At 71.7% G+C, this 57,671-nt stretch carries 54 protein-coding genes (2 of these 54 cut by a window edge); 40 read left to right on the top strand and 14 right to left on the bottom strand.

Annotated features, from left to right (window positions below):
• The 4 genes in view from AB0898_RS22935 to AB0898_RS22950 are tightly spaced (at most 25 nt apart) and all read left to right on the top strand, a layout consistent with a single transcriptional unit that may run on beyond the window.
• Positions 1-711, top strand: the 3' portion of a protein-coding gene (locus AB0898_RS22935) for a cytochrome c biogenesis protein CcdA (protein ID WP_366804831.1). The gene continues 60 nt to the left of window position 1, outside the view; only the last 711 of its 771 coding nucleotides appear in the window; its start codon lies beyond the left edge, outside the window; it ends in the stop codon at positions 709-711.
• Positions 711-2,426 (top strand): cytochrome c biogenesis protein ResB, encoded by a 1,716-nt coding sequence (locus AB0898_RS22940; protein WP_366804832.1) that lies wholly within the window; start codon positions 711-713, stop codon positions 2,424-2,426. Before AB0898_RS22935 ends, AB0898_RS22940 begins: the two co-directional genes overlap by 1 nt.
• Positions 2,423-3,508, top strand: a complete 1,086-nt coding sequence (gene ccsB, locus AB0898_RS22945; RefSeq protein ID WP_366804833.1) for a c-type cytochrome biogenesis protein CcsB — start codon at positions 2,423-2,425, stop codon at positions 3,506-3,508. Before AB0898_RS22940 ends, ccsB begins: the two co-directional genes overlap by 4 nt.
• Before the next feature lie 25 nt (positions 3,509-3,533).
• Positions 3,534-3,977, top strand: a complete 444-nt coding sequence (locus AB0898_RS22950) for a hypothetical protein (protein ID WP_366804834.1) — start codon at positions 3,534-3,536, stop codon at positions 3,975-3,977.
• Here AB0898_RS22950 and AB0898_RS22955 read toward each other — a convergent pair.
• From AB0898_RS22955 to AB0898_RS22980, 6 genes are all read right to left on the bottom strand, one after another.
• Positions 3,913-4,332 (bottom strand): MerR family transcriptional regulator, encoded by a 420-nt coding sequence (locus tag AB0898_RS22955; RefSeq protein WP_366804835.1) that lies wholly within the window; start codon positions 4,330-4,332, stop codon positions 3,913-3,915. The genes AB0898_RS22950 and AB0898_RS22955 overlap by 65 nt on opposite strands.
• A 21-nt stretch (positions 4,333-4,353) precedes the next feature.
• Positions 4,354-5,385, bottom strand: coding sequence for an NADP-dependent oxidoreductase (locus AB0898_RS22960; RefSeq protein ID WP_366804836.1), 1,032 nt, complete (start codon positions 5,383-5,385; stop codon positions 4,354-4,356).
• A gap of 74 nt (positions 5,386-5,459) precedes the next feature.
• Positions 5,460-6,854 (bottom strand): condensation domain-containing protein, encoded by a 1,395-nt coding sequence (locus tag AB0898_RS22965; RefSeq protein WP_366804837.1) that lies wholly within the window; start codon positions 6,852-6,854, stop codon positions 5,460-5,462.
• Between the two features lie 153 nt (positions 6,855-7,007).
• Positions 7,008-7,457, bottom strand: a complete 450-nt coding sequence (locus AB0898_RS22970; protein ID WP_366804838.1) for a nucleoside deaminase — start codon at positions 7,455-7,457, stop codon at positions 7,008-7,010.
• A gap of 42 nt (positions 7,458-7,499) precedes the next feature.
• Positions 7,500-8,327 (bottom strand): putative RNA methyltransferase, encoded by an 828-nt coding sequence (locus AB0898_RS22975; protein ID WP_407078390.1) that lies wholly within the window; start codon positions 8,325-8,327, stop codon positions 7,500-7,502.
• Between the two features lie 245 nt (positions 8,328-8,572).
• Positions 8,573-8,848 carry a PLD nuclease N-terminal domain-containing protein gene (locus tag AB0898_RS22980; RefSeq protein ID WP_366804840.1) on the bottom strand — a complete coding sequence of 92 codons (276 nt, stop codon included), beginning with the start codon at positions 8,846-8,848 and terminating at the stop codon, positions 8,573-8,575.
• 75 nt (positions 8,849-8,923) lie between these two features.
• On the opposite strand from AB0898_RS22980, the gene AB0898_RS22985 reads away from it, so the two are divergent.
• The 10 genes from AB0898_RS22985 to AB0898_RS23030 all read left to right on the top strand — a co-directional run bounded on the left by AB0898_RS22985 (position 8,924) and on the right by AB0898_RS23030 (position 21,006).
• Positions 8,924-10,381 (top strand): menaquinone biosynthesis decarboxylase, encoded by a 1,458-nt coding sequence (locus AB0898_RS22985; protein ID WP_366804841.1) that lies wholly within the window; start codon positions 8,924-8,926, stop codon positions 10,379-10,381.
• Positions 10,378-11,277: a menaquinone biosynthesis prenyltransferase MqnP gene (gene mqnP / locus AB0898_RS22990; protein WP_366804842.1), complete on the top strand. Its 900-nt coding sequence runs from the start codon at positions 10,378-10,380 to the stop codon at positions 11,275-11,277. The genes AB0898_RS22985 and mqnP overlap by 4 nt, the downstream gene beginning before the upstream one ends.
• A gap of 264 nt (positions 11,278-11,541) precedes the next feature.
• A complete protein-coding gene (locus AB0898_RS22995; RefSeq protein ID WP_366804843.1) occupies positions 11,542-12,216 on the top strand; it encodes a UbiX family flavin prenyltransferase in 675 nt (224 codons plus the stop codon).
• A gap of 96 nt (positions 12,217-12,312) precedes the next feature.
• Positions 12,313-12,768 carry an Lrp/AsnC family transcriptional regulator gene (locus tag AB0898_RS23000; RefSeq protein ID WP_366804844.1) on the top strand — a complete coding sequence of 152 codons (456 nt, stop codon included), beginning with the start codon at positions 12,313-12,315 and terminating at the stop codon, positions 12,766-12,768.
• A gap of 62 nt (positions 12,769-12,830) precedes the next feature.
• A complete protein-coding gene (gene mqnE / locus AB0898_RS23005; protein ID WP_366804845.1) occupies positions 12,831-13,994 on the top strand; it encodes an aminofutalosine synthase MqnE in 1,164 nt (387 codons plus the stop codon).
• A gap of 60 nt (positions 13,995-14,054) precedes the next feature.
• Complete coding sequence (locus AB0898_RS23010) at positions 14,055-14,579, top strand: GNAT family N-acetyltransferase (RefSeq protein ID WP_366804846.1); 525 nt, start codon at positions 14,055-14,057, stop codon at positions 14,577-14,579.
• A gap of 89 nt (positions 14,580-14,668) precedes the next feature.
• Complete coding sequence (locus AB0898_RS23015) at positions 14,669-14,968, top strand: DUF4229 domain-containing protein (protein ID WP_366804847.1); 300 nt, start codon at positions 14,669-14,671, stop codon at positions 14,966-14,968.
• A gap of 137 nt (positions 14,969-15,105) precedes the next feature.
• On the top strand, positions 15,106-17,883 hold the full coding sequence (locus AB0898_RS23020) for a BTAD domain-containing putative transcriptional regulator (RefSeq protein WP_366804848.1): 2,778 nt from the start codon (positions 15,106-15,108) through the stop codon (positions 17,881-17,883).
• A gap of 165 nt (positions 17,884-18,048) precedes the next feature.
• Positions 18,049-18,801, top strand: a complete 753-nt coding sequence (locus AB0898_RS23025) for a DUF4232 domain-containing protein (protein WP_366804849.1) — start codon at positions 18,049-18,051, stop codon at positions 18,799-18,801.
• 240 nt (positions 18,802-19,041) lie between these two features.
• On the top strand, positions 19,042-21,006 hold the full coding sequence (locus AB0898_RS23030) for an AMP-binding protein (RefSeq protein WP_366804850.1): 1,965 nt from the start codon (positions 19,042-19,044) through the stop codon (positions 21,004-21,006).
• A gap of 213 nt (positions 21,007-21,219) precedes the next feature.
• Here AB0898_RS23030 and AB0898_RS23035 read toward each other — a convergent pair whose 3' ends face one another.
• Entirely contained in the window at positions 21,220-21,876 is a 657-nt protein-coding gene (locus tag AB0898_RS23035; protein WP_366804851.1) for a class I SAM-dependent methyltransferase, read from the bottom strand.
• A 311-nt stretch (positions 21,877-22,187) separates the two neighbouring features.
• Positions 22,188-22,391 (bottom strand): cold-shock protein, encoded by a 204-nt coding sequence (locus AB0898_RS23040; RefSeq protein WP_018543814.1) that lies wholly within the window; start codon positions 22,389-22,391, stop codon positions 22,188-22,190.
• A 286-nt stretch (positions 22,392-22,677) separates the two neighbouring features.
• Here AB0898_RS23040 and AB0898_RS23045 point away from each other — a divergent pair, with 286 nt between their 5' ends.
• The 8 genes from AB0898_RS23045 to AB0898_RS23080 all read left to right on the top strand — a co-directional run bounded on the left by AB0898_RS23045 (position 22,678) and on the right by AB0898_RS23080 (position 29,837).
• Positions 22,678-23,526, top strand: coding sequence for a menaquinone biosynthesis protein (locus AB0898_RS23045; protein ID WP_366804852.1), 849 nt, complete (start codon positions 22,678-22,680; stop codon positions 23,524-23,526).
• 71 nt (positions 23,527-23,597) lie between these two features.
• Positions 23,598-25,406, top strand: coding sequence for a protein kinase domain-containing protein (locus tag AB0898_RS23050; protein WP_366804853.1), 1,809 nt, complete (start codon positions 23,598-23,600; stop codon positions 25,404-25,406).
• On the top strand, positions 25,406-26,125 hold the full coding sequence (locus AB0898_RS23055; RefSeq protein ID WP_366804854.1) for an A24 family peptidase: 720 nt from the start codon (positions 25,406-25,408) through the stop codon (positions 26,123-26,125). Before AB0898_RS23050 ends, AB0898_RS23055 begins: the two co-directional genes overlap by 1 nt.
• 198 nt (positions 26,126-26,323) lie before the next feature.
• Positions 26,324-26,755: a hypothetical protein gene (locus AB0898_RS23060; protein ID WP_366804855.1), complete on the top strand. Its 432-nt coding sequence runs from the start codon at positions 26,324-26,326 to the stop codon at positions 26,753-26,755.
• Between the two features lie 34 nt (positions 26,756-26,789).
• Positions 26,790-26,921: a hypothetical protein gene (locus tag AB0898_RS23065; RefSeq protein WP_366804856.1), complete on the top strand. Its 132-nt coding sequence runs from the start codon at positions 26,790-26,792 to the stop codon at positions 26,919-26,921.
• Positions 26,922-27,028: 107 nt separating this feature from the next.
• Positions 27,029-28,243: a cyclic dehypoxanthinyl futalosine synthase gene (gene mqnC, locus AB0898_RS23070; protein WP_366804857.1), complete on the top strand. Its 1,215-nt coding sequence runs from the start codon at positions 27,029-27,031 to the stop codon at positions 28,241-28,243.
• Positions 28,244-28,250: 7 nt separating this feature from the next.
• Positions 28,251-28,850, top strand: a complete 600-nt coding sequence (locus AB0898_RS23075) for an imidazolonepropionase-like domain-containing protein (protein WP_366804858.1) — start codon at positions 28,251-28,253, stop codon at positions 28,848-28,850.
• Positions 28,851-29,141: 291 nt separating this feature from the next.
• Positions 29,142-29,837 carry a demethylmenaquinone methyltransferase gene (locus AB0898_RS23080; protein ID WP_366804859.1) on the top strand — a complete coding sequence of 232 codons (696 nt, stop codon included), beginning with the start codon at positions 29,142-29,144 and terminating at the stop codon, positions 29,835-29,837.
• A gap of 142 nt (positions 29,838-29,979) precedes the next feature.
• Here the strand turns inward: AB0898_RS23080 and AB0898_RS23085 are convergent, their stop codons facing one another.
• Together AB0898_RS23085 and AB0898_RS23090 are read right to left on the bottom strand one after the other, a co-directional pair.
• Entirely contained in the window at positions 29,980-30,288 is a 309-nt protein-coding gene (locus AB0898_RS23085; RefSeq protein ID WP_161181934.1) for a PASTA domain-containing protein, read from the bottom strand.
• 173 nt (positions 30,289-30,461) lie between these two features.
• Complete coding sequence (locus tag AB0898_RS23090; RefSeq protein ID WP_366804860.1) at positions 30,462-30,968, bottom strand: GNAT family N-acetyltransferase; 507 nt, start codon at positions 30,966-30,968, stop codon at positions 30,462-30,464.
• 47 nt (positions 30,969-31,015) lie between these two features.
• On the opposite strand from AB0898_RS23090, the gene AB0898_RS23095 reads away from it, so the two are divergent.
• Complete coding sequence (locus AB0898_RS23095; RefSeq protein WP_366804861.1) at positions 31,016-32,350, top strand: geranylgeranyl reductase family protein; 1,335 nt, start codon at positions 31,016-31,018, stop codon at positions 32,348-32,350.
• Here the strand turns inward: AB0898_RS23095 and def are convergent.
• Complete coding sequence (gene def, locus AB0898_RS23100; protein ID WP_366804862.1) at positions 32,316-32,972, bottom strand: peptide deformylase; 657 nt, start codon at positions 32,970-32,972, stop codon at positions 32,316-32,318. The two genes, AB0898_RS23095 and def, sit on opposite strands and share 35 nt — an antisense overlap.
• A gap of 123 nt (positions 32,973-33,095) precedes the next feature.
• Entirely contained in the window at positions 33,096-33,923 is an 828-nt protein-coding gene (locus tag AB0898_RS23105) for a C40 family peptidase (RefSeq protein WP_366804863.1), read from the bottom strand.
• A 717-nt stretch (positions 33,924-34,640) separates the two neighbouring features.
• Here AB0898_RS23105 and AB0898_RS23110 point away from each other — a divergent pair.
• From AB0898_RS23110 to recQ, 15 genes are all read left to right on the top strand, one after another.
• A complete protein-coding gene (locus AB0898_RS23110) occupies positions 34,641-35,000 on the top strand; it encodes an NADH-quinone oxidoreductase subunit A (RefSeq protein WP_018543830.1) in 360 nt (119 codons plus the stop codon).
• 13 nt (positions 35,001-35,013) lie between these two features.
• A complete protein-coding gene (locus AB0898_RS23115) occupies positions 35,014-35,568 on the top strand; it encodes an NADH-quinone oxidoreductase subunit B family protein (RefSeq protein WP_018543831.1) in 555 nt (184 codons plus the stop codon).
• Positions 35,565-36,299, top strand: coding sequence for an NADH-quinone oxidoreductase subunit C (locus AB0898_RS23120; protein WP_366804864.1), 735 nt, complete (start codon positions 35,565-35,567; stop codon positions 36,297-36,299). The genes AB0898_RS23115 and AB0898_RS23120 overlap by 4 nt, the downstream gene beginning before the upstream one ends.
• Positions 36,296-37,618 carry an NADH-quinone oxidoreductase subunit D gene (locus tag AB0898_RS23125; RefSeq protein ID WP_366804865.1) on the top strand — a complete coding sequence of 441 codons (1,323 nt, stop codon included), beginning with the start codon at positions 36,296-36,298 and terminating at the stop codon, positions 37,616-37,618. The genes AB0898_RS23120 and AB0898_RS23125 overlap by 4 nt, the downstream gene beginning before the upstream one ends.
• Positions 37,615-38,478, top strand: a complete 864-nt coding sequence (gene nuoE / locus AB0898_RS23130; protein ID WP_366804866.1) for an NADH-quinone oxidoreductase subunit NuoE — start codon at positions 37,615-37,617, stop codon at positions 38,476-38,478. Before AB0898_RS23125 ends, nuoE begins: the two co-directional genes overlap by 4 nt.
• Positions 38,478-39,824, top strand: a complete 1,347-nt coding sequence (gene nuoF, locus AB0898_RS23135; RefSeq protein ID WP_407078387.1) for an NADH-quinone oxidoreductase subunit NuoF — start codon at positions 38,478-38,480, stop codon at positions 39,822-39,824. Before nuoE ends, nuoF begins: the two co-directional genes overlap by 1 nt.
• Positions 39,821-42,325 (top strand): NADH-quinone oxidoreductase subunit G, encoded by a 2,505-nt coding sequence (locus AB0898_RS23140; RefSeq protein WP_366804868.1) that lies wholly within the window; start codon positions 39,821-39,823, stop codon positions 42,323-42,325. The genes nuoF and AB0898_RS23140 overlap by 4 nt, the downstream gene beginning before the upstream one ends.
• On the top strand, positions 42,322-43,686 hold the full coding sequence (nuoH, locus tag AB0898_RS23145; RefSeq protein ID WP_366804869.1) for an NADH-quinone oxidoreductase subunit NuoH: 1,365 nt from the start codon (positions 42,322-42,324) through the stop codon (positions 43,684-43,686). The genes AB0898_RS23140 and nuoH overlap by 4 nt, the downstream gene beginning before the upstream one ends.
• Positions 43,679-44,281, top strand: a complete 603-nt coding sequence (gene nuoI, locus AB0898_RS23150; RefSeq protein ID WP_366804870.1) for an NADH-quinone oxidoreductase subunit NuoI — start codon at positions 43,679-43,681, stop codon at positions 44,279-44,281. The genes nuoH and nuoI overlap by 8 nt, the downstream gene beginning before the upstream one ends.
• Entirely contained in the window at positions 44,278-45,108 is an 831-nt protein-coding gene (locus AB0898_RS23155; RefSeq protein WP_366804872.1) for an NADH-quinone oxidoreductase subunit J, read from the top strand. Before nuoI ends, AB0898_RS23155 begins: the two co-directional genes overlap by 4 nt.
• Entirely contained in the window at positions 45,105-45,404 is a 300-nt protein-coding gene (gene nuoK / locus AB0898_RS23160) for an NADH-quinone oxidoreductase subunit NuoK (RefSeq protein WP_366804873.1), read from the top strand. Before AB0898_RS23155 ends, nuoK begins: the two co-directional genes overlap by 4 nt.
• Positions 45,405-45,419: 15 nt before the next feature.
• Entirely contained in the window at positions 45,420-47,315 is a 1,896-nt protein-coding gene (nuoL, locus tag AB0898_RS23165) for an NADH-quinone oxidoreductase subunit L (protein ID WP_366804874.1), read from the top strand.
• 5 nt (positions 47,316-47,320) lie between these two features.
• Positions 47,321-48,892, top strand: coding sequence for an NADH-quinone oxidoreductase subunit M (locus tag AB0898_RS23170; protein WP_366804875.1), 1,572 nt, complete (start codon positions 47,321-47,323; stop codon positions 48,890-48,892).
• Complete coding sequence (nuoN, locus tag AB0898_RS23175) at positions 48,889-50,538, top strand: NADH-quinone oxidoreductase subunit NuoN (RefSeq protein ID WP_366804876.1); 1,650 nt, start codon at positions 48,889-48,891, stop codon at positions 50,536-50,538. Before AB0898_RS23170 ends, nuoN begins: the two co-directional genes overlap by 4 nt.
• 154 nt (positions 50,539-50,692) lie before the next feature.
• A complete protein-coding gene (gene recQ, locus AB0898_RS23180; protein ID WP_366804878.1) occupies positions 50,693-52,747 on the top strand; it encodes a DNA helicase RecQ in 2,055 nt (684 codons plus the stop codon).
• A gap of 10 nt (positions 52,748-52,757) precedes the next feature.
• Here the strand turns inward: recQ and AB0898_RS23185 are convergent, their stop codons facing one another.
• Together AB0898_RS23185 and fahA are read right to left on the bottom strand one after the other, a co-directional pair.
• Positions 52,758-53,696, bottom strand: a complete 939-nt coding sequence (locus AB0898_RS23185; RefSeq protein ID WP_366804879.1) for a M56 family metallopeptidase — start codon at positions 53,694-53,696, stop codon at positions 52,758-52,760.
• A 335-nt stretch (positions 53,697-54,031) separates the two neighbouring features.
• Positions 54,032-55,249 (bottom strand): fumarylacetoacetase, encoded by a 1,218-nt coding sequence (fahA, locus tag AB0898_RS23190; RefSeq protein WP_366804880.1) that lies wholly within the window; start codon positions 55,247-55,249, stop codon positions 54,032-54,034.
• A 351-nt stretch (positions 55,250-55,600) separates the two neighbouring features.
• Here fahA and AB0898_RS23195 point away from each other — a divergent pair, with 351 nt between their 5' ends.
• Positions 55,601-56,851, top strand: coding sequence for an ATP-grasp domain-containing protein (locus tag AB0898_RS23195; protein WP_366804931.1), 1,251 nt, complete (start codon positions 55,601-55,603; stop codon positions 56,849-56,851).
• Positions 56,852-57,023: 172 nt separating this feature from the next.
• Positions 57,024-57,671, top strand: partial view of an FAD-dependent oxidoreductase gene (locus AB0898_RS23200; protein ID WP_366804881.1) — the 5' portion only. Its footprint extends 558 nt past the window's final position; 648 of the gene's 1,206 nt are visible here — the first part of the coding sequence; the start codon lies at positions 57,024-57,026; its stop codon lies off the right edge, out of view.

The following is a 57,671-nucleotide window of genomic DNA, read 5'->3' on the forward strand; positions in this document are numbered from 1 at the left end:
CTGCTGCTCGCCCTGCCCGTCGCCGTGCTCGGCGGGCTCGTCTCCTTCTTCTCGCCCTGCGTCCTGCCGCTGGTGCCGGGCTACCTCTCCTACGTGACCGGCGTCACCGGCACCGACCTGGCCGACGCCCGGCGCGGCCGGATGGCGACCGGCGCCGCCCTGTTCGTCCTCGGCTTCACCGTCGTGTTCGTCTCCGGCGGCGCCCTCTTCGGGTTCTTCGGCCAGACGCTCCAGAGCTACAAGGACGTCCTGACCCGGGTCCTCGGCGTGCTCATGATCGTGCTCGGCGTCTTCTTCATGGGCCTGATGCCCTGGCTGACCCAGCGCGAGTTCCGCTTCCACCGGCGCCCGGCCACCGGACTCCTCGGCGCGCCCCTGCTCGGCGCCCTCTTCGGGATCGGCTGGACGCCCTGCATCGGCCCGACCCTCGCCTCCGTCGTCGCCCTCTCCTCCCAGCAGGCGAGCGCGGGCCGGGGCGCGATACTGACCGTCGCGTACTGCCTGGGGCTCGGCGTGCCCTTCGTGCTCACCGCCGTCGCCTTCCGCAAGGCGCTCGGCGCGTTCGGCTGGGTCAAACGCCACTATGTCTGGGTGATGCGCATCGGCGGCACGATGATGATCGTGACCGGCGTGCTGCTGCTGACCGGGGCCTGGGACCACCTGGTGCAAGAGATGCAGACCTGGTCCGACGGCTTCTCTGTGGGGATCTGATGAGCAAGACCACTACCGACACCTCCCCGGAGGGCCTGGGCGCGGCCGGCTCCCAGCTGTCCACCGCACCCCAGGAGGACCTGTCGACCCCGCCCTCCCTGGGCGTGATCGGCTGGGCCCGCTGGTTCTGGCGGCAGCTGACCTCCATGCGGGTCGCGCTGCTGCTCCTGCTGCTGCTCTCGCTCGGCGCGATCCCCGGCTCGCTGATCCCCCAGACCGGCGCCGACGCCAACAAGGTCGACGACTTCCGCAAGGCGCACACCACCCTCGCGCCCGTCTACGACAAGCTCGGGCTCTTCCACGTCTACAGCTCGGTGTGGTTCTCCGCGATCTACATCCTGCTGTTCGTCTCCTTGATCGGCTGCATCGTCCCGCGCACCTGGCAGTTCGTCGGCCAGCTCCGCGGCCGCCCGCCGGGCGCCCCCAAGCGCCTGGACCGGCTCCCGGCGTACACCACCTGGCGCACCACCGCCGGCCCCGAGCAGGTCCGCGAGCAGGCGCTCGCGCTGCTCAAGAAGCGCCGCTTCCGCGCCCACCTGGTGGGCGACGCGGTCGCCGCCGAGAAGGGGTACGTACGCGAGCTGGGCAACCTGGTCTTCCACGTCGCCCTCATCGTGCTGCTCGTCGCCTTCGCCTCGGGCCAGATGTTCAAGTCCGACGGCACCAAGCTGATGGTCGAGGGCGACGGCTTCTCCAACGCGCTGCCGATGTACGACGACTTCAAGTCCGGCAGCATGTTCCAGGGCGACGACCTGGTGCCCTTCAGCTTCGACCTGAAGGACTTCACCGGCACCTACGAGATGTCCGGCCCCAACCGGGGCACCCCGCGCACCTTCCAGGCGAGGATCGCCTACAGCGAGGGCGCGTACGGCAGGCAGCGCACCACCACCGTCAAGGTCAACGAGCCGCTGAAGATCGGCGACTCCAAGGTCTACCTCGTCAGCCACGGCTACGCCCCCGTGATCACCGTCCGCGACGGCAAGGGCAAGGTCGTCTACCACGACGCCGTGCCCCTGCTCCCGCTCGACGGCAACGTCACCTCGCAGGGCGTCATCAAGGTCATGGACGGCTACCGCGACGCCCGGGGCACCAAGGAGCAGCTCGGCATCCGCGCCTTCTTCCTGCCGACCTACGGCGGCGGCGCCAACGTCCTCTCCCAGTTCCCGGCGCTGCTCAACCCGGTGCTCAACCTGGAGCCGTACCACGGCGACCTCGGTGTGGACGCGGGGCTCTCGCAGAGCGTCTACCAGCTCGACCAGCGGCACATGAAGGGCTACAAGGACGCCAAGGGCGCCCAGCTGCGGGACAACCTCAAGCCCGGCCAGACCATGAAGCTGCCGAACGGCGCGGGGTCCGTCACCTTCGAGAAGAACATCAAGGAGTGGGCGGGCTTCGAGATCGTCCAGGAGCCCGGCGGCGGCTGGGCCCTCGCCGGCGCGCTCTCCGCGATCTTCGGCCTCGCCGCGTCCCTGTTCATCCAGCGCCGCCGCGTCTGGGTCCGCGCGGTCGCGGGCCCCGACGGAGTGACCGTCGTGGAGATGGGCGGCCTCGGCCGCAGCGAGTCCGCGAAGGTCCCCGAGGAACTCTCCGACCTCGCCGGAACCCTGTACGACACCGCGCCGGGCGCCCCCGAAAGCTCCGCCCCCGCCGACGACGACACCAACGACGACTCCGACGCATCCCACGTCGTACCTGCCGAAGGGGCTGAGAAATGACTCTCGCCGCCGCCACCAACGAACACCTCGCGAGTGTCAGCAACACGCTGATCTACTCGTCGATGGCCGTCTACACCCTGGCCTTCTTCGCGTACATCGCCGAATGGCTCTTCGGCAGCCGCAGCAAGGTCGGCCGTACGGCCGCCGCGCTCACCGCCGAGGGCACGGCGGACAAGGCCAAGAGCCCCGCCGTCACCGTCAAGAAGGCGGGCGGGACCGCCGTGCTGGAGCGGCCGCAGGTCGTCGTCCGCTCGGCGGCCGGCGCCCGGGACGTGCCGGACGGCCCCGGCGCCCACGGCGGCGACGCCCAGGGCGACCTGTACGGCCGGATCGCGATCTCCCTGACCGTGCTCGCGTTCCTCGTGGAGCTGGCCGGCGTGGTCTCCCGCGCGGCCTCCGTGCAGCGTGCCCCCTGGGGCAACATGTACGAGTTCAACATCACCTTCTCCACGGTCGCCGTCGCCGTGTACCTCGGGCTGCTCGCGCTGAAGAAGAACGTGCGCTGGCTCGGCCTGTTCCTGATCACCACGGTGCTGCTCGACCTCGGCCTCGCCGTCACCGTGCTCTACACGGCCAGCGACCAGCTCGTCCCGGCCCTGCACTCGTACTGGCTGTACATCCACGTCTCCACCGCGATCTTCTGCGGCGCGGTGTTCTACGTCGGCGCGGTCGCCACGATCCTGTACCTCTTCAAGGACTCCTACGAGAACAAGCTCCAGACCGGCGGCAAGCCCGGCGCCTTCGCCACCTCGGTCCTGGAGCGGCTGCCCGCCTCCGCCTCGCTGGACAAGTTCGCCTACCGGGTCAACGCGGCCGTCTTCCCGCTGTGGACGTTCACGATCATCGCGGGCGCGATCTGGGCGGGCGACGCCTGGGGCCGCTACTGGAACTGGGACCCCAAGGAGACCTGGTCCTTCATCACCTGGATCGGCTACGCCTGCTACCTGCACGCCCGCGCCACCGCCGGCTGGAAGGGCCGCAAGGCCGCCTACCTGGCGATGCTCGCCTTCGCGTGCTGGCTGTTCAACTACTACGGCGTCAACATCTTCGTGACCGGCAAGCACTCCTACGCGGGCGTGTGACCGGCCGGTACGGGACACTGGTGCCATGAGCGGTTCCATCGAACAGGGCACCAGTCAGACCCACGGGAACACGCACATACTCCACCTCCTGGTGCGGGTCCCGAGGCCCATGGGGGAGATCTGGCCCGCCCTGGCCACCGCCGAGGGCCTGACCGGCTGGTGCGTCCCGGTGGACGTCCTCGAACCCCGCCTGGAGGGCACCGTCGCCCTGCGCGGCCTCGGCGCGGGCCGCGTCACCGCCTGGGACGTGGACCGCGTCGCCGAGTACACCGTCGAGAGCGGCGGCCGCATCCGCTTCCACCTGGAACGCGACGGCGAGAACGCCAGCGCCCTCCGCTTCACCCACGAGTTCCAGGGCGAGGGCGCGACGGAGACGGACTGGCGCGAACGGTTCGAGCGGCTGCTCACCGCGCTGGGCCAGGGGGAGACACCCCCTGGGGCCCGCCGTCCGGGGCCAGGCCCGCACTGAGCGCGTCCCTGAGGCTCGTCAGGCGGGCGATCTCCGCGTCGAGCAGCGCGATGCGCCGCTCCACGACCGTCGTACCGACCACACCCGGCCGCCCGGCACCGGGCTCCGCCGCCGGGCAGGGACGCGTCTCCACCGCCAGGAGGGGCAGCCGGTCGGCGACGGCAGCCAGGTCCGACACGGTCAGGCCCAGGGCCAGCAGCCGCCGGATCACCCGGAGCAGGGCCAGCTCGCCGGGGCCGTAGTCCCGCTGCCCCGCGCCCGTACGGGGCGGCGGCGCGAGCAGGCCCCGCTGCTCGTAGAAACGCAGCGCCCGGGGCGTCGCGCCCACGGCCGCCGCCGCGTCCCCGATCCTCATGCCCCACCCCGCCCGTCGGCTCTACGGCAGCTCCACCACGACCGTGCCGGAATACTGCCCGGCGATCAGTCCGGACAACGCCTCCGGGGCCCGGTCCAGTCCCGTGATCCGGGTGACCGGGAAGCGGATCTCGCCGGAGCGCAGCCAGCGCGCGAAGCGCCCGGTCCACTCCGCCTCCACCCCGGGGTGCTCCGGACCCCGGTAACCCCTGAGGGACACGCCCCGTACGACGAGCCGGAACGCGTCCAGCTCCACCGGTGCCGTCGCGCCCGCGCCCTCGGCCGCGAGCTGGCCGTCCAGCGCGCCGACCAGCGCGAACCGGGCGCCGGTCCGGGCCGCGTCCACCGCCGCCGAAAGCTGGTGCCCGCCCACGGTGTCCAGCAGGACGTCGATGCCGTCGGGGGCGGCCTTCGCGAGCTCCCCGGCGAAGCCGGCGGGGTCCGTGCCCGGTCCGGCGGTGACGACCGCGTCGTAGCCCAGCTCGGAGAGGAGGCCGGCCTTCGCCGGGGAGCGGGTGGTGCCGATCACCCGGGCCGCGCCCAGCAGCCGCGCGGTCTGCCCGGCCAGCGAGCCGACCCCGCCCGCCGCACCGGTGACCAGGACGACATCGCCGGCGCGTACCGGGGCGGCCCGGGTGAGCGCGCCGTAGGCCGCCGAGCCGGAGGAGAGGGCGGCGACCGGGTCGGGCAGCGCGGAGTCGACGGGAGTGCACGCGGCCGCCGGTACGAGGGCGTACTCGCGCCAGCCGAGCGGATGGGTCACCAGGTCGCCCGGCCGGAACGGGTCCGGCGCGGCGAGCACCTCGCCCACGGCCGGGCCGAACAGCGTGTCCCCGGGGCGCAGCCCGGGCACCGGGGTGTCCCGCGCGGCCCCGCCGATCAGGGTGCGCAGTCCGGCGAAGACCTGGAAGGCCCGGTTGCGCACGAGGACGTGACCGGGCCTGGACATGGGCGTGGGCACCTCGGCGAGGGTGAGGTCACCGGGTGCGGGCAGCCCCTCGGGCACGGCGGCGAGCCGTACCTCGCGGGCGGTGGCGGGCGGGGCGGAGGTCATGGGCGTCTCCCGGGAGCGCGGGCGGCAAGGGCCCGGGGACGCTAATCCCTGCCCCGCACGTCAGGGGCAAGCCCTCACCCCGGGAGGGTCGACATCAGGTCGCGCAGGCGTTCCGTGTACAGGCGCATGTTCTTCGTCGCCACGTCCGTGTCGGGGTGGCGGCTGGCGAGCCAGAGGCCGTCGTGGAGGCGGCTGACCCAGACGCAGACCTGGTCGCCGTAGGAGACGCGGAGCAGGGCGTGGGCCCGCTGGTCGGTCCAGCGGTCGGCGCCCGCGATGCCCCGGGTGTCGACGTACGACACGATCGAGTACAGGTCCGGCGAGGTGGGGCGGAAGTCGGCGCCGAGCAGGCGCAGCACCCGGGCCAGGGGCATCCGGGACAGGGCGCGGTTGGACTGCAGCTCGGCGCGGACCGTGCGCAGGGTGGCCGGCAGGTCGGGGGTGTGGGACACCGGGACCTCGATGGGGGCGCCGCCGACGTACCAGCCCACCGAGCCGGTCCAGCGGGACTTCACCCGGGTGTGGAAGGGCACGACCGTGCGGTACACCGGCTGCGCGCCCAGCTCGTGCACGATCAGCGCGGTGGCCGCCAGCAGCCCGACCAGGCTTCCGCCGTAGGGACGGCAGTACGCCTCGAACGCGGCCGCCGCCTCCGCGTCCACCAGCGGCTCGCAGATCATCTTCTGCCGGGGCAGCGGGCCGCCCGGCTCGACCCCGAGGTCCACCGGGAACGAGGGCAGCGTGCCGTCGCAGCGCTGGATGAACTCGCGCCAGCGGGAGACGATCGCGTGGTCGCCGTCGAGCCGGTCCGCGTCCGCGCGCTCGATCTCGCAGAAGTCGACGTAGCTCGCCGCCGGGGTGCGCACCACCGGGCCGCGCCCCGCGAGCCCCGCCGTGTACAGCTCCTCGATCTCGGCCGGGATGCCGTGCAGCGAGTAGGCGTCCACGTTGCTGTGGTCGAAGGCGAGGAAGACGGTGGCCGAGTCGTCGCGGACGACCGCCGCGTAGATCAGGTTCGGCCAGCGCAGGGCGTCGGCCACCGTGTCGAACCGGTCCTGGAGATGCGCGGCCAGCTCCTCGGCGTCCGGGAAGTCGCCGACGGTCTCCCGGTGCAGGGTCACGTCGTCCTCGTCCAGCGTGAACCGGCGCAGCTCGTCGCCGCTCTCGCCCGCCCAGCGGAAGCCGCTGCGCAGCGTCTCGTGCCGTACGGTCCAGGCGCGCAGGGCCTCCTGGAGCACGTCGAGGTCGACCGGGCCCGGCAGGTCGAAGGAGGCCCCCAGCCAGGTCGGCACGAACAGCCCGTCCTCCCGGACGGACCTCGCGGTCCTGATGTGCGACTCCTGGATGTAGGCCGGGGGCCGGGAGTCCTCCGGCAGGCTCGCCGCCGCCGCGACGGTCGCCGGACTCAGCGTCCACTCGACGAGCCGTCCCGGCCGGACCTCGCAGCGCTGGATGTCAGTGATACGCACGCGTCTCCGATCGCAGAGGGGGCCCACTGGACGGGCCCCCGCTCAAGGGAATGCCGTCCCGAGCGGTGGAGACATGCCCGCGCCGGTCATTTCAGCGGAACGGATGGCGAGCCGAACGCGGAAGTGATTAACCGACCGTGACCGGGCGGGCCCTCAGACCCCGATGTCCTCGAACCACAGCTCCGGCCGCTCCTCGATGAACCCCCGCATCAGCGCGACGCACTCCGGATCGTCCAGCAGCACGATCTCCACCCCGTGCGCGGCCAGCCACCCGTGCCCGCCGGAGAACGTCTCCGCCTCCCCGATCACCACCCGCGAGATCCCGAACTGCCGCACCAGCCCCGAGCAGTACCAGCACGGCGAGAGCGTGGTCACCATCGTCGTCCCCCGGTACGACCGCTGCCGCCCCGCCGCCCGGAACGCATCCGTCTCCCCGTGCACCGACGGATCGCCGTCCTGCACCCGCCGGTTCCGCCCCCGCCCCAGCAGCTCCCCACCGGGGCCGTAGAGCGCCGCCCCGACCGGCACCCCACCCTCGTCCCGCCCGATACGGGCCTCCTCCAGGGCAGTGACGAGCCACGCCCGCGCCAACTCCGTGTCCATGCGGGCACTGTGCCCGGCGGGGGGCGAGGGGGAAACGTACGGTCAGCGGGGGCGGTAGGCGGTGGCCAGCACGGAGACGGTGACCTGACGGGGGAGGGCCGCCTCCGTCGGGCCGGGGTGCCGGGCGGTCGGGGTCATGCCCAGCAGGTCGCGGGCGTCCGCCGGGGGCAGGGACAGCACGTACTCCACCCGCTCGGTGACCATCGCCGTGAAGTACGGCTCCAACGCCCGGCCCAGCCGCTCCTCCTTGGCCGGATCGACCGCCACCGGCGCCCGCAGCTCGGCCAGATGACGCCCGGTCGGACGCGCCACGACCAGCCGCCCGCCCGGGCGCAGCACCCGGTGGAACTCGGCCGGATTGCGCGGCGCGAACACGTCCAGCACCACATCGGCCACCCCGTCGGCCAGCGGGAAGGGCCGGAACACGTCCCACGCGGCCGCGGCGGCCCGCTCGTGCGCCCGGGCCGCCGCCCGCAGCGCCCGCACCGAGCTGTCGATGCCGAGTCCGCGCGCCCCGGGGAGCCGGTCGAGCGCACCGGCCAGGTAGTAGCCCGTACCGCACCCGGCGTCCAGCACCGAGCCCGTCCCGGCCAGGCCCTCCAGGGCCAGCCCGGCCACCGCGTCCCGTACGGGCGCGTACCGCCCGCCGGACAGGAACCGCTCCCGCGCCCGCACCATCGCCGCGTCGTCCCCGCTGGTGGCCCGGGCGCCGGTGAGCAGCCCGGCGTAACCGTGCCGGGCGATGTCGAAGGCGTGTCCGGCCGGACAGGACAGGGCGTTCCCCTCGCGGCGCAGGGACGGAGCCCGGCACACCGGGCAGCGCAGCAGATCGAGGATGGAGTCGAGGGCGGGGAAGGGGGAAGCGGGCAGGGGTGATGCGGACATGGCGGTGCTCCTGGCGTGGCGTCGGGAAGGGACCGCGCCCGCGGGTGCGCCGGGGAACCGGGAAAAGGGCGTACCGGCCGGGAGAAGGCCGACGCCAGGAAACGGGGGAGCACACTGCGGGCACGCCGAGGAGGGCGATGCCGTCCGGCCTCGCCCTCAGTGCCGTCCGGTCACAGGAAGCAGTGGTGCGGGGTGCTCAGAAATGCCACGCCGGGATTCTACGATCCCGCTCAGTCCCGGTCGGGGTCGTCCTTCTCCAGGGACTTCAGGAACTCAGGGTTGTCGTCCGGGGCGATCCAGGGGGTGGCGGGCGTGGGCGGATGACGGAGTTTTCCGACCAGCAGCCAGGCCACCGGGCCGACCAGGATCTCGCCGAAGAGGAGGACGACGGCCACCCAGACGAGCTTGGGGAGATGGCGGACCTCGTCCTCGGGGGTGTTCAGACAGTCCACGAGGGCGTAGATCCACAGGGCCAGGACCAGCAGGAACGGCAGATACCTGAGCATGTGCTCGCGTTCTCCCCACGGTGTGTACGGCCCCGGTGACCGAGCCAGCGTATCCGGTGGCCGATACTGGGACACATGGCTTATGACGATCTTCGCTCCCTGCTGCGGGCGCTGGAGCGCGAGGGAGACCTCAAGCGCATCAAGGCCGAGGTGGACCCGTACCTGGAGGTCGGTGAGATCGTCGACCGGGTGCAGAAGGCCGGCGGACCGGCGCTGCTCTTCGAGAACGTCAAGGGCTCCGCGATGCCCCTGGCGATGAACGTGTTCGGGACCGACCGCCGGCTGCTGAAGGCCCTCGGGCTGAAGTCGTACGCCGAGATCTCCGACAAGATCGGCGGACTGCTGCGGCCCGAGCTGCCGCACGGCTTCGTCGGCGTCCGGGAGGCGTTCGGCAAGCTCGGCGCGATGGCGCACGTCCCGCCGAAGAAGGTCAAGGGCGACAACGCCCCCGTCCAGGAGGTCGTCCTCACCGGCGACGACGTGGACCTCGACGCGCTGCCCGCCCTGTTCACCTGGCCCAAGGACGGCGGCTCCTTCTTCAACCTCGGGCTCACCCACACCAAGGACCCCGAGTCCGGCGTACGCAACCTCGGCCTGTACCGCCTCCAGCGGCACGACAGGCGGACCATCGGCATGCACTGGCAGATCCACAAGGACAGCCGGAACCACTACCAGGTCGCCGCCCGGCGCGGTGAGCGGCTGCCCGTCGCCATCGCCTTCGGCTGCCCGCCCGCCGTCACCTACGCCTCCACCGCCCCGCTGCCCGGCGACATCGACGAGTACCTGTTCGCCGGGTTCATCGCGGGCAAGCGCATCGAGATGGTGGACTGCAAGACCGTCCCGCTCCAGGTCCCGGCCAATGCCGAGGTCGTCCTCGAAGGCTGGCTGGAGCCCGGCGAGATGCTGCCCGAGGGGCCCTTCGGCGACCACACCGGGTTCTACACCCCGCAGGAGCCGTTCCCCGCGCTGACGATCGACTGCGTGACCATGCGGAAGCGGCCGCTGCTCCAGTCGATCGTGGTCGGCCGGCCCCCGACGGAGGACGGCCCCCTCGGCCGCGCCACCGAACGGTTCTTCCTGCCGCTGCTGAAGATCATCGTCCCGGACATCGTGGACTACCACCTCCCCGAGGCGGGCGGCTTCCACAACTGCGCGATTGTCTCGATCGACAAGAAGTACCCGAAGCACGCGCAGAAGGTGATGTCCGCGATCTGGGGGGCACACATGATGTCCCTGACGAAGCTGATCGTGGTCGTCGACTCCGACTGCGACGTCCACGATCTGCACGAGGTCGCCTGGCGTGCCCTCGGCAACACCGACTACGCCCGTGACCTGGTGGTCGCCGAAGGCCCCGTCGACCACCTCGACCACGCCTCCTACCAGCAGTTCTGGGGTGGCAAGGCGGGCATCGACGCGACGAAGAAGCTGCCCGAGGAGGGCTACACGAGGGACGGGGGCTGGCCGGACATGGTCCTGTCCGACCCCGCTACGGCGGCGCTGGTCGACCGCCGCTGGAAGGAGTACGGGCTGTGAGCACTGCCGCCGCCGTCCCCCAGCCGGGGCGCACCAAGGCGTTCCTCCGCCTCGTGATGATCGAGCACTCGGTCTTCGCGCTGCCCTTCGCCTACATCGCCTCCCTCACCGCGATGTACCAGTGGGACAAGAACATCCACTGGGCCCGGCTGCTGCTCGTCACCATCTGCATGGTCGGCCTGCGCACCTTCGCGATGGCCGTGAACCGGATCATCGACCGCGAGATCGACGCCCGTAACCCGCGCACCGCGCAGCGCGAGCTGGTCACCGGCGCGATGTCGGTACGGCACGCGTGGACCGGCGCGCTGATCGCGCTCGCGGTCTTCCTCGGCTCGGCCGCGCTGCTGAACCCGCTGTGTCTGGCGCTCGCGCCGGTCGCGGTGATCCCGATGGTGGTCTATCCGTACGGCAAGCGGTTCACGAACTTCCCGCAGGCCATCCTCGGTATCGCCCAGGCGATGGGCCCGGTCGGCGGCTGGCTGGCGATCTCCGGCACCTGGTCCTGGGACGCGCTGATCCTCGGCCTCGCGGTCGGCATCTGGATCGGCGGCTTCGACCTGATCTACGCCTGCCAGGACGTCGAGACCGACCGCGAGATCGGCGTGAAGTCGGTCCCGGCCCGCTTCGGCATCCCGGCGGCGATCTGGGGCGCGCGGGTGTGCCACGCGGCCACGATGGCCCTCTTCGTCTGGTACGCCCTGGCCACCCACGCGGGCGCGTTCTTCTGGCTGGGGCTGGTGATCGTCGCGGGCGCCTTCGTCTATGAGCACCGCCTCGTGCGCCCGCACGACCTTTCACGGCTGAACAGGGCCTTCTTCACGGTGAACGGCGCCATCGGTATCGCGTTGTTCGTATGCGCGCTGCTGGATCTGCTGGTTCGTGGGCTTACGCCCTGAATCGATCGAGTGATCGGGCAGCGAAAGCGGGAGAGGAAGTCGGTAAAGGGGTTGGCTTCGCTCCTGTCCCCGTTCACGCGGGGGTTGTCCACCGTTCACTCCGAAGAACGCCCGGTTCAGCCGGTTGTCCCCGCCGCCGCGGGGTTCGGTCCGGCGCCCCCGCAACACCTGCCGGGGTGCCGGACCTTCGCTGTTGCGCGGGTGCGAAGGCGCAAGGCCCCCACCCGGCCTGAACACGCCGCGTCACGCCGGTACTCTCAAGGTGTGAACGCAGGAGAATCGCAGCGCGCGCCTTGGATCGTGGGGGTTTCCGGAGCTTCCGGGACGCCGTACGCGGCTGCGGTGCTGCGGGCGCTGCTGGCGGCCGGTGAGGCGGTGGACCTGGTGGTCAGCCGGGCCTCGCGGCTGACGCTGCTGGACGAGACGGGTATCTCGTTCCGCGACGCGCACTGGCAGGAGGACCTGCGGGAGTGGCTGGGGCGCGGCGCGGACGGCAAGCCGGGCATGTTCGAGACGGACGTGCGCGGTGTGCGGTACTGGAGCGCCGGTGACCTGGCCGCGGGTCCGTCCTCGGGGTCGTACCCGGTCAAGGGGATGCTGATCGTCCCCGCCTCCACCGCGTGTGTCGCGGGTGTCTCCCTCGGGCTGTCCAAGGACCTGCTCCAGCGCGCGGCGAGCGTCACGCTCAAGGAGCGCCGCCCGCTGGTCGTGGCCGTACGGGAGACCCCGCTGAACGGCCAGACCCTGCGTCATCTCGTCGCGCTGGACGACGCGGGCGCGAGCGTGGTCCCCGCCTCGCCGGCCTTCTACGCGGGCGCCACCCACATCCAGGACCTGGTGGACTTCGTGGCCGGGCGGGTGCTGGACGCGGCCGGCGTCGGACACGGGCTGTACCGGCGCTGGAAGGGCGAACTGGGCGGCGGCGCGCAGAGCACGTAGGCGCGCGGAGCACGCGGCAGAGCACGCGGCGGTACTTCTCCAACGGCAGTACTTCTCACTCCACTCGGCAATTTCACACCGGAAGGCTTCGATCGCATGGACGCGGTGGACAGGCAGCTCATCCAGGCCCTGAGGGAGAACGGCCGGGCCTCGTACGCGGAGCTGGGCCGCCTGGTCGGTCTGTCGGGGCCGAGCGTCACGGACCGGATCAACCGGCTGGAGGCGGCCGGGGTCATCACCGGTTACCGCGCGACCGTGGACGCGGCCTCCCTCGGGCTCGGGGTGACGGCGCTGATCGGCATCTCGCTGTCGGACGCGGCCGACCACGAGGACGTGGCGCGCAGGCTGCGGGACCTGCCGGAGATCGAGGACTGCTGGTTCATCGCCGGCGACGACTCCTTCATGCTGAAGGTCCGTTCCTCCGACGTGGACGGCCTGGAGAAGACGATCCGCAGACTCAGCGGCACCAAGGGCGTCTCGCGCACCCGCACCACGATCGTGCTCTCCACCAAGTGGGAGAACCGGGTGGGGGAGCTGCCCGAAGAGGTGTAGCAGTCCGGGGCGGGCGCGACGGGGGAGTACGGTTGGTCAGGTTGTCGGCGAAAGGTGTTGGTATGGACGTCGGGCTCAAGCGCGAGCTGGAGGAGAAGGTCCGCTCCGGTGAGCGGCTGACCCGTGAGGACGGCATCGCACTCTACGAGTCGGACGACCTGGCGTGGCTGGGCGGCCTCGCGCACGAGGTGCGGACGCGTAAGAACGGCGACGTCGTGCACTTCAACGTCAACCGGCACCTCAACATGACCAACGTGTGCACGGCGTCCTGCGCCTACTGCTCGTTCCAGCGCAAGCCGGGCGAGAAGGACGCGTACACGATGCGCATCGAGGAGGCCGTGAAGCTGGCCAAGGCGATGGAGTCGGAGAACCTCACCGAGCTGCACATCGTCAACGGCCTCCACCCGAACCTGCCGTGGCGCTACTACCCGCGTTCGCTGCGGGAGCTGAAGGCGGCCCTGCCGCACGTGTCGCTGAAGGCGTTCACGGCGACGGAGATCCACCACTTCGAGACCATCTCGGGGCTGAGCGCGAGCGAGATCCTGGACGAACTCATCGACGCGGGCCTGGAGTCGCTGACCGGCGGCGGCGCGGAGATCTTCGACTGGGAGGTCCGTCAGCACATCGTGGACCACCGCACGCACTGGGAAGACTGGTCGCGTATTCACCGCCTGGCGCACGAGAAGGGTCTGAAGACCCCGGCGACCATGCTGTACGGCCACATCGAGGAGCCGCGCCATCGCGTGGACCATGTGCTGCGGCTGCGCGAACTCCAGGACGAGACCGGTGGTTTCCAGGTCTTCATCCCGCTGCGCTACCAGCACGACTTCGTGGACATGAAGGACGGCAAGGTCCGCAACAAGCTGCAGGCCCGTACGACCATGGCGACGGGTGCCGAGGCGCTGAAGACGTTCGCGGTCTCCCGGCTGCTGTTCGACAACGTGCCGCACGTGAAGGTGTTCTGGGTGATGCACGGGGTGCAGACCGCCCAGCTCGCCCTGCAGCACGGCGCGGACGACATGGACGGCTCGGTCGTCGAGTACAAGATCACGCACGACGCGGACAACTACGGCACGCCGAACAAGCTGACCCGTGACGATCTGCTGGACCTGATCCGCGACGCGGGCTTCCGTCCGGTGGAGCGGAACACGCGTTACGAGATCATCCGCGAGTACGAGGGCCCGGACCCGCTGCGCCGGGAGACCCCGCAGGCGATGCGCGTCTGACGTCTGCGGCGTCACGGACGCTGGTTGAGCCGGGGCCGAGGTAAGGATTACCTTGGCCCCGTGGCTCTTACCTTCACTCTGGACCCCGCCGTCACCCCCGAGCTGCGCGACGGCCTGCTCGACCTGTGGGCGGAGGTCACCGACGCGGGCGGCGCCGTGGGTTTCGTGGCGCCCGTGACCCGCGAGGACATACGCCCCGAGCTGGTCGCCTCGCTGGCCCGGCTCGCCCAGGGCCGCAGCCGGCTGCTGGTCGGGCACGACGAGGAGGGCCGGGTCGCGGCCACCGCGTTCCTCACCTTCAACACCCACCGGCTGATGACCCACTGGCTGTGGCTGTACACGGTGATGGTCCACCCCAAGCACCAGGGCCGGGGCTACGGCCGCGACCTCCTCGCGGCCGCCGCCGACGCGGCCCGCGGCTTCGACGGCATCGACGCGATCCGGCTGAGCTGCCGGGGCGGCCTCGGCCTGGAGCGCTTCTACGCCTCCTGCGGCTACCAGGAGGTCGGCCGGGTGCCCGGCGCCATCCGCGTCGCCCCCGGCGACCACCGCGACGACATCACCCTGCTGCTGCCGCTGCGCTGAGACCCGCCGCCAAGATCGACCACTTGGCGTGCTTCACTGGGCGATGCCCCTTTGGGGACTTCGCACCGTACGAACGAAAGTGGATGGACATGCTCCGCTACACGCTGATGCGTCTCGGCGTCTTCGCCGGCTGCCTCGTGGTCGCCTGGGGAGCCGTCTACTCGGGTCTCGTCCCGCGCGGCTTCGGTGATTCCAACTTCCTGTGGGTGCTGCTCCTCGCCCTGGTCCTGTCCGCCCCGATCAGCTGGGTGGCCCTGCGCAAGGAGCGCGAGCGCGCCTCCGTCCAGATCGTCGGCCGCGTCGACCGGATGAAGGCCAACCTGGACGCCAACCGCAACCAGGAGGACGCGGTGGACGACGGCGTGCGCACCCAGGGCCAGCCGGGCTGACCGCACCCCTGCGCGCCGTCCTCCCGCAGGTGGCGCGAACCGGCCGGCGGCGCATCGCCGCACGTCAGGCCCCGATACCCTGATACGCGATCCGCGCCCCCGCCCCGGGCGCGACCCGCTGCGAAGGGAAGTCGCCCGTGGAGTTCCGGCTGCTCGGCACGGTCTCCGTCGACACCTTCACCGGGCCCCTGCCGCTCGGTCCCGCCAAGCGCCGCAGCCTGCTGGCCGCGCTGCTGCTCTCCGCCAACACCCCCGTCACGGTGGCCCGGCTGACCGAGTCGCTGTGGGACGAGATGCCCCCCTCGCAGGCCCGGAGCGTCATCCAGGGACATGTGTCCCGGCTGCGCGCGCTGCTCACCGGCGCGGACGCGGCGGCGTACGGGGTCGAGCTGGTCACGCTCACCGACGCCTACCTCCTGCGGGTGCCCGAATCCCTGCTGGACGCGCAGCGGTTCGAGGAGCTGCTGATGATGGCCCGGCAGCAGCGCGAGCCGGCCGACGCGGCCATGATGCTCACCGAGGCCCTCTCCCTGTGGCAGGGCCCCGCGCTCGGCGGCGCCTTCACCGGACCGCCGCTCCAGGCCGCCGCGCACACCCTGGAGGAGTCGCGGCTCGCCACCGTGGAGGAGCTGGCGCGCACGTACGCCGCGCTCGGCGAGCACCATCGCGCCGCCGCCGTACTGCGCCCGGAGGCGGTCGCGCACCCGATGCGCGAATCGCTGGCCGCCGCCCTGATCAAGGCACTGTACGGGGCCGGACGGCAGGCGGAGGCGCTGGACTGGTTCCACCGTACGAGGCGGCTGCTCGCGGACGAGCTGGGCATCGACCCCGGGCGGGAACTGGCCGACGCCTACGCGCTGATCCTGCGGGGCGGCGAGGTCGCGGACGACGCGCACGTACCCCCGCCGGCGCCCGCGCCGGAAGCCCCGCCGGCCGTCGCCGTCGCCGTCGCCGTCGATCCACTGGTCCGGCTGCCCGCGCCCGTCGCCCCGGCCGTCCCGCCCGCCGAGCTGCTGCCCCGGGCGCCCCGGGGTTTCCAGGGCCGCGCGGAGGAGCTGGCCGCGCTCGGCCGGGCGGCGGCGGGCGAGGCGCCGGTGTGCCTGATCACCGGCCCCGCCGGGGTGGGCAAGACGGCGCTGGCCCTCCAGTGGGCGCACCACAAGGCGGCCGTCTTCCCCGACGGGCGGCTCTACGCCGATCTGCGCGGCTTCAGCGACACCGGTGAGCCCGAACTGACCGACGTCCTGCGGGAGTTCCTGCCCGCGCTCGGGGTGCCCGCGCGCCGGGTGCCCGAGTCGGCGTCGGCCGCCGCCGCGCTGTTCCGGACCCTGACCGAGCGGCGCCGGCTGCTGGTCATCCTGGACAACGCCCGTGACTCGGCGACCGTACGGGCCCTGCTGCCCGGCGGACCCGACTGCGTCACGCTCGTCACCAGCCGCCACCGGCTCGAAGGCCTCATCGCCTCCGACGCGGCCCGGCCCGTACCGCTGGACGTGCTCGGACCGCAGGACGGGATGGCCCTGCTGGCCGGCGTGCTCGGCGAGGAGCGCGTCCTCGCGGAACCGGTGGCGGCCCACCGGCTCGCGGAACTCTGCGGGGGCCTCCCGCTGGCCCTGCGCGTGGTCGCCGCGCGTCTCGCCGGACGCCCCGGCAGGCCGCTGGCCGCGCTGGCCGCCGAACTGGCCGACGAGCAGGGGCGGTTGGGGCGCCTCGCCGTGGACGACACCGGGGTCGCGGCCGCCCTCAGGCTGACCGTCCAGCACCTCCCGCCGGACGCCGTACGGTTGCTGGCCCGGCTCGGCCATCACCCGGGCGGCCATGTCGACGCGTACGCGTGCGGGGCGCTCCTGGAGACCGGCCCCGCCGACGCGCAGGCCACGCTGGAGCGGCTGGGCGCGGCCCACCTCGTCACCGAGACCGCGCCGGGCCGCTGGACGCTGCACGACCTGGTTCGGCTGTACGCCCGGGACATCGAGCCCGAGGCCGGTCCGGACGCGCTGGTGCGGGCCCTGGACCAGCTGCTCGCGACCGCGCTCGCCGCGACCGACACCGCCGAACCGGGCGGCGGCGCCTGCTTCGGACTGCCGGACGACTTCCACCAGCCGTACGCGGTAAGGGAGTTCACGGACCGGGCCGAGGCCCTCGCCTGGTTCGCCGCCGAACGCGACGACCTGGCCCGCGCGGTGGCCGCCGCCCGCTCCGCCGGGTTCCACGACCGCGCCTGGCGGCTCGTCCTGCTCCACTGGCCCCAGGTGGTGCTGCGGGTGCGTGACGGCTGGGCGCCGCTGCTGGAGTCGGCCCTCGACTCCGCGCGGGCGGAGCAGGACGCGTACGCCGAGGCGCGGGTGCTCAGCCTGCTCGGCTGGGTGCTGACCGAGGAGGGCCGCACCGCCGAGGCCGTCGCCCTGCTGGAGGCCGCGCCCGCGCTGGCACGCAAGGCGGGCGACGGGCCGGGCGAGGTGACGGCCACGATCAACCTGGCCGTGGCCCGGGCCGAGGACGGCGACCTCGACATCGCGCTGGAGGACTGCCGGCGGGCGGCGGACCTGGCCCGCGCGGCGGGGGACTGGCACACGGAGATGCTCGCGCTCCAGCACCTGGCCCGCACCCTCCTCACCGCCGGCCGCCCGGAACAGTCCCTGGACACCGTCCGCACCGCCCTCGCCCTCGGCCCCGAACACGAGGAGACGGCCCGGCGCGCCCTGCTGCTCACCACGGCCGGCGAGGCCCGGCTGCTGCTCGGCGAGCACGAGGAGGGCGTCCACCTCCTGGAGCGCGCGGCCGACGAGGCCGAGCGCGGGGGCTACGACGAGGGCGCGGCCCGGGCGCTGGAGGGGCTGCTGCGGGTGGCGGAGAGGCCGGAGTACCGCGCCCGGTACGAGCGTGCCGTACGCCGCCTCGCGCGGGAGGCGTGAGCCCCTCGGAGGGGCTGACATCGCAGGTCAGGGCACGTCAGCCGGACGTCAGCGCGACGCCAACGGAACGTAAGGCCGACCGCGCAGACTCCTCGGTGTCAGCAGCTCTGCCGGCGCCCCGCCCCTGACCGGGCGGGCCGTCCTTCTTCACTGGGGGAAAGCTCCATGCGCACCCACCGCAGCCGTCTCGCCGCCTTCACCACCGTGACCACCGCCGCGCTCGCCCTCACGCTCACCGCGTGCGGCGGCGACGACACCGCCGGCGCGGCGGGGGCGTCCTCGGCCTCGGCGTCCGCGGCCTCCGCGGCCTCCTCGCCCTCCGCGTCCGCCTCCGCCGTCGAGCAGAGCGGGGACAAGGACCAGGGCGGCGCGGACCAGACCGGGGCCAAGGGCCAGGGCGGGGCGAACCAGAGCGGTGCCGAGGGCCAGGGCGGCGCGGACCAGAACGGCGACGCCGACCAGGGCAAGCAGGTCGTGGGCGGCACCGGCTCGGCCACCGCGCCGGCCTGCACCACCAAGGGGCTGCGGATCAGCGCGGAGACGCAGGACGGGCCGCCGTACACCCACCTGACGCTCACCGCGAAGAACACCTCGGGCCGCACCTGCCGTATGACCGGCTTCCCGGAGATCCGTTTCCTGGACAACGCCCGGGGCACGGTCCCCTCCGTCGCCAAGAGCAAGCCGCTCACCCCGGTCGTCCTGGAGCCGGGCTACTCCGCCTACGCGGCCGTGCGCATCTCCGACGGCGGCCGCAAGGAGAGCACCGAGGCGGTGACGGACTTCTCCGTCACGCTGCCCAGCGGCGCCGGCATGGCGATCGTGAAGGCTCCCGGCGCCGAGGGCATCGCCGTGGACCCGGCGCGGTGGGCGACCGGCTACTGGACGACGGAACTGCGCAACGGCGCCGACGAGTTCTGATCCCCCTTCGGGGCGCCCCGGACGCGGAAGCAGAACATCCCTCACGAAATCCCCGAGACTGCACAGCCCCGGCTCCGGAACACCGCGCGATCCGCACAGTGCCGCCACAGCGGCCTCGTACGATCGCCAGCCGGACCGGTGGTGACAGGACCCAGGGCCGCCCGCCGGTGAACGCCTCGGTGTGCGAGGCGCGTATCTCATGCAGCAAGCAGTTCTCGCTGCACGCCCGAGGAGCCGCCCGTGACCGCCCCGTACCCGACCGCCCCCGTCGTCTCCGGACCCCCGGTCTCGGCCCTCGACTACGACGGCCGGCCCGTCCTGGTGGAGCCCGAGATCCGTCGGCTGGACGGAGCGGTGCGGGAGGTGGCCGTACCGCCGTTCGCGCCGTCGGTGACGCACGGCTCGCTCGCGGACCTGCCGTTCGAGAACGCCGAGGCCGACCCGGGCGCGATCGTCATCAGCCGCCGGGGCGCGGACGGTGAGTGGGAGGACGTGACGGCCGAGCGGTTCGCCGCCGAGGTCCTCGCGGTCGCCAAGGGGCTGATCTCGGAGGGTCTGACGCCGGGCGACCGGATCGCGGTGATGGCCCGCACCCGGTACGAGTGGACGCTGCTGGACTTCGCGGCCTGGGCCGCGGGGCTCGTCACCGTGCCCGTCTACCCCACCTCCTCGGTGTACCAGACCAGTTGGATGCTCGGGGACTGCGGCGCCGTCGCCCTGATCACCGAGACCCGCGAGCAGGCCGCCGCGATGGCCCCCGAGCTGGACCGGCTGCCCGGGCTGCGGCACGTGTGGGTGATCGACGACGGGCACGTGGACCTGCTGGCCGAGGCCGGCGAGCGGGTGGCGGACGCCGAAGTCGCCGTACGCCGGGGCATGTTGGGCCCCGACACCCTCGCCACCCTGATCTACACCTCCGGCACCACCGGGCGCCCCAAGGGCTGCGCCCTCTCGCACGGCAACTTCTTCGCCGAGGTCGACAACGCCATCGAACTCCTCCACCCGGTCTTCAAGGCGACGACCGGGGAGGAGGCGTCGGTGCTGCTGTTCCTGCCGATGTCCCACGTCTTCGGCCGCATGGTGGCCATCGCCTGCGTGCGTGCCCGGGTACGGCTCGGCCACGCGCCCAGCCTCAAGCCCGAGCATCTGCTGCCGGACCTGGCCGCGTTCCGGCCGACCTGCCTGCTGACCATCCCGTACATGCTGGAGAAGGTCTACAACACCGCCCGCGCCAAGGCCGAGACGGCCGGCAAGGCCGCCGGCTTCGACCGGGCCGCCGCCACCGCCGTCCGCTACGGCGAGGCCCTGGAGGCCCGCCGCAGCGGCACCGGAAGCGGCCCCGGCGCCTCCCTGAAGGCGAGCCGCTCCCTCTACGACCCGCTCGCCTACCGCAAGCTGCGCGCCGCCATGGGCGGCAAGGTCCGCTACGCCATCTGCGGCGGCTCCCCGCTCGGCCGCCGCCTGGCCGCGTTCTACGCCGGCGCCGGCATCGAGATCTTCGAGGGGTACGGGCTCACCGAGACCACCGGCGCCTCCACGGTCACCCCGCCGCTCAGGCCCCGCATCGGCACGGTCGGCTGGCCGCTGCCCGGCACCAGGATCAGGATCGCGGCCGACGGCGAGATCCTGATCGCCGGGGACCATGTGCTGCGCGGCTACTGGGACATGAACGCGGGCGGCGTCGTCCCCGCCACCCGCGACGGCTGGCTGGCCACCGGCGACCTGGGCGAGCTGGACGACGACGGCTACCTCACCATCACCGGGCGCAAGAAGGAGCTGCTGATCACCGCGGGCGGCAAGTCGGTCGCCCCGGCCCCGCTGGAGAACTGGCTGCGCCAGCACCCGCTGATCTCCCACTGCCTCCTCGTCGGCGACGGCCGCCCCTACATCGGCGCCCTGCTCACCCTGGACCCCGACGGGCTCGACCACTGGCGCCAGATGAACGGCAAACACCCCGTACCGGCCGAACTCCTCCTCAACGACCCCCAGTTGGCCGCCGTCCTCCAGGACGCCGTCGACCAGGCCAACCAGCTCGTCTCCCGCCCCGAATCCATCCGCCGCTTCACCGTCCTCCCCACCGACTTCACCGAACGCACCGGCCACCTCACCCCGTCGATGAAACTCCGCCGGGCCCGCATCCTGCGGGATTTCGCGGACGAGGTGGAGGGGCTGTACGCGGGGGCGGGGCGGATGACGGGGCCGTAGCCGGGGGCGCCGGGTGGGGGCCGGGGCGGTGAGTGGCGGGTCGGGCCGCCGGGCCATGAGCAGGCTCGCCGGGCCGTTGGCCAGAGCATCGTGCCGCGCCCCGGGCCATCGATCCGTGGCCTGGACCGCCGGAGGCGCTGGGCGGCAGCTCCGGTCGCCGGGCGGTAGCCCGAAGCGCCGCCCCGCGGCCCCGGTCACCCTCCCGCAGCCCCCTCACCGTGCCCTGGCGAACAGGAAGGCCTGGGCCACCGGCTCTCCCAGGTTCTCGTCGGGTTCGCGGATCGTGCGGGAGACGAGGGTGAAGTCGGCGTCGGTGAGCAGTGTCGCCATGTGGTCGGGGTCGCGGCGCTGGAAGTCGAGGGTGACGGGGTGGCCCCAGGGCTGGTCGTGGCGGCGGGGGCGGTCGCCGGCCTGGAAGGCGAGCAGGAGGTGGCCGCCCGGGGCCAGGACCCGGCGGTACTCGCGGAAGAGGGCGGGGAGCCGGTCCGCCGGGGTGTGGATGCTGGAGTACCAGGAGACGACCCCCGCCAGCGCGCCGTCCGGCAGCGGGAGCTCCAGCATGGAGCCCTGTTCGAAGCGCAGCCCCGGGTTCTCGCGGCGGGCGATCTCCACCATGGCGGGGGAGAGGTCGAGCCCGTACACGTCGAGCCCGAGGGCGGCGAGGAGCCCGGTGACCTCGCCGGGCCCGCAGCCGAGGTCCGCCACGGGCCGCCCGGGTCCCACCAGCTCGGCGTACGCGCGCAGCAGCGCCCGGTCGAGCGGCCTGGCGGCGTAGGAGCCCCGGAAGCCGGCGGCGTAGTCCTCGGCGATCGCGTCGTAGAACGCACGGGTGGCGGTGAGGAAGCCGGGAGCGCCGGGGGAGTCGGTCATGCGGAGGGACCCTACGGGGTGAACGCGTCGCGCCGCAGGGGCGGCGGAGGGGATTCGGCCACGGCCGCGGCACGCCCGGAATGCCGGCCGATTCCCCCGGCTGCACGCGTCCGAAGGAGTGAGGGGCGCTCCAGGGCGGCCGGGGCGGAATCCGCGCGCGGAATCCGTGCGCCGGGCGCGCCCGGGAATGCGGAGGGGCGGTGAATTCACCGGGAATTCACCGGGGCGCCCCCGGGAAAGGCAGGAGCCCCGTTGCCGGAAGGCACGGGGCTCCTTGGGTACTGCACTCAGGTTCTGCGATCAGGCAGTGATCAGACGGGGGAGACGTTCTCCGCCTGCGGGCCCTTCGGGCCCTGCGTCACGTCGAAGGTCACCTGCTGGTTCTCCTCGAGCGAACGGAAACCGTTGGCGTTGATCGCGGAGTAGTGAACGAAGACGTCGGGGCCGCCGCCCTCCTGGGCGATGAAGCCAAAGCCCTTTTCGGCGTTGAACCACTTCACGGTTCCGGTAGCCATAAGCCCTCCTTGGGCTCAAAAGGGTTGCCCTGCTCCAGAACCTGCAAGTGCGAAACGATGCTGCACGACTGCATTCGTCTGAAAACGACGAGAGCCCGCGGTCACATGCTCCGCAGGCTCTGTACTGCAAGGGAAACCAAACTGCAACTTGCGGCGAGCCTAGCACGCAGGCCGCCGAATGCAATAGAGGTCAAGATCACGTCACCCGAATGTTTGAACCCTCGGACGGACGCGCTGACGCCGGGCCGGTCCAGGACCACCGCCGCACGGGGTCTAGTCTCGCGATGTGGACAATTCTCGCACCCGGCCGCGCGTCGGCCACATCCAGTTCCTGAACTGCCTGCCCCTGTACTGGGGGCTCGCGAGAACCGGCACGCTCCTCGACTTCGAGCTCACCAAGGACACCCCGGAGAAGCTCAGCGAGCAGCTGGTACGCGGCGACCTCGACATCGGTCCGATCACCCTCGTCGAGTTCCTGCGCAACGCGGGCGACCTGGTCGCCTTCCCGGACATCGCCGTGGGCTGCGACGGCCCCGTGATGTCCTGCGTGATCGTCTCGCAGGTCCCCCTCGACCGGCTGGACGGCGCGCGTGTCGCCCTCGGTTCGACCTCGCGCACCTCGGTCCGCCTGGCCCAGCTGCTGCTGGCCGAGCGGTACGGCGTGAACCCGGACTACTACACGTGCCCGCCCGACCTGAGCCTGATGATGCAGGAGGCGGACGCCGCCGTCCTCATCGGCGACGCGGCCCTGCGCGCCAACCTCCTCGACGGCCCCCGCTACGGCCTTGAGGTGCACGACCTGGGCGCGCTGTGGAAGGAGTGGACCGGCCTGCCGTTCGTCTTCGCGGTGTGGGCGGCCCGGCGCGACTACGCCGAGCGCGAGCCGGAGATCACCCGCCAGGTGCACGAGGCGTTCCTCGCCTCCCGCAACCTCTCCCTGGAGGAGGTCGGCAAGGTCGCCGAACAGGCCGCCCGCTGGGAGGCGTTCGACGAGGCGACCCTGGAGCAGTACTTCACCACCCTCGACTTCAGCTTCGGCGCCCCGCAGCTCGCCGCGGTCACCGAGTTCGCGAGCCGCGTCGGCCCGACGACCGGCTTCGCCCCCGATGTGAAGGTGGATCTGCTCCGCCCGTAATCACTACGCTGCGGGCGGTAGGCGTACCGGGCCCACGGGGGTCCGGGCGTGCCTTCGGGGGAGGGGACGCCATGCAGCCGCTCGAAGCGGACGAACCGGCCGTCGTCGGGCCCTACCGGCTGCTGGGCCGGCTTGGTTCCGGGGGGATGGGCCGGGTCTATCTCGGCCGCAGCGCGGGCGGCCGTACGGTCGCCGTCAAGATCGTGCACCCGCACTACGCGCTGGACGAGGAGTTCCGGGCCCGGTTCCGGCGCGAGGTCGCGGCCGCGCGCCGGGTCGGGGGCGCCTGGACGGCCCCCGTCCTGGACGCCGGCCCGGACGCTCCGGTCCCGTGGGTGGCGACGGCCTATGTGGCGGGGCCGTCCCTCGCCGCCGCCGTCACCGAGCGGGGCCCGCTGCCGGGGCCGACGGTACGGGCGCTGGGCGCGGGCCTGGCGGAGGCGCTGGCCGCCGTCCACGCGCTGGATCTCGTCCACCGCGACGTCAAGCCGTCCAACATCCTCCTGACGCTCGACGGCCCCCTTCTCATCGACTTCGGCATCGCCCGCGCCACGGACGGCACCGCCTCCCTCACCTCCACCGGCGCCTCCATCGGCTCGCCCGGCTACATGTCGCCCGAGCAGATCCTCGGCGCCCGGGTCACCGGAGCGGCCGACGTCTTCTCCCTCGGCGCGGTCCTCGCGTACGCGGCGACCGGCCGGCCGCCCTTCTCCGGGGACTCCTCGGCGGTGCTGCTGTACAAGGTCGTCCACGAGGAACCCCAACTGGACGGCCTGCCCGGTGACTTGCGCGACCTGGTGGCCGTCTGTCTGGCCAAGGACCCCGCGTCCCGTCCCGCCCCGGCCGAGGTCGCCCGCCGCCTGGCACCCGGGGGCGCGGCGGCGCTGATGACCTCGGGCTGGCTGCCGACTCCCTTGCTGGAACAGGTGAGCCGCAGCGCGGTGAGCCTGCTGAACCTGGAGGGCGCGGCCGAACTGCCCTCGGGTCCGGTGCCGTTCGCGAACCCGGCCGTGAGTCCGGGACAACAGCCGTCCGGTGCGGGGGAGTTCGGCCCCGCCCCGGTCATGTCCGCGCCGGGCGCGGAGAAGACGCCGCCGCACGGCCCCCCGGCCGGCTCCGGCACGCCCCCCTGGCCCCCCGCACCGGACATCCCGCCCCACCCCGTCACGGCACCCGGCACCGCCTGGCCCCCGGACCCCGGCGCCCCGTACCTCCCGGAGACCGCCCCCGGCCCGTCCGCGCAGGCGCCGGCGCCTCCCGGCCGGCTCACCCTGAGCGTCGCGGCGGCCTCCGCACCCGGTGAGTCCGGCCGGGGGCGCCGGGTGAGCTGTACGGTCGCGGTGGCCGTGGCGGCGGCGCTGGTCGGGGTGTCCGTGGGGCTGGGCTCGCTGCTGGGTCCCTGGAGCGGCGGCGGGGGCCACGACGCGGCGGGCGCCAAACCGGACCCCACCCACCCCGCCTCCTCGCCACCCCCGGGCAACGCGGCCGAGCCCCCGAAGCCCAGCGGCACGGGAAGCGACCCCGCCGGAGCCGTACCGAAGCGCTACCTGGGCACCTGGGAAGGCGAGGCCACCGGCCTGAACGGCACTCTCCCCATGGGCACGTTCCGCCTGACGGTCCATCAGGCAGCCGTGGGCGGAGAGCTGGGCCGGCTGCGGCAGACGGACCAACTCGGCGCGGTCTGCACGGACATCCTCACCCTGAAGCAGGTGACGAAGACCAAGCTCATCACCACCTCCACCGGCGCCGAAGGCAACCACGCGGGCTGCAACCCCACCCCGCACCCGGTGCAGTTGACTCTGGACGGCGACAAACTGACGTACACGTCGGACAGTTCGGCGGAGGGCAACCCGGTGGCCCACCTGTCGAGGGCGGACTGATGACGGAGGACGTGTTCCCCGTGGCGCTGGCCGCCCTCTGGGGCGCCTGCGCGGGCGCCGTCCTCCCCCGGGCCGCGTACCGCTTCACCGTCCCCGAGGGCGAACCCTGGCGCTCCCACTGCCCGAACGGCCACGCGCTGAAGGGCTGGCTGGGCCCCCGCCCCTGCGCGACATGCACACCAGCCACGCCGATACGGCTCTCTGTGCTCACGGCGGCGGTCTGCGCGGCCCTGGCCCTGGCCGCCGGCACCCGCCCCGAAGCGGCCGTATGGCTCCTCCTGGCTCCCGCGGCCGTACTCCTGGCGGCGGTCGACCTGCGCGTACGCCGCCTCCCCGACCCCCTGACCCTCCCCCTGGCCGCCGCCACCCTCACCCTCCTGGCCCTGGCCGCCCTGCTCCCGGAACACGCGGGCCACTGGCTCACCGCCCTCTACGGCGCCCTCGCCCTCGGCGCCGGCTACCTCGCCCTCCACCTCCTCAACCCCTCCGGCCTGGGCTTCGGCGACGTGAAGCTGGCCCCGGCCCTCGGCGCCGCCCTCGCCTGGTACGGCTGGCCCACCCTGCTACTCGGCACGTTCGCCTCATTCACCCTGGGCGCCCTCTACGGCCTCACCCTGGTCGTCCTCCGCAGAGCGGACCGCAAGTCGACGATTCCCTTCGGGCCATTTCTCCTGGCAGGCACGTTCCTCGGGGTGCTCGCTGGGGCATATGTGGCTTGAGCGGGGTGATTGCCGGCCCCGACTGCCGTCCAGTACGCCCGACAGTGCGGAGATTCACCCGTTAAGCTCTCCATTTCGTTATCGAAACGATATGCATATCACTTGACGTGCGGAGTAACGCCATTCATTCTTTCTTTCTGGGAGTCGCAAGGCGTCCCCAGATGGAAAGATTGAAGAGGCGGCAAAGCGGAGGTGCTGGTGTCCAACCCCATGCGGACGATCCAGGTCGATGACGAGGTTTTCGCGTACCTGCAGAGCCGCAGCGTGCCCTTGGTCGACACGCCCAATGACGTACTGCGCCGACTGCTGTTGATGAACCAGGGACCTGTCGCGGCGCAGGAGGACGCGCGGCGTCCTGGGAGTCTGATGCCCCTCATCGAAGCCGGACTCGTGGCCCCGGGCGACAAGCTCCGGTATCACCAGTCGAGGCTCAGGCGCACCCATGAGGCGCGAATCAGCCCCGACGGCTGGGTCGAGCTCTCGGACGGGCGCGCGTTCCCGCAGCCCTCTCCTGCGCTGAAGGCGCAGATTCACACGGAGGTGAATGCCTGGCGTTGCTACGTCCACGTCCCCAGCGGGCGCCTGCTCCACGAACTGCGCTTGGAGGCGGCGGACGAGCTCCAGGCGTGAAGCAGCCGGAATTCCATGCGACGAGGACTCCAGGATGAAGGGAACGGCGGGGGTGGAGGCCATCATCGAGACGCTGATCACGGCCGCGGCGACGATCATCGCTGCGTACATCACCAGTCGCGGGCAGCGCGGCGGCAACGATCGCCGGGACGGGAACCGGGAGTGAGAAAGGTGTTTGCGCGTGTTCCCGGCTTCCGCCTGAAGTCGGGCAAGACCTTTCGCTGGCGTAGGCTGACGAAGTCCGTCCACAACCCTTGACGAAAGGGACGCCCGGTGACCGAGAAGGCCGAACTCGCTTCTTTGGATGTCGCAGCCGTGCTGGACCGAGCGGCAGCGGGCGGACGTATTACGCCCGAGGAAGCGCTCGTCCTGTACCGCGACGCCCCCCTGCACGCGCTGGGCGCCGCCGCCGACGCCGTACGCCGCCGCAAGTACGCGGGCATCGAGCACATCGCGACGTACATCATCGAGCGGAACATCAACTACACGAACGTGTGCGCCACGGCGTGCAAGTTCTGCGCCTTCTACGCGGCCCCGAAGGACACCAAGAAGGGCTGGACGCGCGACCTCGACGACATCCTGCGCCGCTGCGCGGAGACGGTCGAGCTGGGCGGCACCCAGATCATGTTCCAGGGCGGCCACCACCCGGACTACGGCGTCGAGTACTACGAGAAGCACTTCAGCGCCATCAAGAAGGACTTCCCGCAGCTGGTCATCCACTCCCTCGGCGCGTCCGAGGTCGAGCACATGGCCCGTATCTCCAAGGTCTCGGTCGAAGAAGCGATCACCCGCATCCACCAGGCGGGCCTGGACTCCTTCGCCGGCGCCGGAGCCGAGCTGCTCCCCGCCCGCCCCCGCAAGGCCATCGCCCCCCTCAAGGAGAGCGGCGAACGCTGGCTGGAGATCATGGAGACGGCCCACAAGCTGGGCGTGGAATCGACGTCCACCATGCTGATGGGTACCGGCGAGACCAACGCCGAGCGCATCGAGCACCTGCGCATGATCCGCGACGTGCAGGACCGTACGGGCGGCTTCCGCGCCTTCATCCCGTACACCTACCAGCCGGAGAACAACCACCTGAAGGGCCGCACCCAGGCGACCCTCTTCGAGTACCTCCGCATGATCGCCATCGCCCGCCTGTTCCTGGACAACGTCCAGCACATCCAGGGCTCGTGGCTCACCACCGGCAAGGAGGTCGGCCAGCTCTCCCTGCACTACGGCGCGGACGACCTCGGCTCGATCATGCTGGAGGAGAACGTCGTCTCCTCGGCCGGTGCCAAGCACCGCTCCAACCGCCTGGAGATCATCGACCTGATCCGCAAGGCAGGCCGCACCCCCGCCCAGCGCGCCACGACCTACGAGCACCTCGTGGTCCACGACGACCCGGCGAACGACCCGGTCGACGACCGCGTGGTCTCCCACATCTCCTCGACGGCGATCGAGGGCGGCACGGCCCACCCCGAGCTGAAGCTGATCGCCACCAACTAGGCGCCCGATGCTGACACTTCACACCGCCGACCACTCCCCGGAGACGGCGGTCCTGATCGACGGCGCGACCATCGTGGCCGTAGCCCCGTACGAGAACCTGACCACCGCCGCACCCGACGCCAGGGTGCGGCGCTGGCCCGGCATCCTCACCCCGGGCCTCCTGGACCCGTACGCCCCGGAACTCCTGGAGTCCACGTACCACCCGGACCCCAGGGAAGCGGCCGACCTGGGCACGGCCCCGATCACGGGAGAACGCGCGCAGAGGCTCTTCCAGACCGACCCTGCCCGCCTGGGCGCCAGCGCCCGCAGAGGCGTCCAACGCATGCTGGCCCACGGCACGGTGGCAGTAGCGGGCGAACTCCGCTCAAGAGCGGCGGCAGACGCCGTACGCAGAGCGGGCCTGGCAGTAGGCCAACGCCCACCCCGCCTCCCCGGCCCCCCATCCCTCTCCCCCCGCCCCCTGATCCTCCTCCCACCCCTCACCGAGGGCGCCCCGGCCCGATTCGCGGTGTTCGACGTAGAGAACCGAGCAGCCCTGGTGGACCAGGGCGCGGCGACCTGCGTGGCAACGGTGCTGGCGGGCCGCCTCCTCTACCGCCGCCGCTGACACGACGGTTGGCGCCCGACGGCGGAGGTGGCAGACGCAGGCCCCGACGCACCGGCCGGCCGCAGACGGCGAGGAGGGGACGCGGCGGGGGGTGTCCGCCCGCAGCGGCCGGCGAAAACACGTTGTGCTCCTCGGTACGCAGCCCGCCGGACCGAGGACGGACACCCCCCGCCGCGTCCCCGCCCCACGACGCACGAGGCCGCGACGGAACCGACGACGGCCGAAGGACGAACGACGCCCCCGCCAGGCCCACACCGCACAAAGCCCCGCAGGGGCTGCAACAATGACCAGGTGACCCGCGCCTCCCTGAACAAGCAGCCGCACGAAGTCGCCTCGATGTTCGACGACGTGGCGGAACGGTACGACCTGACGAACGACGTGCTGTCACTCGGCCAGGACCGCCGCTGGCGCAAGGAGGTGGCGAGAGCGGTGGACGCGCGCCCCGCGCAGAAGATCCTGGACCTCGCGGCCGGCACGGCGACCTCCTCGCTCCCCTTCGCGCAGACGGGCGCCTACGTCGTCCCCTGCGACTTCTCCCTGGGCATGCTCCGGGTGGGCAAGCAGAAGAACCCCTGGCTCCCGTTCACGGCGGGCGACGCCACGAAGCTGCCGTTCAAGGACGACACCTTCGACGCCGTCACGATCAGCTTCGGCCTGCGCAACGTGCAGGACACGGACGCCGCGCTGCGCGAGATGTACCGCGTGACCAAGCCCGGCGGCCGCGTGGTGATCTGCGAGTTCTCGCACCCGACGTGGGCGCCGTTCCGGACGGTGTACACGGAGTACCTGATGCGCGCGCTCCCCCCGGTGGCCCGCTCGGTGTCGTCGAACCCGGACGCGTACGTGTATCTGGCGGAGTCGATCAGGGCGTGGCCCGACCAGCCGGGGCTGGCGGAGAAGCTGCGCAAGGCGGGCTGGTCGCGCGTGGCGTGGCGGAACCTGACGGGCGGAGTGGTGGCGCTGCACAGGGGCTTCAAGGAGGCCTGAGAGCGAGCCCGCACAGGGCAACGCACCTCGGCCCGTCGAATGCGGCCCGCACAGGGCAACGCACCTCGGCCCGTCGAATGCGGCCCGCACAGGGCAACGCACCTCAGCCCCTCGACCGCGACCCGCACCCAGGCCGCCCCCCTCAGCCCCCCACCACCTCGAACGCATCCCCCGGCTCCCCCAACTCCCGCTGCATCCCACCCGCCGGAGGCCGAGGCAGCCGGGGCTCCCGCACGCCCCCGCCCCCCTCGCCCTCCCCGAAGTCGAACCAGACGTACACCATGGAGTCGGGCGGCACCTCGGCCCCGGGCGCCGGGTACTGCCGTACGACGTAGTCGACGACGGTGCGGGCGAAGTCGGGCCGGTCGGGGGCGTTGAGGAACAGCCCCCGCGCTCTGGCCGTCTCCCGCGCGTCCACGGCCATCAGCCCGACCAGACGAGGGACACGCACCTCGGATGTTTTGGGTGGTATGTGCACAGATGTCACCCCCAGCGGTACTGGAAGGGTAACTCCGCCAGGGGGCGCCCGGAAGCGACAAGTGTCTTTCTGTAACAATCAGTTACTTTAAGTAACGGTGCCGCTCACCACGCACCGCTCACAGCGCACCGCGCACCACGCACCGCTCACAGCGCAAGCCGATAACAACGCCCCTGCCGCTCGGACGCCGGAGTGGTGAAGGTTTCCACGACCCGCATCCCCAGCCGCTCCGCCACCGCGATGGACCGCGCGTTCTCCGAGTCGACCATCGCGACCACCCCCGCCACACCCGCGGAGCGCAACCGTTCCAGCGTGGCCTCGGCGGCAGCCGTCGCGTACCCCCGCCCCCAGTGGGCGCGCCCGAGCCGCCAGCCGATCTCGATCTCGCCGGCGGGCCCCCAGGCGTGCGGCCAGGGCTGCGCCCCGGTGAACCCGACGACCTCCCCGGCGGAGTCGAGCACGGACCACAGACAGAACCCCAGCTCCGCGTCGTGCCGCCGCTGCCGCGCGGTCAGCTCCTCGTACACCGACAGCTCGGCGGCGCGGCCCCCGTGGAACTCCATGACGTCGGGGTCGTCGAACACCCGGTGCCAGACGAAGGCGTCCTCGTCGGTGGGCACACGCAGCCGTACCACGGGGTGAGTTCGGTTCACGGATCAGCCCTTCAGCCGGTTGATCAATTCTGCTGAATAGACTGCCCATGTCCAGTGCCGGTCGGCACGAAGATTCCGAACCTTGGGGAGATCCCGCCGTGACCGAGCCCCTCTCCGACCACTCCGCCGACGTCATCGTCGTGGGCGCGGGCCCAGCCGGCGCCACCACCGCGTACCACCTCGCCCGGGCCGGACTCGACGTACTCCTGCTGGAGAAGACGGAGTTCCCGCGCGAGAAGGTGTGCGGCGACGGCCTCACCCCGCGCGCGGTGAAGCAGCTCGTCGCCATGGGCATCGACATCTCCGAGGAGGCCGGCTGGCTGCGCAACAAGGGTCTGCGCATCATCGGCGGCGGCTCCCGGCTGCAGCTCGACTGGCCGGATCTCGCGTCGTACCCGAACTACGGACTGGTCCGCAAACGCGACGACTTCGACGAGCAGCTCGCGCGCAACGCGCAGAAGGCGGGCGCGCGGCTGTACGAGCGCTGCAACGTCACCGGCCCGGTCGTGGACGACCGTACGGGCCGGATCACGGGCGTGACGGCCAAGCTGGGCGAGGAGAAGCGCGAGGTCACCTTCCACGCGCCGCTCGTCGTGGCCGCCGACGGCAACTCCACGCGGCTGTCGGTCGCGATGGGGCTGCACCGCCGGGAGGACCGTCCGATGGGCGTGGCGGTGCGGACGTACTTCAACTCGCCGCGCCACGAGGACGACTACCTGGAGTCCTGGCTGGAGCTGTGGGACCGCCGGGGCGCGCAGGACCGGCTGCTGCCGGGCTACGGCTGGATCTTCGGCATGGGCGACGGCACGTCCAACGTGGGTCTCGGGGTGCTGAACACCTCGGAGTCCTTCAAGGAGCTGGACTGGCGCGAGGTGCTGAAGGCGTGGTGCGCGTCCATGCCGGAGGACTGGGGCTACACCCCGGAGAACATGACCGGGCCCATCCGGGGCGCGGCGCTGCCCATGGCCTTCAACCGCAAGCCGCACTACACGCGCGGTCTGCTGCTGGTCGGCGACGCCGGCGGCCTGGTGAACCCCTTCAACGGCGAGGGCATCGCCTACGCCATGGAGTCCGGCCAGCTCGCCGCCGACGTCATCGTCCAGGCCCAGGCCCGGGCGACCCCGGCCCAGCGCGAGATCGCCCTCCAGCGCTACCCGCAGATCCTCAAGGACACCTACGGCGGCTACTACACGCTGGGCCGCGGTTTCGTGAAGCTCATCGGCAACCCCAAGATCATGCAGATTGGCGCGCAGCGCGGTCTGACCCACCCGATGCTGATGAAGTTCGTCCTCAAGCTCCTGGCCAACCTCACCGACCCCACGGGCGGCGACGTCATGGACCGCGTCATCAACGGCCTGACGAAGGTGGCCCCGAGCGCCTGACGCCCCCCAGCTCGGCTTCGCGCACGGCCCGGCGCGCGACGACCTCGTCCCGCCGGGCCGCGGCCTGCCGCAACGCGTCCTTCCGCTCGCGCCGGGAGAGCCGGTCGAGATACGTCAACCCGCGCGTGTGATCGGTCTCGTGGACCAGACAGCGCGCGAAGTACCCGGTGCCCTCGATCAGGACGGGGGCGCCGTCTTTGTCCTGCCCCCGTACGACGGCCCGTTCGGGCCTCGGCACGTCCATCACCGCTCCCGGCACGGACAGGCACCCCTCGACGTCCTCGACGAGGCCCCGTCCGGCCCGTGACTCCTCCAGCACCGGGTTGACGACGTGCCCGACGTGCCGGACCCCGTCGTCGTCGGGGCAGTCGTAGACGAACAGCCGCAGATCCACGCCGACTTGGTTGGCGGCGAGACCCGCTCCCTCGGCGACGTACATGGTGAGGAACATGTCGTCGATCAGCGCGGCGAGGTCGGGCCCGAACTCCGTGACGTCCCGGCACGGCCTGTGCAGGACCTCCTCGCCGGTCTCGGTGACCCGGCGGACCATCCCGCGCGCCGCCTCGGGGGCGTGGCGGGGGAAGTGGCCGGCGGGGACTCCCCGGACGAACACGCGTGGCATCGCGTCTCCTTCGCTCGGTGGACGGCCACCGGACGGCGGCCGGGGCCCCGAGCATGCCAGGGACGCACGAAGGCCGCTGCCCCCCGCGTGGCAGCGGCCCTGCGTGAAAACGTGCCGGTGGGGTCAGAGGACCCGGACGGCGCCGGTGGGCGGGTCGTAGGAGAGGGGCTTCTCCGCGACGCCCGTGGAGGGGTTCTGGGCGCCGACGAACATGCCGTCGCCGACGTAGACCGCCACGTGGTACGCGCTGCCCGCGCTGCCCCAGTAGAGGATGTCGCCGGGCTGGAGGTTGCTCAGGGAGACCTGGGTGCCCGCGGTGGACTGGTCCTGGGAGACGCGGGGCAGGCTGACGCCGACCTGCTTGAAGGCGGTCTGCACGAGGCCCGAGCAGTCGTAGGCCGAGGGACCGGTGGCGCCGGACACATACGCCTTGCCGACCTGCGACTTCACGAAGCTGACGATCGCGGCGGCCGAACCCGTCGCCGAGGACGAGCCGGTGATGGTGCTCGCGTCGGCGCTGCTGCCGGCGGCGGACGCGGTGAGCACCGTGCGCTCGGCGTTGCGGGTGGCGCGGGCGGCGGCCTCCTTGCGGGCCTCCTGCTGCGCCTTCTTCTTGGCCTCGGCCTGCTGCTTGGCGTCGGCGAGGTCCGCCTTGGCCTGCTTGGCGGCGCTGGCCGCGGCCGCGTCACGCTCGGCCTGCAGCTCGTAGTTGGCGGCCGCCTGCTGGGTGGCGTCGGCGGACTGGGCGACCTGGGAGGCCACGTCGGCCGTCAGGGTGGGGAGTTCGAGAGTCTGCGTCGCGGGCGCGGCGTCGGCCGCGTTCGCGTAGCCGGCCGCTCCTGCGACCGCCAGGGTGCTGAGGACGCCGACGGCGGCACCGGAGCGCACGGCGATGGACGACGCGCTGCGGCGGGGCTTCCGGTGGCTGCGTATGTGAGCGGTGTGGGACATGGGAACAACCGGTACCAGGGGCTCCTTCATATCTTCAAGAAACGTGTGCTGCGCCACAATTGTTCAACGGCGGCCCCGAAAACCTTTCGCGTCACTCTTTATTGACGCCGTAACGGACATTGCGGGCGCCTGTCATAGGCCCGTTGATCACGGTCTTTGATCATTACGCCCGAATTGCCCCCGGCCTACCATCGGTTGGGGTAGTTGGCCAAGCCCGGTTACGGAATGATCACTACCGGCGTGACGGACGTCACGAAACCGGGCTCGTGAACGCGTGCACGCACTCCCTCGCGTCCACCCGGCGCCTCCCACTTCCCTCCGACGTGTGAACGCGGACTCCTAGCACCCCGTCCCGTCCAGCACCAATTTGCATGTACGGGAACTCTCTTGATATGGAGACGCCCCCTCGGACCTGCGGTAACAGGCGAGATTGTCACTTCTGGTGATCAACTGAACGCTTCGCGTGCGAAGATCACCCATCATCCGACTTCATGATCCTTCGTCAGGTGGTGGAGATCACAAAGGTAGTGCAATACCCCGTGTCGCAGATCACAGAGCGGCGGGCATAAGATGCGGAGCAGTTGGGCTTGTGACCTGCTTCACATGTTCTCGATCTTCGCCGGGACAGGTGGGGTTCATGGGACGCGTGCGGCGGAAGTGAGCCCCCGAACCATCGAACCGCCACCAGTCAATGCCGACTGAGAGGAGCGAGGAGCGGTGAACGCGTATGCGCCCATCCTCGTACTGGGAGCCCTCGGGGCAGGCTTTGCGATCTTCTCCGTGATCATGGCCGCGCTGATCGGCCCGAAGCGCTACAACCGCGCGAAGCTGGAAGCCTACGAGTGCGGCATCGAGCCGACCCCCACGCCGGCCGGCGGCGGGCGCTTCCCCATCAAGTACTACCTGACGGCGATGCTCTTCATCGTCTTCGACATCGAGATCGTCTTCCTCTACCCCTGGGCCGTCACCTTCGACGCGCTCGGGGTCTTCGGGCTCGTGGAGATGCTGCTCTTCGTGCTCACCGTCTTCGTCGCGTACGCGTACGTATGGCGGCGCGGCGGCCTGGAATGGGACTGAGGGGCCATACGACATGGGACTCGAAGAAAAGCTGCCGAGCGGCTTCCTGCTGACCACCGTCGAGCAGGCCGCGGGGTGGGTGCGCAAGGCGTCCGTCTTCCCGGCCACCTTCGGACTGGCCTGCTGCGCCATCGAGATGATGACCACGGGAGCCGGACGCTACGACCTCGCCCGCTTCGGCATGGAGGTCTTCCGCGGCTCGCCGCGCCAGGCCGACCTGATGATCGTCGCGGGCCGGGTCAGCCAGAAGATGGCGCCGGTGCTGCGCCAGGTCTACGACCAGATGCCCAACCCCAAGTGGGTGATCTCCATGGGCGTCTGCGCCTCCTCGGGCGGCATGTTCAACAACTACGCGATCGTCCAGGGCGTCGACCACATCGTCCCGGTCGACATCTATCTGCCGGGCTGCCCGCCCCGCCCGGAGATGCTGATCGACGCGATTCTCAAGCTCCACAAGAAGATCCAGGGCGGAAAGCTCGGCGTCAACGCCGAGGAGGCCGCCCGCGAGGCGGAGGAGGCCGCGCTCCAGGCCCTGCCCACGATCGAGATGAAGGGGCTGCTGCGGTGAGCGAGGCAGGCGACACGAACCCCGAGAAGGACCTCTCGGCCTCCAACCTCCCCGGCCAGCGCGGCCAGGGCGGCGAGGAGATCCGCGTCCAGCGCGGCATGTTCGGCGCGAACAACGGCGGCGACACCTCCGGTTACGGCGGCCTGGTCCGCTCGGTCCGGCTCCCGGGGCCGGCGAGCAGGCCGTACGGCGGGTGGTTCGACGAGGTCGCGGACGAACTGGAGGGCGCCCTGGAGGAACAGGGACTCCTCCCGGAGAACGCGATCGAGAAGACGGTCGTCGACCGCGGCGAGATCACCTTCCACGTCGAGCGCGAGCACCTGGTCCGCGTCGCCCGCACCCTGCGCGACGACCCGGCGCTCCGCTTCGAACTGTGCACCGGCGTCAGCGGCGTCCACTACCCGCACGACAAGGGCCGCGAGCTGCACGCCGTCTACCACCTGCGCTCGATCACCCACAACCGGCTGATCCGCCTGGAGGTCTCCGTCTCCGACGCCGACCGGCACATCCCGTCCCTGGTCCCCGTCTACCCGACCAACGACTGGCACGAGCGCGAGACCTGGGACTTCTTCGGGATCGTCTTCGACGGTCACCCGGCCCTGACCCGGATCATGATGCCGGACGACTGGCAGGGCCACCCGCAGCGCAAGGACTACCCCCTCGGCGGCATCGCCGTCGAGTACAAGGGCGCCCAGATCCCGGCTCCGGACCAGCGGAGGTCGTACTCGTGAGCACTCCCCCCGTAAGCGGCCGCGAGACCACCGAGGGAACCGTCTACACGGTCACCGGTGGCGACTGGGACGAGGTCGTCCGGTCCGCGGCCAAGGCCGACGACGAACGCATCGTCGTCAACATGGGTCCGCAGCACCCCTCCACCCATGGAGTGCTCCGTCTCATCCTGGAGATCGAGGGCGAGACGGTCACCGAGGCCCGGTGCGGCATCGGCTATCTGCACACCGGCATCGAGAAGAACCTCGAATTCCGCACGTGGACGCAGGGCACCACCTTCGTCACGCGCATGGATTACCTGACGTCCTTCTTCAACGAGACCGCCTACTGCCTCGCCGTCGAGAAGCTCCTCGGCATCGAGGACCAGGTCACCGAGCGCGCGAACATCATCCGGGTGCTCCTCATGGAGCTCAACCGGCTCTCCTCGCACCTGGTGTGCATCGCCACCGGCGGCATGGAGCTCGGCTCCACCACCATCATGATCTACGGCTTCCGCGACCGGGAGATGATCCTCGACCTCTACGAGCTGATCACCGGCCTGCGCATGAACCACGCCTACATCCGCCCCGGCGGACTCGCCCAGGACCTGCCCCCCGGCGCGGTCGACCGCATCCGCGAGTTCGTGAAGACCATGAGGAAGAACCTCCCGGAGTACGACAAGCTCGCCACCGGGAACCCCATCTTCAAGGCCCGCATGCAGGACGTCGGCTATCTCGACCTGGCCGGCTGCATGGCGCTCGGCGCCACCGGCCCGATCCTGCGCTCCACCGGCCTGCCGCACGACCTGCGCAAGGCACAGCCGTACTGCGGTTACGAGACGTACGACTTCGAGGTGCCGACCGCCGACACCTGCGACTCCTACGGCCGCTTCCTCATCCGGCTGGAGGAGATGCGCCAGTCGCTCTCGATCGTCGAGCAGTGCCTGGACCGGCTGCAGCCCGGCCCCGTCATGGTCGCCGACAAGAAGATCGCCTGGCCCGCGCAGCTCGCGCTCGGCCCGGACGGACTCGGCAACTCCCTCGACCACATCAAGAAGATCATGGGCACCTCCATGGAGGCCCTGATCCACCACTTCAAGCTGGTCACCGAGGGCTTCCGGGTCCCGCCGGGCCAGGCCTACGCGGCCGTCGAGTCCCCCAAGGGCGAACTCGGCGTGCACGCCGTGTCCGACGGCGGCACCCGCCCCTACCGGGTCCACTTCCGCGACCCGTCCTTCACCAACCTTCAGGCCATGGCGGCGATGTGCGAGGGCGGCCAGGTCGCCGACGTGATCGTCGCCGTGGCCTCCATCGACCCCGTGATGGGAGGCGTCGACCGGTGACCACCTCTTCCTCCGAGCGGGGCGTCGGCCTCGGGATGCCCGAGCTGCCCCCGCCCGCCTACCCGGACGACGTCCGGGCCCGCCTGGAGCGGGACGCGCGCGAGGTGATCGCGCGCTACCCCGACTCCCGGTCCGCTCTGCTGCCCCTGCTCCACCTCGTGCAGTCCGAGGAGGGTTACGTCACGCGCACCGGGATGCGGTTCTGCGCGGACATGCTGGACCTCACCACGGCCGAGGTCACCGCGGTGGCCACCTTCTACACGATGTACCGGCGCCGCCCCTCCGGCGACTACCAGGTGGGCGTCTGCACCAACACCCTGTGCGCGGTCATGGGCGGCGACGCCATCTTCGAGACCCTCCAGGAGCACCTGGGCGTCGGCAACGGCGAGACCACCGGGGACGGCAAGGTCACCCTGGAGCACATCGAGTGCAACGCGGCCTGCGACTACGCGCCGGTCGTGATGGTCAACTGGGAGTTCTTCGACAACCAGACCCCGGCCAGCGCCACCCGCCTCGTCGACGACCTGCGCTCGGGGCAGCCCGTCGAGCCGACGCGCGGCGCCCGGCTGTGCACCTTCAAGGAGACCGCCCGCATCCTGGCCGGCTTCCCCGACGACCGCCCCGGCGCCGTCGCCGAGGGCGGCAGCGCGGGCCCCGCCTCCCTGGTGGGGCTCCGGCTCGCCAAGGGCGAGGCGCACCCCGCGCGCGTGGTCCACCCGCGCGACGGCGGACCGCACGAGGAGGAGCCGGTCCACGACCCGTCGCCCTCCGAGCACCTCAGCTCGCACGACGCGCCGCAGGACACCTCGGCCTCCGACCCGGCCCACCCGGCGGGTCCGACCGCAGAGGAGGGGGAGTGATGACGTTGGCACCCGACCTCAAGGACACCAGCCCCGAGAAGCTGCTGGCCCCCGTGCTGTCGGCCTTCTGGGACGAGGACCGCTCCTGGTCGCTGGACGTCTACCGGCGCCACGAGGGCTACGAGGGCCTGCGCAAGGCGCTCGCGATGTCCCCGGACGACCTGATCGCGTACGTGAAGGAGTCCGGCCTGCGCGGCCGCGGCGGCGCCGGCTTCCCGACCGGCATGAAGTGGCAGTTCATCCCGCAGGGCGACGGCAAGCCGCACTACCTCGTCGTCAACGCCGACGAGTCCGAGCCCGGCACCTGCAAGGACATCCCCCTTCTCTACGCCAACCCGCACAGCCTCATCGAGGGCATCGTGATCGCCTGCTACGCGATCCGCTCCTCGCACGCCTTCATCTACCTGCGCGGCGAGGTCGTCCCCGTCCTGCGCAGGCTGCACGAGGCCGTGCGCGAGGCGTACGCGGCCGGGTTCCTCGGCGAGGACATCCTCGGCACCGGGCTCGACCTCGAACTCACCGTGCACGCGGGCGCGGGCGCCTACATCTGCGGCGAGGAGACCGCGCTGCTCGACTCCCTGGAGGGCCGCCGGGGCCAGCCCCGGCTGCGCCCGCCCTTCCCGGCCGTCGAGGGCCTCTACGCCTGCCCCACCGTCGTGAACAACGTGGAGTCCATCGCGTCGGTTCCCGCGATCCTCCAGCACGGCAAGGACTGGTTCCGCTCCATGGGCAGCGAGAAGTCCCCGGGCTTCACGCTCTACTCGCTCAGCGGCCATGTCGCGAGCCCCGGCCAGTACGAGGCACCGCTCGGCATCACCCTGCGCCAGCTGCTCGACATGAGCGGCGGGATGCGCCCCGGGCACCGGCTGAAGTTCTGGACCCCGGGCGGCTCCTCCACCCCGATGTTCACCGACGAACACCTGGACGTGCCGCTCGACTACGAGGGCGTCGGCGCCGCCGGCTCCATGCTCGGCACCAAGGCGCTCCAGTGCTTCGACGAGACCACCTGCGTGGTCCGCGCGGTCACCCGCTGGACCGAGTTCTACGCCCACGAGTCCTGCGGCAAGTGCACCCCCTGCCGCGAAGGGACGTACTGGCTCGTGCAGTTGATGCGGGACATCGAGGCGGGCAAGGGCGTCATGTCCGACCTCGACAAGCTCAACGACATCGCCGACAACATCAACGGCAAGTCCTTCTGCGCCCTCGGCGACGGCGCGGCATCCCCGATCTTCTCCTCGCTGAAGTACTTCCGCGAGGAGTACGAGCAGCACATCACGGGCCGGGGCTGCCCCTTCGACCCGGCCAAGTCGACGGCCTGGGCGGACCGCCCGGAGGTGAACGCATGACCGTGACCACGAATGCCCCCTCAGGAGGGGGGCAGGCGGCGGTCCCGCCGGAGGACCTCGTCACGCTGACGATCGACGGCATCGAGATCAGCGTCCCCAAGGGCACCCTGGTCATCCGGGCCGCCGAACAGCTCGGCATCGAGATCCCGCGCTTCTGCGACCACCCGCTGCTCGCCCCGGCCGGCGCCTGCCGCCAGTGCATCGTGGAGGTGGAGGGCCAGCGCAAGCCGATGGCCTCCTGCACCATCACCTGCACCGACGGCATGGTCGTGCGCACCCAGCTCACCTCGCCGGTCGCGGAGAAGGCGCAGAAGGGGGTGATGGAGCTGCTGCTCATCAACCACCCGCTGGACTGCCCGGTCTGCGACAAGGGCGGCGAGTGCCCGCTGCAGAACCAGGCGATGTCGCACGGCAACGCCGACTCCCGGTTCGAGGGCCGCAAGCGCACGTACCCCAAGCCGCTCGCCATCTCCAGCCAGGTGCTGCTCGACCGCGAGCGGTGCGTGCTGTGCGCGCGCTGCACCCGCTTCTCCAACCAGGTCGCGGGCGACCCGATGATCGAGCTCATCGAGCGCGGCGCGCTGCAGCAGGTCGGCACCGGCGAGGGCGACCCGTTCGAGTCGTACTTCTCCGGCAACACCATCCAGATCTGCCCGGTGGGCGCGCTCACCTCGGCGGCGTACCGGTTCCGCTCCCGCCCCTTCGACCTCATCTCCTCGCCCTCGGTGTGCGAGCACTGCTCCGGCGGCTGCGCGACCCGCACCGACCACCGGCGCGGCAAGGTCATGCGGCGCCTCGCGGCCGACGACCCCGAGGTCAACGAGGAGTGGATCTGCGACAAGGGGCGCTTCGCGTTCCGGTACGCGCAAGCGCGGGACCGGCTCGACACCCCGCTGGTGCGCAACGCCGAGGGCGTCCTGGAGCCCGCCTCCTGGCCCGAGGCGCTCGACGCGGCCGCGCGGGGACTGGGCGCCGCCCGCTCCCGCGCCGGTGTCCTCACCGGCGGCCGGCTCACCGTCGAGGACGCCTACGCGTACAGCAAGTTCGCGCGCGTGGCGCTCGACACCAACGACATCGACTTCCGCGCCCGCGTGCACAGCGGCGAGGAGGCCGACTTCCTGGCCGCCCGGGTGGCGGGCCGGGGTCGCGATCTCGACGGCACGGGCGTCACGTACACCGCCCTGGAGCAGGCGCCCGCCGTGCTGCTCGTCGGGTTCGAGGCCGAGGAGGAGGCGCCCGGCGTCTTCCTGCGGCTGCGCAAGGCCTGGCGCAAGCACGGCCAGAAGGTGTTCGCGCTGGCCACCCATGCCACCCGGGGTCTGGAGAAGGCGGGCGGCACCCTGCTCCCCGCCGCCCCCGGCACCGAGCCCGAGTGGCTGGACGCCCTCGCGAGCGGCACCGGCCTGGAGGCGCCCGGCACCGAGGCCGCCGGGGCGCTGCGCGCCGAGGGCGCGGTGATCGTCGTGGGCGAGCGGCTCGCGGGCGTGGAGGGTGGTCTGACCGCCGCCGTGCGCGCGGCCGCCGCGACCGGCGCCCGGCTGGTGTGGATCCCGCGCCGGGCGGGCGAGCGTGGTGCCGTCGAGGCGGGCGCGCTGCCCTCGCTGCTGCCGGGCGGCCGCCCGGCGACCGACCCGCGCGCGCGGGAGGAGGTCGCCGCCGTCTGGGGCCTGGCCGAACTGCCCGGGCGCCACGGCCGCGACACCCAGCAGATCGTGGAGGGCGCCGCGACCGGCGAGCTGTCCGCGCTGCTCGTGGCCGGGGTGGAGGTCGACGACCTGCCCGACCCGGCCCGTGCCCGGGAGGCGCTCGACGCGGTCGGCTTCCTGGTCTCGCTGGAGCTGCGGCCCAGCGAGGTCACCGAGCGCGCCGACGTGGTCCTGCCGGTCGCGGCGGTGGCCGAGAAGGGCGGCACCTTCCTCAACTGGGAGGGCCGGGTGCGCTTCTTCGAGGCCGCGCTCAAGCCCGACCAGATGACCCGCCGCCTCGCCCCGACCGACGGCCGCGTGCTCCAGATGCTGGCCGACGCCATGGACGTCCATCTGGGCCTGCCCGATCTGCGCACCACGCGCGCGGAGATCGACCGGCTCGGCGCCTGGAACGGCGCCCCGGCCGCCGACCCGCTGGCCACCGGCGGGGTGCTGCCCCGCCCGGCCGCCGGGGAGGCCGTGCTCGCCGGACACCGGCTCCTGCTCGACCTCGGCGTCCTCCAGCAGGGCGACGACGCGCTGGCCGGCACCCGGCACGCCGCGTACGCGCGCGTGTCGGCCGCGACGGCCGCCGAGGCGGGCGTCGCGGACGGCGCCCCGCTCGCGGTGACCGGCCCGGCCGGTACGACCGAACTCCCGCTCCGCGTCACGGAGATGCCCGACCGGGTGGTCTGGCTCCCGCTGGACTCCACCGGCGCGGGCGTCGCCTCCGACACCGGGGCGCGGCCCGGCTCCCTCGTCCGTATCGGCCCGGCGGTCGCCGAGGGCCAGGACCTCAAGGAGGACCGAGGATGAGCCCGTTCCTCGCCGCCGAAGACCTCTCGCTGTTCGGCCGCGACCCCTGGTGGCTGGTCGTCGTCAAGGCCGTGTTCTGCTTCGCGTTCCTGATGGTGACCGTGCTGCTCTCCATCGTCTGGGAGCGCAAGGTCGTCGCCTGGATGCAGCTGCGCATCGGCCCCAACCGGCACGGCCCCTGGGGCATGCTCCAGTCGCTCGCCGACGGCGTGAAGCTCATGCTCAAGGAGGACGTGGTCGTCAAACGCGCGGACAAGCTGATCTACGTCCTCGCACCGATCGTCGCGACCGTCCCGGCCTGCATGGCGATCGCGGTCATCCCGTTCGGCCCCGCCGGCAACGAGATCTCGATCTTCGGCCACCGCACCACCATGCAGCTCACCGACCTGCCGATCGCGATGCTCTACATCCTCGCGGTCGCCTCGATCGGCATCTACGGCATCGTGCTCGCGGGCTGGAGCTCCGGCTCCACCTACCCGCTGCTCGGCGGCCTGCGCAGCTGCGCGCAGATGATCTCGTACGAGATCGCCATGGGCGCCGCGTTCGCCTCGGTGTTCCTCTACTCGGGCTCCATGTCGACCTCGACCATCGTCGAGCAGCAGCACGACCGCTGGTACATCCTGCTGCTTCCGGTCTCCTTCATCCTCTACATCGTCACCATGGTGGGCGAGACCAACCGCGCCCCCTTCGACATGCCGGAGTCCGAGGGCGACCTGGTCGGCGGGTTCAACACCGAGTACTCGTCCATCAAGTTCGCGCTGTTCATGCTCGCCGAGTACATGAACATGGTGACGGTCTCGGCCGTCTCGGCCACCCTCTTCCTCGGCGGCTGGCGGGCCCCCTGGCCCATCAGCACCTTCTGGGAGGGCGCGAACCACGGCTGGTGGCCGATGCTCTGGTTCGTCATCAAGGTGCAGCTGCTGCTGTTCTTCTTCATCTGGCTGCGCGGCACGCTGCCCCGCGTCCGCTACGACCAGCTCATGAAGCTCGGCTGGAAGGTCCTCATCCCGGTCTCCGTGGTCTGGCTGATGCTCGTCGCGACCGTCCGGGTGCTGCGCAACGAGAACTACGACTTCGCCGACATCGCGCTCTACGTCGGCGGCGCGGTCCTCGCCCTGCTGCTGCTCTCCTTCGTCGCCGACCTGTTCCGCGAGAAGGCGAAGAGCGCCGAACCCCCGGTCGAGCGGCCCGCGTTCGACCCCCTGGCGGGCGGCTTCCCCGTTCCGCCGCTGCCCGGCCAGGAGCTGCCCCCGGTGCCCAGGCGCCGCCCGCGCCGCACCGAGCGGGAGCTGATTGTCAGTGGTGGGACGGACACTGTCAGTGACGGAACTTCGGATGGAAAGGAGGCGTCCGATGGCTGAGGAGCCGAAGGAGACCGCTCCCGGTTTCCAGAACCCCGTGGCCGGCTTCGCCGTGACCTTCAAGGCCATGTTCAAGAAGCGGCTGACCGAGCAGTACCCGGAGCAGAAGAAGACCACCGCTCCCCGCTTCCACGGACGGCACCAGCTCAACCGCCATCCGGACGGCCTGGAGAAGTGCGTCGGCTGCGAACTGTGCGCCTGGGCCTGCCCGGCGGACGCCATCTACGTGGAGGGCGCCGACAACACCGACGAGGAGCGCTACTCCCCGGGCGAGCGGTACGGCCGCGTCTATCAGATCAACTACGCCCGCTGCATCCTGTGCGGGCTGTGCATCGAGGCGTGCCCCACGCGGGCGCTGACGATGACCAACGAGTTCGAGCTGGCCGACTCCAGCCGCGCCAACCTCATCTACACCAAGGAGCAGTTGCTCGCCGGTCTGGAGGAGGGGATGGTCGACAGCCCGCACGCGATCTTCCCGGGCACCGACGAACAGGACTACTACCGGGGGCTGGTGACCGAGGCCGCCCCGGGCACGGTCCGCCAGGTGGCCACGTCCAAGGGCGAGAAGCCCGAAGACGAGGGGGCGGAGGCATGAACGCCTACACCACCTCCACCGGCGAGGCCGTCCAGTTCTGGATCCTCGGCACCGTCGCGGTGATCGGCGCCCTGTGCACCGTCCTGATGAAGCGGGCCGTGCACAGCGCGCTCTCGCTCGCCGGGACCATGATCATCCTGGCGGTGTTCTACCTCGCCAACGGCGCTTATTTCCTGGGCGTCGTACAGATCATCGTCTACACCGGCGCGATCATGATGCTGTTCCTCTTCGTGGTGATGCTCGTCGGCGTGACGGCCGCGGACTCGCTGAAGGAGACCATCAAGGGCCAGCGCTGGCTGGCCCTCCTGTGCGGCCTCGGCTTCGGCGTCCTGCTGGTCGGAGGTATCGCCAATGCCTCCCTCAAGCAGTTCGACGGCACCGGCCAGGCGAACGCGAACGGCAACGTGGAGGGCCTGGCGGCCCTCATCTTCACCAAGTACGTCTTCGCCTTCGAGCTCACCGGCGCCCTGCTGATCACGGCCGCCATCGGCGCCATGGTCCTCACCCACCGCGAGCGCACCGAACGCGCCAGGACCCAGCGCGAGCTGGCCGAACAGCGCGTCCGCGAGGGCAAACACCTGCCCCCGCTGCCCGCCCCCGGCGTCTACGCCCGGCACAACGCCGTGGACATCGCGGGCCTGCTGCCCGACGGCACCCCCTCCGATCTGACCGTGAGCGCCACCCTGCGCGAACGCGGCCAGATCCGGGACGTGTCCGCGCGGGCGCTCGGCGACCTCAAGGCACTCGAACAGCGCGCGAAGGACCGTCTGGAGCGCACGGAGAGCGAACCGGTGAACCTCAAGAGGACGGAGGACGCGTCGCAGTGAATCCCGTCAACTACCTCTATCTCGCGGCCCTGTTGTTCACCATCGGCGCGACCGGCGTGCTCCTCAGGCGCAACGCGATCATCTTGTTCATGTGCGTCGAGCTGATGCTCAACGCCTGCAACCTCGCGTTCGTCGTCTTCTCCCGGATGCACGGCAACCTCGACGGCCAGATCATCGCCTTCTTCACGATGGTCGTCGCCGCGGCGGAGGTCGTGGTCGGCCTCGCGATCATCGTGTCGCTGTTCCGCGCCCGCCACTCGGCCTCGGTCGACGACGCCGGCCTGATGAAGCTGTAAGGGGTCGGAAGAATCGTGGAGAACCTGATCGCGCCGCTCATCGCGGCGCCCCTGCTCGGAGCCGCCGTGCTCCTGCTCGGCGGCCGGCGCCTGGACCGCGTCGGCCACTGGATCGGCACCCTGCTGTCCACCGCCTCCTTCGTCATCGGACTGGTCCTCTTCGCCGGCCTGCTCGGCAAGGACGCGGAACACCGCACGCTGATCCAGCACTTGTGGACCTGGATCTCGGTCGGCGACTTCCACGCGGACGTCGCCTTCCGCCTCGACCAGCTGTCGATGACGTTCGTCCTGCTGATCACCGGCGTCGGCTCGCTGATCCACCTTTATTCCATCGGGTACATGGAGCACGACGAGCGGCGCCGCCGCTTCTTCGGCTACCTCAACCTCTTCCTCGCGGCGATGCTCCTGCTGGTCCTCGCCGACAACTACCTTCTCCTGTACGTCGGCTGGGAGGGCGTCGGTCTCGCCTCGTACCTCCTGATCGGCTTCTGGCAGCACAAGCCCAGTGCCGCGACGGCCGCGAAGAAGGCGTTCCTGGTCAACCGCGTCGGCGACATGGGCCTGTCCATCGCGATCATGCTGATGTTCACCACCTTCGGCACCTTCGCCTTCGGACCGGTCTTCGAGCGCGCCGGAGACGCCTCCGAGGGCCGGCTCACCGCCATCGCGCTGATGCTGCTGCTCGCCGCGTGCGGCAAGTCGGCCCAGGTGCCGCTGCAGTCCTGGCTCGGGGACGCCATGGAGGGCCCGACCCCCGTCTCGGCCCTCATCCACGCGGCCACCATGGTGACCGCCGGCGTCTACCTCATCGTCCGCTCCGCCGCGATCTTCAACGGCGCCCCGGACGCACAGCTCGTCGTCACCGTGGTCGGCGCGGTCACGCTGCTCTTCGGTGCGATCGTCGGTTGCGCCAAGGACGACATCAAGAAGGCGCTGGCCGGCTCGACCATGTCGCAGATCGGCTACATGGTCCTCGCGGCGGGCCTCGGCCCCATCGGCTACGTCTTCGCGATCATGCACCTGGTCACGCACGGCTTCTTCAAGGCCGGGCTGTTCCTCGGCGCCGGTTCGGTCATGCACGGCATGAACGACGAGGTCGACATGCGCCGGTACGGCGGCCTGCGGAAGTACATGCCGATCACGTTCGTCACCTTCGGCCTCGGCTACCTCGCGATCATCGGTTTCCCGGGCCTGTCCGGCTTCTTCTCCAAGGACAAGATCATCGAGGCCGCCTTCGCCAAGGGCGGCACCGAGGGCTGGATCCTCGGCGGCGCGGCCCTGCTCGGCGCGGCGATCACCGCGTTCTACATGACGCGCGTGATGCTGATGACGTTCTTCGGCGAGAAGCGCTGGCAGCCCGACGCCGAGGGCCATGAGCCGCACCCGCACGAGTCCCCGCGCACCATGACCATCCCGATGATCGTGCTGGCGGTCGGCTCGGTCGCCGGCGGTGCCTTCTTCGACGTGGGCGACCGCTTCCTGCACTGGCTGGAGCCGGTCACCGGGCACGCCGAGGGCGACTCCCCGCTGAGCGCGCTCACCGTCACCGGCGCCACCATGGTCTGCCTGGTGATCGGCGTGGGCCTGGCCTGGGCGCAGTACGGCCGCAAGCCGGTCCCGGCGCTCGCCCCGCGCGGCTCGCTGCTCACCCGGGCGGCCCGCCGCGACCTCTACCAGGACGACTTCAACCACGTCGTCCTCGTACGCGGCGGCGAGCACCTGACGCGCTCCCTGGTCTACGTCGACCACACCCTGGTGGACGGCGTGGTCAACGGTACGGCGGCCGGTTTCGGCGGCCTGTCCGGGCGGCTGCGCCGGGTCCAGAACGGCTTCGCCCGCTCCTACGCGGTCTCGATGTTCGGCGGCGCGGCCCTGCTGGTCGCCGCGACCCTGCTGATGAGGGCGGTCTGATACCCATGTCGTTTCCCCTGCTGACAGCGACGGCGGTGCTCCCGGCCCTCGGGGCCGTGGCCACGGCCGCCGTACCGGCCCGGCGGCGCACCGCCGCCAAGTGGCTGGCGCTGCTCGTCTCGCTGGCCACGCTCGCCCTGGCGATCGTCGTCCTGGTCCGCTTCGACCCGGGCGGCGCGCGCTACCAGCTCACCGAGTCGCACGCCTGGATCAAGGACTTCGGGGTCCGCTACGACCTGGGCGTGGACGGCATCGCGGTGGCGCTGATCGCGCTGACCGCGCTGCTGATGCCGTTCATCGTGCTCGCGGGCTGGCACGACGCCGACCCGTTGGAGACCGGCAGCAAGCGGTGGCGGCCCACCCAGGGCTTCTTCGCGCTGATCCTGGCCGTCGAGGCGATGGTGATCATCTCCTTCGAGGCCACCGACGTCTTCGTCTTCTACATCTTCTTCGAAGCCATGCTCATCCCGATGTACTTCCTCATCGGCGGCTTCGGGGACCGTGCCCACGAGCACGGGGAGGTGGCGGCGTCCACGCAGCGGTCGTACGCGGCCGTGAAGTTCCTGCTCTACAACCTGGCCGGCGGTCTGATCATGCTGGCCGCGGTCATCGGGCTCTACGTGGTCGCCGGGAGCTTCAGCCTCCAGGAGATCGTGCAGGCCCGCGCCAACGGCTCGCTGCACATGGCGACGAGCACCGAGCGCTGGCTGTTCCTCGGCTTCTTCTTCGCCTTCGCGGTGAAGGCGCCGCTGTGGCCGCTGCACACCTGGCTGCCCAACGCCATGCAGGAGTCCACCGCCCCGGTCGCCGTCCTCATCACGGCGGTCGTCGACAAGGTGGGCACCTTCGCGATGCTCCGCTTCTGCCTCCAGCTCTTCCCGGAGGCGTCGAAGTGGGCGACGCCGGTCATCCTCGTCCTGGCCCTGATCAGCATCGTCTACGGCGCGCTGCTCGCGGTCGGACAGCGGGACATCAAGCGCCTGGTGGCGTACGCGTCGATCTCGCACTTCGGCTTCATCGTGCTCGGCATCTTCGCGATGACCAGCCAGGGCCAGTCCGGCGCGACGCTGTACATGGTCAACCACGGCATCTCGACGGCCGCGCTGATGCTGGTCGCCGGGTTCCTGATCTCCCGGCGCGGCTCGCGGCTCATCGCGGACTACGGCGGGGTGCAGAAGGTCGCCCCGGTGCTCGCGGGCACCTTCCTGATCGGCGGCCTGGCGACCCTGTCGCTGCCCGGACTCGCGCCGTTCGTCAGCGAGTTCCTGGTCCTGGTCGGCACGTTCGCGCGCTACCCGGTGATCGGGATCATCGCCACCCTCGGCATCGTCCTGGCCGCGCTGTACACGCTGGTGCTCTACCAGCGGACCATGACGGGGCCGGTGAAGCCCGAGGTCTCCGCGATGCCCGACCTCAGGGTGCGCGAGGTGCTGGTCGTGGCCCCGCTGATCGTGCTGCTGGTCTTCCTGGGCGTCTATCCCAAGCCCCTGACGGACATCGTCAACCCGGCGGTCAAGCAGACCCTGTCCGACGTACACGAGAAGGACCCCAAGCCCGCGGTGGAGGCGGCCAAGTGAGTGCGACAGCCGTCCACAGCCTGTGGACAATGGCGGCGGACCCGATTCCGAAGATCGAGGCGCCGAAGATCGAATACGGACAATTGTCCCCGACGCTCATCGTGTTCGGCGCCGCCCTGGTCGGGGTGCTGATCGAGGCGTTCGTCCCGCGCCGCTCGCGCTACTACGCCCAGGTGTTCGTCTCGGCCGTCGCGCTGTGCGCCGCCTTCGCGGCGGTCGTGGCGCTCGCGGCCGGGGGATACGGCACCACCAAGGCGCACGTCGCGGCCATGGGCGCGATCGCGGTCGACGGACCGGCCCTCTTCCTGGAGGGCACGATCCTGCTGGCCGGCCTGGTCGGCCTGTTCACCTTCGCGGAACGGCGCCTGGACCCCGTGGCGCACGGCAGCCGGGTCGACTCCTTCGCCGCGCAGGCGGCGGCGGTGCCGGGCGGCGAGGGCGAGAAGGCGGCCGTGAAGGCCGGGTTCACCACCACCGAGGTGTTCCCGCTGCTGCTCTTCGCGATCGCCGGGATGCTGGTCTTCCCCGCGGCCAACGACCTGCTGACGCTGTTCGTGGCCCTGGAGGTCCTCTCCCTGCCGCTGTACCTGCTGTGCGCGCTGGCCCGCCGCAAGCGGCTGCTGTCGCAGGAGGCCGCGGTCAAGTACTTCCTGCTCGGCGCCTTCGCCTCCGCGTTCACGCTGTTCGGCATCGCCCTGCTGTACGGCTACGCGGGCTCGGTGTCGTACACCCGCATCGCGCAGGTCGTCGACGGCACGGTCAGCGGGGTGGACCCGGCGCTCGCGGACACCATGGGCAACGACGCGCTGCTGCTGATCGGCATGGCGCTCCTGGTGATGGGCCTGCTGTTCAAGGTGGGCGCGGTGCCGTTCCACATGTGGACGCCCGACGTGTACCAGGGCGCGCCGACCCCGGTCACCGGCTTCATGGCGGCCGCGACCAAGGTCGCTGCGTTCGGCGCGCTGCTGCGGCTGCTCTACGTGGTCCTGCCGGGGCTGCGCTGGGACTGGCGGCCGGTGATGTGGGGCGTGGCCATCATCACGATGCTGGGCGGCGCGATCATCGCCATCACCCAGACCGACATCAAGCGCCTGCTCGCGTACTCGTCCGTCGCGCACGCGGGCTTCATCCTCGCGGGTGTGATCGCCACGTCGCAGAACGGCGTCTCGTCGGTCCTCTTCTACCTCGCCGGCTACTCCTTCGTGACGATCGGCGCCTTCGCGGTCGTCACCCTGGTCCGCGACGCGGGCGGCGAGGCCACCCACCTCTCCCAGTGGGCCGGGCTCGGCCGCCGTTCCCCCCTGGTGGCGGCGGTCTTCGCGGTCTTCCTCCTCGCCTTCGCCGGCATCCCGCTGACCAGCGGCTTCGCCGGAAAGTTCGCGGTCTTCCGCGCGGCGGCCGAGGGCGGCGCGGCCCCCCTGGTGGTCATCGGCGTCCTCTCCTCCGCCATCGCCGCCTTCTTCTACATCCGCGTGATCGTCCTGATGTTCTTCAGCGCCCCCAAACCGGACGGCCCCACGGTCGCCGTCCCCTCCCCGCTGACGACGACGGCGATCGCCATCGGCGTGGCGGTCACGGTGGTGCTGGGCGTGGCCCCGCAGTACTTCCTGACCTTGGCGAACCAGGCGAGCGTGTTCGTGCGCTGACACGACACCCGTTGCGCGCGACTGCCCGGTGCCCCTCGTGGGGTGCCGGGCAGTGGTGTGTGACCGGGTGAACCTGTGGATAACTTCCGGGGCTGTCGGCGCGGGCGCCTATGGTGGATGCGGTGGTCGGGACGCGGCGCACGGGGGACAGGCGATGAGTGGGACGGGCGGTATCGGTGGGATGGCAGTGGTGACGGAGGAGGCCGGGGCGGCCAGGAGCGAGGCGCTGGGCGCGCTGCACCGGGTCTTCGGGTACGAGGCGTTCCGGGGCGAGCAGGAAGCGATCATCGAGCATGTGGTGGCGGGCGGTGACGCGCTGGTGCTCATGCCGACCGGTGGCGGCAAGTCGCTGTGCTACCAGATCCCGGCGCTGGTCAGGCCGGGCACCGGTGTCGTGGTCTCGCCGCTGATCGCGCTCATGCAGGACCAGGTGGACGCGCTGCGCGCCCTCGGTGTGCGGGCCGGGTTCATCAACTCCACGCAGGACTTCGACCAGCGCCGCACGGTCGAGGCCGAGTTCCTCGCCGGCGAGCTGGACCTGCTCTACCTCGCCCCCGAGCGGCTGCGCGTGGAGGCCACGCTCGACCTGCTCTCCCGGGGCAAGATCTCCGTGTTCGCCATCGACGAGGCGCACTGTGTCTCCCAGTGGGGCCACGACTTCCGCCCGGACTACCTGAACCTCTCGCTGCTCGGCGAGCGCTGGCCGAACGTGCCCCGGATCGCCCTGACCGCCACGGCCACCCGGGCCACCCACGAGGAGATCACCCAGCGGCTGAACCTCCCCGAGGCCCGCCACTTCGTCGCCAGCTTCGACCGGCCCAACATCCAGTACCGGATCGTCCCCAAGGCCGACCCCAAGAAGCAGCTGCTCGCCTTCCTGCGCGAGGAGCACGCCGGTGACGCGGGCATCGTCTACTGCCTCTCGCGCAACTCCGTCGAGCGCACCGCCGAGTTCCTGACCGCGAACGGCGTCGCCGCGGTGCCGTACCACGCCGGCCTGGACGCGGCCACGCGCGCCGACCACCAGTCCCGCTTCCTGCGCGAGGACGGCCTGGTCGTCGTCGCCACCATCGCCTTCGGCATGGGCATCGACAAGCCGGACGTCCGCTTCGTCGCCCACCTCGACCTGCCCAAGTCCATCGAGGGCTACTACCAGGAGACCGGCCGCGCGGGCCGCGACGGACTGCCCTCCACCGCCTGGATGGCGTACGGCCTCAACGACGTGGTCCAGCAGCGCAAGCTGATCCAGTCCGGCGAGGGCGACGAGAACTTCCGCCGCCGCGCCGCCGCCCACCTCGACGCGATGCTCGCCCTGTGCGAGACAGCCCGCTGCCGGCGCGGCCAGCTCCTCGCCTACTTCGGCCAGGAGCCCGGCGCGGAGGCGTGCGGCAACTGCGACACCTGTCTGACCCCGCCGGAGACCTGGGACGGCACGGTCGCCGCGCAGAAGGTCCTCTCCACGGTGGTGCGGCTCCAGCGCGAGCGCGGCCAGAAGTTCGGCACCGTGCAGATCGTGGACATCCTGCTCGGCAAGCGCAGCGCCAAGGTGATCCAGTTCGACCACGACCAGCTCTCCGTCTTCGGTATCGGCGAGGACCTGAGCGAGGGCGAATGGCGGGGTGTCGTACGGCAGTTGCTGGCGCAGGGGCTGCTGGCGGTCGAGGGCGAGTACGGCACGCTGGTGCTCACCGAGGAGAGCGGCGCGGTGCTGCGGCGCGAGCGGGAGGTGCCGCTGCGCAAGGAGCCCAAGCGGCCCGCCGCCGCCCGTTCCGCCGGCGGCCGGGGCGAGCGCAAGGCCAAGGCGGCGGCCGCCGAGCTGCCCGCCGGACTGGTCCCCGTCTTCGAGGCCCTGCGCGCCTGGCGCGCCGAGCAGGCGAAGGAACAGGGCGTCCCGGCGTACGTCATCTTCCACGACGCCACCCTCCGCGAGATCGCCACCGCCCACCCGGCCTCGGTCCGTGAACTCGGCACGATCAGCGGGGTGGGCGAGAAGAAGCTCGCGACGTACGGGGAAGGGGTGCTCGCGGTGCTCAACGGGCAGCCGGCACCGGCGACTTCGGCCGCCGCCGAGCCTGCGGCAGCCGCCGCGCCCGCACGGTCCGCTGCCCCGGCTCGGTCCGCCGCACCCGCCCGGGCCGCCGAGCCCGCCGCGGCACCGGGTCACGACGACCTGTGGCCCGGCGACGACGAAGAGCCCTTCTGGGACTAGTGGTTCGCGCTCACGCCAGCGCCGTCAGCCCCGGGGCGAACGTGATCAGGAGGGGCAGCAGCGGGACCAGCGCGGCCACCGCCGTGGTCAGCGCGCGCTGCCTGCGCAGCAGCCGGGGCGGCGGCTGAAGGAGCCGGTCCACGCGCTCGCCGAGCAGCCGGCGGCTGGAGGCGCAGGAGAGCACGCCCCGGTGCTGGTTCAGCCTGATCAGGGCCAGCGCGGTGGTGAGGTGGCCGCAGCGCCGGGAGGCGGTGTCGTCGGCGGCGAGTTCCACCAGCCGGTGCGTCTGGTCGCGGAAGTGGGCGAAGAGCGGCACGCGCGGGAAGCCCGTCGCGAGCGCGCTCGACAGATGCAGCAGCCAGTCGTGGTGGGCGCGGGCGTGACCGCGTTCATGGGTGAGCACCGCGTCCAGCTGGTGGTCGGTGAGCCGGTGCAGCGCCCCGGTGGTCACGACCAGGCGGGCCGGATGGCCGGGCAGCCACCAGGCGTCCGGGTACTCGTCCTCCAGGACCAGCAGCGGACCGCGCCCCGAGGGCAGCCCGGCGGGCAGCTCCGGGGCCCGCTCGTCCAGATGCGCCCGGGTCACCCCGCGCCGCCGCCGCACCTCGGTCAGCTCGCGCGCCAGCATGGCCGTGGTCCAGGCGGCCCCCGACGCCAGCAGCACCGTGAGCACGGCGGCCCACGGCGGCGCGGCCGAGAGGTCGTACGCGGCGGTGACGGCCGGCGGCGCGGGCGCGAACACATGGTCGCGGACGGTGTGGAAGACGGCCGCCGCGCCCAGCACCAGCGCGGTCAGACAGCACAGCAGCACGGTCGCGACCAGGCACTGCCACACCCACAGCGCCACCACCGGCTCCCGGTCGGGCCAGGCGGCCCGGACGAGCGCGCGGGGCGCGGGCAGCGCGGCCGTCAGCGCGACGGCGCTCAGCAGGAGCAGGCAGACGGTCATGCCGGGGCTCCGGTTCCTGGTGGCCAAGGTGCGGGGCGGTGGTGCGTGTGACGCCAGTATGACGCGGGGAGGGCCGTCCGTCAGTCGTCCCGGGGGCCGAACGGGGAAGCGGTACGGCCCGGTTGGGACTTCCGCGCCGCCGTCCGGATCTCAGCCGGCCCGGCCGCCGTCATCGCGTCCGCGCAACTCCCCGCGCCACCGTCCCGGTCTCAGCCCACCCGGCCGCCGTCACCGCGCCCCGCCCGGCCGCCCTCACCGTGCCCCGCGCCACTCCCCTCACGGCCCCCCGACCGCCCTCACCGCGCCCCGCGCAACTCCCCCCACCGCCCCCGCGCTCAGCTCCCCACGACCCGCCCGCTCACCTCGCCCAGCCCCACCCGGGTCCCGTCCGCCCCCGGTGCCCACGCCGACAGCGTCACCACGTCGCCGTCCTCCAGGAACGCCCGCTTGCCGTCGGGGAGTTCGAGGGGGTCGCGGCCGTTCCAGGTCAGCTCCAGCAGGGAGCCCCGCTGGTTCTCGGCGGGCCCGCTCACCGTGCCGGAGGCGTAGAGGTCGCCCGTGCGGAGCGACGCGCCGTTGACCGTGAGGTGGGCGAGCTGCTGGGCGGCGGTCCAGTACATGGTGGAGAAGGGTGGCTCGGAGACGACCTGGCCGTTGACGGCGACGGAGATGCGGAGGTCGTAGCCGCCGGGCTCGACGGCGGGGACGGAGTCGTCCAGGTAGGGGAGCAGGGGGTGGGTCCGCTCCGGCGGCGACACGCGCGCGTGCTCCAGCGCCGCCAGCGGGGTGATCCACGCCGACACCGAGGTGGCGAAGGACTTGCCGAGGAAGGGGCCGAGGGGGACGTACTCCCAGGCCTGGATGTCGCGCGCGGACCAGTCGTTGAGGAGGCACAGCCCGAAGACGTGCTCGCGGAAGGCGGTCAGCGGGACGGAGGCGCCCTGCGCGGAGGGCGTGCCCACCACGAAGCCGACCTCCGCCTCGATGTCGAGCCGGACGGAGGGCCCGAAGACCGGCTCGGGGTCGCCGGGTCCCTTGCGCTGCCCGGAGGGGCGTACGACATCCGTGCCGGAGACCACGACCGTGCCCGCGCGGCCGTGGTAACCGATGGGCAGATGCTTCCAGTTGGGGGTGAGCGGGTCGGCGGCGTCGGGGCGGAAGATGCGGCCGACGTTGCGGGCGTGATTCTCCGAGGCGTAGAAGTCGACGTAATCGGCCACCTCGAAGGGGAGGTGGAGCCGGACGTCGGCCAGCGGGTGGAGGTGGGCCGCCACGGTGGCGGCGTGGGCGGGGTCCGTGGCCCAGGTGGTCAGCGCGTTCCGTACCCGCGACCAGGCCTCCGGTCCGGCGGCGAGCAGCGGGTTGAGCGTGGGCCGCGCGAGCAGGTCCGCGTCGGGGGAGCCGAGCGCCGTCGCGACCGCGCCCGCGTCGAGCACGCGGTCGCCGAGCCGGACCCCGACCCTCCGTTCGGCGCCGGCGGAGGGCGAGAACACGCCATAGGGAAGGTTGTGCGGGCCGAAGGGGTCGCCCTCGGGGACGTCGAAGGGGGGCATGGGTGCCGCCTCACTCTCATCCGAACCGTGCCTGGTGGGGCCATCCATAGGGCCATCCAAGTGGTCTGTATGGCCATCCATGTGGTCGGCCCACACGTTACGGCCGGGACGGCTGTCTTGGCAGCACTGTGCAGCGCGTTGACGAGCGGATTGACGAGCGTTTGACGACCGGATCGGCGCGCGGTTCCGTGGCCGTTTCGGACGGCCGCCATGGAGTTGTCCGCCCCATGGCTAAAGAGTTCGCAATGTCCGAATAGCTCTTGTCGGAGGGAAGTGTTCCGGCTTAGCGTCCTTGGGGGACACGGGCGGGGTGGGTCCGGTCCAAAGGGGGGACACGTGGGGGGACGACCCGTGGCCGGAAGCCGCGCGCCGGTCCAGGCGGACCGTGAAGTGCCAGGTCTCATAGTCAAGTTCGGCGGCTATCCGCTGCATCACGGCGGGGTCGGCGCGATCCGCAGCCTCGGCAGGCTCGGCGTGCCGATGTACGCGATCACCGAGGACGCGTACACGCCGGCCGCCGCTTCCCGTTATCTGAAGCGGGCCTTCGTCTGGCCGACGACGGGGGCCGAGGAACCGGAGCACCTGGTCGAGGGGCTGTTACGGATTGGCCGCCGGATCGGGCGGCCCACGGTCCTGATCCCGACCGACGAGGAGGCGGCCGTCCTCATCGCGGAGCACCAGGAGGCGCTGGCCGGGCCGTTCCTCTTCCCGCGCGTGGAGGCCGCGCTGCCCCGCCGCCTTGCCAGCAAGCAGGGGCTGCACGAGCTGTGCCAGGAGCACGGGATCGCGACCCCGGTGACGGTGTTCCCGCGCTCGTACGCCGAGATAGCGGAGTTCGCGGAGCGGGCGCGCTTCCCGGTGGTGGCCAAGAACCGCGAGGCGTTCGTACGGCGCAGCCGGCCCGCCGTGGGCGGCACGACCCGGATCGCCACCCGCGCCGGCCTGCTCGACCTCGCCCGCGACTGGGGTGAGGACCCCGGCGTCATCCTCCAGGAGTATCTGCCGAGGGAGTCCGCCGAGGACTGGATCGTGCACGGCTGCTTCGACGCCGACGCGGGTCCGCTCGCGCTGTTCACCGGGGTCAAGGTGCGCTCCTGGCCGCCGCACGCGGGGATGACGGCGCACGCGTACGTCGTGGACAATCCCGAACTCGCCGACCTCGCCGCGCGGTTCATCAAGGAGATCGGCTTCAGCGGGGTCATCGACCTGGACCTGCGCTTCGACCGGCGCGACGGGCGCTACAAGCTCCTGGACTTCAACCCCCGGATGGGCGCGCAGTTCCGGCTCTTCGAGAGCGAGTCCGGCATCGACGTCGTACGCGCCCTGCATCTGAACCTCACCGGGCGGCCCGTCCCCGAGGGCGCGCAGCGCTCCGGGAACCGGTACGTGGTGGAGAACATCGACCTGCCCGCGCTCCTCGCCTACCGCCGCAGCGGCTACACCACGCCGCACGCCCCCGCGCGGGCGAGCGGCACCGAGCTGGCGTGGCTCGCGGCGGACGACCCGATGCCGTTCCTCACCATGATGGCCCGGTTCGTGCGGCCGGGCGCGAAGCACCTGTACGGGCTGTGGCGGACCAACCGGCGCGGCGGCACCGCCTGATCCACGAAGCGGCGACACCGCCCGATCCGTGAAGCGGCGGCACCATCTGATCCACGAAACGGCGGCGGCACCGCCCGCTCCGTGAAGCGGTGACGCGAAGAGGCAAGGCGCGACGGCAAGGCGAAGCGGCACAGCCACGAGGGTGGCGCGAGCGTGTCCTGGGAGGGACTTCGTGATTCGACCGGTTGCAGTCGTCGGGGCGGGGCCGTTCGGCCTGTCCACCGCGGCCCATCTGCGGGCGCGGGGGCTGCCCGTCCGCGTCTTCGGCGACCCCATGGTCAGCTGGCGCGACCACATGCCCGAGGGGATGCTGCTGAAGTCGACGCCCGCCGCCTCCAGCATGGACTGCCCGCAGCCGGGGCACACCCTCGCGGACTACTGTGACGCGGCGGGTGTGCGGCGGCTGGTCACCGACGAGGACATCATCCCGGTGGAGACCTTCATCGCGTACGGGGAGTGGTACCAGCGCAAGCTGGTGCCCGGCCTGGAGCAGGTCCGGGTGGTGTCCGTCGAGCGGGCGCGGGGGAGCGAGGGCTTCGACCTGAAGCTGGACTCGGGGGAGGCGTTCCAGGCGCGCGCGGTGGTGGTGGCGACCGGGCTCTCGGGGCTCGCCCATCTGCCGCCCGAGCTGGCGGGCCCGGCGTCCGCAGGGCTCGGCCCGACCGCCCCCGTCTCGCATGTCTACGAGCACCACGACCTGGGCCGCTTCTCGGGCAAGGAGCTGATCGTCGTCGGCGCGGGGCAGTCCGCGCTGGAGACGGCCGCGCTGGCCGCCGAGGCGGGCGCGCGGGTACGGGTCGTCTCGCGCGGCCGGGGCCGG

It is taken from the genome of Streptomyces sp. NPDC005435 (genome assembly GCF_040703155.1).
Classification (GTDB): domain Bacteria; phylum Actinomycetota; class Actinomycetes; order Streptomycetales; family Streptomycetaceae; genus Streptomyces.

Coding starts and splice junctions, on each gene's coding strand:
- AB0898_RS23105 (WP_366804863.1), bottom strand. CDS start 33,923: ATGTCCCACACCGCTCACATACGCAGCCACCGGAAGCCCCGCCGCAGC.
- AB0898_RS23155 (WP_366804872.1), top strand. CDS start 44,278: ATGAACGCCTACACCACCTCCACCGGCGAGGCCGTCCAGTTCTGGATC.
- AB0898_RS23040 (WP_018543814.1), bottom strand. CDS start 22,391: ATGGCTACCGGAACCGTGAAGTGGTTCAACGCCGAAAAGGGCTTTGGC.
- def (WP_366804862.1), bottom strand. CDS start 32,972: ATGCCACGCGTGTTCGTCCGGGGAGTCCCCGCCGGCCACTTCCCCCGC.
- nuoH (WP_366804869.1), top strand. CDS start 42,322: ATGAGCCCGTTCCTCGCCGCCGAAGACCTCTCGCTGTTCGGCCGCGAC.
- nuoI (WP_366804870.1), top strand. CDS start 43,679: ATGGCTGAGGAGCCGAAGGAGACCGCTCCCGGTTTCCAGAACCCCGTG.
- AB0898_RS22950 (WP_366804834.1), top strand. CDS start 3,534: ATGAGCGGTTCCATCGAACAGGGCACCAGTCAGACCCACGGGAACACG.
- AB0898_RS23075 (WP_366804858.1), top strand. CDS start 28,251: ATGCTGACACTTCACACCGCCGACCACTCCCCGGAGACGGCGGTCCTG.
- AB0898_RS23095 (WP_366804861.1), top strand. CDS start 31,016: ATGTCCAGTGCCGGTCGGCACGAAGATTCCGAACCTTGGGGAGATCCC.
- AB0898_RS23055 (WP_366804854.1), top strand. CDS start 25,406: ATGACGGAGGACGTGTTCCCCGTGGCGCTGGCCGCCCTCTGGGGCGCC.
- AB0898_RS23000 (WP_366804844.1), top strand. CDS start 12,313: ATGGACGCGGTGGACAGGCAGCTCATCCAGGCCCTGAGGGAGAACGGC.
- AB0898_RS22980 (WP_366804840.1), bottom strand. CDS start 8,848: ATGCTCAGGTATCTGCCGTTCCTGCTGGTCCTGGCCCTGTGGATCTAC.
- AB0898_RS23140 (WP_366804868.1), top strand. CDS start 39,821: ATGACCGTGACCACGAATGCCCCCTCAGGAGGGGGGCAGGCGGCGGTC.
- AB0898_RS22940 (WP_366804832.1), top strand. CDS start 711: ATGAGCAAGACCACTACCGACACCTCCCCGGAGGGCCTGGGCGCGGCC.
- AB0898_RS23015 (WP_366804847.1), top strand. CDS start 14,669: ATGCTCCGCTACACGCTGATGCGTCTCGGCGTCTTCGCCGGCTGCCTC.
- AB0898_RS22970 (WP_366804838.1), bottom strand. CDS start 7,457: ATGGACACGGAGTTGGCGCGGGCGTGGCTCGTCACTGCCCTGGAGGAG.
- ccsB (WP_366804833.1), top strand. CDS start 2,423: ATGACTCTCGCCGCCGCCACCAACGAACACCTCGCGAGTGTCAGCAAC.
- fahA (WP_366804880.1), bottom strand. CDS start 55,249: ATGCCCCCCTTCGACGTCCCCGAGGGCGACCCCTTCGGCCCGCACAAC.
- AB0898_RS22955 (WP_366804835.1), bottom strand. CDS start 4,332: ATGAGGATCGGGGACGCGGCGGCGGCCGTGGGCGCGACGCCCCGGGCG.
- mqnE (WP_366804845.1), top strand. CDS start 12,831: ATGGACGTCGGGCTCAAGCGCGAGCTGGAGGAGAAGGTCCGCTCCGGT.
- AB0898_RS23115 (WP_018543831.1), top strand. CDS start 35,014: ATGGGACTCGAAGAAAAGCTGCCGAGCGGCTTCCTGCTGACCACCGTC.
- AB0898_RS22960 (WP_366804836.1), bottom strand. CDS start 5,385: ATGACCTCCGCCCCGCCCGCCACCGCCCGCGAGGTACGGCTCGCCGCC.
- nuoF (WP_407078387.1), top strand. CDS start 38,478: ATGACGTTGGCACCCGACCTCAAGGACACCAGCCCCGAGAAGCTGCTG.
- AB0898_RS23025 (WP_366804849.1), top strand. CDS start 18,049: ATGCGCACCCACCGCAGCCGTCTCGCCGCCTTCACCACCGTGACCACC.
- AB0898_RS23035 (WP_366804851.1), bottom strand. CDS start 21,876: ATGACCGACTCCCCCGGCGCTCCCGGCTTCCTCACCGCCACCCGTGCG.
- AB0898_RS23170 (WP_366804875.1), top strand. CDS start 47,321: ATGTCGTTTCCCCTGCTGACAGCGACGGCGGTGCTCCCGGCCCTCGGG.
- AB0898_RS22985 (WP_366804841.1), top strand. CDS start 8,924: ATGGCTTATGACGATCTTCGCTCCCTGCTGCGGGCGCTGGAGCGCGAG.
- AB0898_RS23185 (WP_366804879.1), bottom strand. CDS start 53,696: ATGACCGTCTGCCTGCTCCTGCTGAGCGCCGTCGCGCTGACGGCCGCG.
- recQ (WP_366804878.1), top strand. CDS start 50,693: ATGAGTGGGACGGGCGGTATCGGTGGGATGGCAGTGGTGACGGAGGAG.
- AB0898_RS23050 (WP_366804853.1), top strand. CDS start 23,598: ATGCAGCCGCTCGAAGCGGACGAACCGGCCGTCGTCGGGCCCTACCGG.
- AB0898_RS23065 (WP_366804856.1), top strand. CDS start 26,790: ATGAAGGGAACGGCGGGGGTGGAGGCCATCATCGAGACGCTGATCACG.